This is a genomic window from Polaribacter filamentus, assembly GCF_002943715.1.
GTDB classification, from domain to species: Bacteria; Bacteroidota; Bacteroidia; order Flavobacteriales; family Flavobacteriaceae; genus Polaribacter; species Polaribacter filamentus.
On the sequence record NZ_MQUA01000014.1, the window covers coordinates 461,372 to 502,500 of the forward strand.

The following is a 41,129-nucleotide window of genomic DNA, read 5'->3' on the forward strand; positions in this document are numbered from 1 at the left end:
CTATGGTTAGTACGGGAATTAAAAGTAATTAATTTCCGATTAAGCGATTAGCCAAAACTTTTTTTTGTTTTATCTTTTTTGTTCTAAAGCCAAATCAAAAAGATTTGGCGGACTTACTAAGAATACACTAGACTTTGGGTTAAGCACCAAACCCAGTATTAATTATAGGCATTGTTGTAAGCCGTTTTTATTCCGCGGTTGTGTTCGGATTATGTTCAATTTTGAAGTTACAAGAATTTGCTATAAAGCACATTTCATTTGCTTCTTGGTGTAATTCGTTAGCTTTCGAAATCATACTCAAATCTGTGATTTTAACTTTAGGGTTTAGAGTAACTAATGTGAATTTTCCACTACCATTTTTAGTTTCTTCCATTATTCCAGTTGCGTTGTCCAAATATTCAGTCACTATAATTTTATTCACAGAACATAAATGCAAATACCAAAGCATATGGCAAGCTGATAATGAAGATAGGAAAAGGTCTTCAGGGTTATTCTCGTTTTGTCTCCCAAAAAAGAAGGGTCAGAAGAACCATTTATTCCATCGTATTTTTCAGTAGCTATAATTTTATGATTTCTATTGAAAGATTTGTAATTCAAAGTTCCATTTCCTTCGTTTCCTGTCCATTCAACTTTGATTTCGTAGTTGTGTTTTTTCATTCTTATTTCAAATTATTATCGGTTTTCTCTTATGTACATTAAGATACATGGTTTACAAAAGTTAAAGATTAGACGTTACACTAAATTCAGTAAATAAATCACAGATAGAAAGTCTGCGAGGACTTTCGCAAATTAACTAAAATCAGCAATTAATTTTATACGGTGTTGGCAACTGGCTTTTATTTTTCCAATGCAAACTTTATGATGCTTTCTACGTGAATTTTAGTTGTATCAAACACAGGAAAGTTAAAGTCTTTTTGTTTAATTAACATAGGTATTTCGGTACAACCTAAAACAATTCCTTCTGCTCCTCTTTCGACCAACTTGTTAGCATAATTAATAAACTTCTCCTTTGAATCTTTAGTTACAATTCCTTTTCCGAGTTCATTTTTTACAATATTTTGAATTATTTCAATATCTTTTTCATCAGTTGGGATAATTGTCTCTATATCGTATTCTTTCAGCTTATCACGGTAAAAGCCCATTTCCATTGTGAATTTAGTTCCTAATAATCCAATCTTCCTCAATTTTTTTCTATTTATTTCCTTTGCAGTAGCAGTTGCAATATGAAGAATTGGAATATCAATTTTTTCTTGAATTTCGTCTGCAAATAGATGGGCTGTATTTGCACACAAAACTATTGCATCTACATTGCTTGAAACTAAACTTTTACAAGCGTCAAAAATGAGATCAAAAGAATTTGTCCAACCTTTGTTTTGAACATCTGAAAAATTTAAGGAATATATAATACATTCCGCAGAATTTAATCCACCCAATTTTAAATTAATACCTTGATTTAAAAATTTGTAATAATCCAATGTTGAAGTCCAACTAATTCCTCCTATAAGTCCAATTTTTTTCATTCTATATTTTTTTTTCGTTCTATGTTCTGTTTTTAGCTTTTTACTAGCTGGTTTTTTCGGTTTTTATCGACTTCGTATTCAGCTAAACGGACATTTGAAATAAACTAACTGTAGCATTATTATAATGAGCCGGAAGTTCAGATGTCTCTTTTAATATTGATAAGCCTAAAAAATCAAATCCACATTTTTGTAGTAATTAATTAGTCCTACGTTTTCTCCAACAGTATCCATTCTCACAAACTTTTTGTCCTTGTGGATGGCATAATTCTTTGACCATTTTGCAATTTCACTTACCAAATTCCGACCTCTAAAATTTGGGTTTGTAGAAATCCTATGAATATAAATAGCAGGTTCTTCATTTTTTCTTGCCAAATTTGAATGTCACTTTCTGTAATAGCCCAAACACAAGCAATTTCATCATCAATTACAATTTTCCATTGTCTATTTTCGTTAATTTCCTTTTCAATTAATTCTAGGTCAAAATTTGGCCAAGGAACAACTGATTTTGTTTTTTGAAAATCGGTTGCTATTTTATAAAGTTCGAGTATTTTATTAATATCCTCAATTTTACTATTCAGTATTTTCATATTTCTTTAATGCTTCTCGTTCTGTTTCTTCAGCTGTACGTTAAGATACATGGTTTACAAAAGTTAAAGATTAGACGTTACACTAAATTAGTAAACAAATACGTGCCAGAGAAAATTCCGAAGGAATTTTCCAAATAAGCAACGACCAAAGCAATTAATTATACACGCTGTTGTAGCCAGTTATTCTATCCATAATGTTCCTTCCGAAAACGTTTTTGCCTTTCCAGCTATCAAGACCCTATTTTTTTTATTTGTGCATAACAACTTTCCTTTTCTAGCAGATAACTGAATTGCAGACATTTCTTTTTTATTCAGAACATTACCCCAATATGGAATTAATGAAGCATGGGCAGAACCAGTAACAGGGTCTTCAAATATTGTTGCTTGAGGAATGAAGAATCTTGATACAAAATCAGAATTATTTCCTTTGGAAGTTATTACTACACCTCCTGGGTCAATATTTTCTTTGTCAAATATGCTTTTATCTATTTTAATATTCCTAACATCTTGTTCAGTTTCATAGACTAAAATATAATCTCTCGACTTTAAAACTTCTTTCGGCTGTTTGTTAAGAGATGCTTTTATAAAATTCGGTAATTCCACTTTAACAGGATTCCTTTGAGGTAAATCCATTACATACATGTCGTTTTCAACGTGAACATACAATTGTCCACTTTTAGTATTGAAAACTATTTTGTCTTTATTATAATCTAAAATCGTTGTTAGAACATGAGCTGTTGCAATAGTTGCATGTCCACATAAATCAAGTTCTAAATCAGGTGTAAACCATCTTAACTCTATATCGTCTCCACTGTTGTAAATAAAAAATGCAGTTGCGTCAACAGAATTTTCTTTTGCAATATTCTGAAGTAATTCATCTTCCAACCATTCATTTAGTGGCACAACTTTAGCAGGGTTTCCTCCGAATATTTTATCGGTAAAAGCATCTATTTGGTAATAATTTAATTTCACAGGATAAGTTTTTTTTAAATTGGTTACAACGTGTATGTATATGATTTGTTACGTATTTTAAGCACCTAATTTAGCAAATACAAACCGAATATAAAATCCGAAAGGATTTTCGCAAGTAGGCTTTTACCAGAAATTTTTTTTACACGGTGTTGCAAGTAGTTTTTTTTATTCAGACTGTTTTTTAAAAATCATAACATAATCTTTCTTGTATTCAATTTTCATTTCAAATTCAGATATTGATATAATTTTACTTATTGATTTGTCAAGAGAATTTCCTTTTTTATCTTTTTCCCATTTTCTATTAATCATTTTTTGTGTTGCAACAATTAATTTTCCTTGACGAGATTTTTTTGGTATTACCATTTCATATTCAATTTCATCTTCCGATTTCATTTGCTAATTTCCAGAATCAATATTTTCCAATGTAAATTGTTTGCTATATGTTCCATTTTTGTTGATTATTATATTTGGACTATTAGCTTTGACTTTCATTTCTTTTCCATTAGGATATTTTTTTATTATTTATTCGACAGATGTTTTTTCAGAATCGATAGTTTTTAAATAATCCCATTTTCCGATTAATTTGTTTCTTATAGTTTTTGAAGTTTGAGCATTTAAGCTCGAAAAACACAAACAAAAGATAATTCCAAATATTAATTTTACTTTCATAATTATTCAGCAATTTGTTTTTCAAATATAAGTTCACTGTATTTAGGATTTTTTTCTGAATAATAAACCTCAAATTTATCTCCGATTTTTACAAATTCTTTTTTAATCGTTAATTTCTGATTTTCGGTATATTTTTCTCCTTTTATTTGGAATTCATATTTTATAAATAAGCCTCTTTGAAATCTCTCCTCAATTTTAATAACAGTCCCAATTGTGCTTTTTGAGTTTTTTAATTCGTTTTTTTCTGTGAAACTATTCCAAGCTCCAAAACTAATTAAAGAAATTATGAATATGATTAAAATCCATATTTGAAATTTGGTCTTTTTCTCCTTTTTTTTCATTTTTTTTCATTTTTTTGAGCCAAGTGATAAATTACTTACAACGTGTATGTATATGATTTGTTGCGTATTTTAAGCACCTAATTTAGCAAATACAAACCGAATGTAAAATCCGAAAGGATTTTCGTAAATAGGCAAGAACTAGCAATAAATTATATACTTTGTTAGCTACAGTTTTTTCTCAGAAGTAACTACTTTAAGTCCTATTCAGTAAGATTGTTCTTGGATTGATTTGGTTATGGAAGACTTAACTTCTCCTGTATGCTTTGTTGTTTTAGTCTCTATTAACATAATTGAACATTCGTCTATTGAAGAAACTCTATGGTTAATTCCTTTTGGAACTACCAACATATCTCCAGTTTTCATAGTCCTATTAGTTTCATTTTCGACTTCCATTAAAAGTTCACCTTCTATTATGTAAAATAGTTCATCCTCATTTTCGTGATTATGCCAAGGAACTTCTTGGCCTTTGATCTTGGCAATTTTCACATACTGGTTATTAACTTCTGTAACTATTTTTGGAGTGAAGTAATCTTTAACGTCTTCTAATTGTTCTTTTAGATTCATTTGATTTCGTTTTATAATTGTAGCTAACGGACGTGTGTATTGTTTGTGCGTTTTATTAAAGTGCTAAGATAGAAAATTAATTTTTAAAAAAACCGTAAGGTCTTTTTTTTAGTTTATATAAATTAATCACACTATCCAAAGCTTCATCGGCATCTTTATGGATAAAATCAGATTGATAATTTAAAGTTACTTTTTCGTATGTTTTTTTTCGCCAGGGTTCTTTTTGTGTTTTCATAAGTGACTATTATTAAGTGTTTAATTTTTAGTCAACCTATTTCAGGAAAGTACATGCGTTAAATTACACACAACGGGTTGTGTATGGCTTCGTTGCGTATTTAAAGGTAATTTTTTCGGATTAGCACAAGCCAAATTTTTACATTTTGTTTTTATCTTTCATTTTTAATTCAAATTTAAAAATTTGGTGATCTTTGAAAATATGCTTTAACTTTGGTTAGGCAATTACCAGCAATGAGTTATACAAGGTGTTCTCTGCAGGCTTTTTATATGGATTAATAAAATCTAACTTATATTTATTAGTTCATTTTTTTAAATTAAAAATTAGCACACCACAAATTGTTATGATTCCTCCAATTATGGTAGACGTAATTGGTATTTCTTTTATCCAAATAGCTCCAATAATTATTGTTATTATTGGAATAATGTATAAGAATACAGTTGCTGATTGTACATTCATTTTTGACAAAACATAAGTCCAAGTTAAATAACCAATTGAGCCTGGAAAAACACCAAGATATAAAACTGACAAATGATTATATATGCTTGCTGTTTTTAAATTTTCTGTGTTTTCTAATAATAAAAAAGGTAACAAACAAAAGGTTCCAATCCACACAGAGTAACAAATTAAACTAAGAGGCGAGTATTTTTTTAATAATGGTTTTTGAAGTAAAAAAACACACTTTGAGAGAAAGCTGCAAGTAGGATTAAAAAGATACTCTTATTTAGATTTAACGCACCTCCCTCTGCAAAACAAATTAAACCAACACCAAAAAGACTGATAATAGTTCCAAGATAAGCTTTAGAATTTATTTTTTCTTTTAAAAATATTATAGAAAGTAACAATGTTAACATTGGAACAGTATTTATTATAAAACTAGCTGCACTAACAGTCACATTTAATTCGCCATAATTTAATGCAAGATTATATATTGTAATACCTGTAAATCCTATAAAAAAAATCTAGGTAAATCTTTTAAAATTATGCGATCAATTTTTTTAAAAAACGAAATTAATAGAAGTGTTAAGGAAGCAATTATAAATCTCCAAACAGATAATTGAATCGGTGTATATCCATCTAATGCTGCTTTTATTCCTACAAATGCAGAAGCCCATAAAATGATAGTAATTATTAATGAGAGATATACTAAAGGTTGTTTTGTCATACAATTATTAATTATAAATTAATGTCGTCAAAAATATTAGTAATTGATATCTCGGCAAATTTTTATAACTGAAAAATTTTTATTTATAACTGAAAAATTTTCAGTGAAGGTATATTTTATTTTGATGTAGCTTTACATTTATGGAAATCAAATATTTTAGATTAATAAAAACCATTACCGAAGAGGGGAGCATTGTTAATTCATCTAAAAGGTTATTTTTAACTCAATCCGCTTTAAGTCATCAATTAAAGGAGTTAGAGGAACAACTTGGTTTTAAAGTGTTTCATAGAGCTCGAAATAAATGGGAGTTAACAGAGGAGGGTAATGAGTTATATAAATTAGCAAATAATATTTTTGCCAGTATTGAAAAGAGTTTTGATAAGATTCAGAAAATAACAACGGGTTCGGTAGGGAGTATTGGAGTTAGTACAAAGTGCTTTTCTTTTTATCAAGGATTGCCTAATTTTATTCAAAAAATGGGATTATTATATCCTGAAATTACTGTTGATCTAATTCTTGAAGCTACCCATCAACCCATTGCAAAGATTTTATCAAATGAAATTGATATAGCCATAGTTACATCAAACCCTGAAAACGAGTTATTATTAAGTGTTGAAGTCTTTGAAGATGAAATTTTTGCTATTATGCATAAAGAAAATTTATTAAATAAAGTTGAATTTCTTGATGTTAGTTGTTTTTCTGATATACATCTAATTATCCACTCCTTTCCTTTAGAAACGGTTTCTGTTTATGAACAATTTTTGAATCCAAGTAAAATTATGCCTTTTAAAATTTCCGCTATTCCACTTACTGAGGTTGCTTTAGAAATGGTTAATGCTAATATGGGAATATTATGTATGCCAAAGTGGGCTTTAAAATCATTTAAATTATCAGATGATTTAGTTTACAAGAGAATTGGTAAAAATGGTTTAAAAAGAAGTCATTTTTTAGTCATCCGTAAGTCTGATAAAACTAAAAAATATATTCAAGATTTCATTTCAAACTTTACTGATGAATTTTCAACGGACTAGTTTTTTTAGCTTGCAGAGAACGGTTTGTATAAGAATAGTAAGGGATTAAAATGCACTTAATTTTCGAATTAGCACTTAGCCAAATTTACCGTTAATTTTCTTTTAACCGTCAAATTGTAAATTTGGCGGACTTTGCAAAATGTACTGCACTTTCGGTCGAGCATTTAACCTTTATTATTTTTATACATTGTTATCTCCTTTTTTGATGTGAGATTGTTGGGTCTTTACTCCTTTTATTAAAAGCCAAAAGATAATTGAAAATTCCCCAATCGCCAAAGGAACTATCAAAATAGGAAAAATAATTTCTTTATAAAGTGGAAAAAGTAATGAAGTAAAACTATCAGTCAAATAAGCAAAACACCCAATTATTAAGAAAATTCCTATAATTTTTGGAATAAATTTCGACTTAATAACTAGCAGTCCAAGTGGATAAAGCCAAAGCCCCCAAAATATTCCAACAATAAAAATCCCATGTTCGTACAAATTTAGGAACACCATCATAATAGAATTTAATTGGTTTTCATCAAAAATGGTTAGATAATCAGCCCCACTAACAAGTATCTGGGCTGCAACTAGATTAAGTATATTCAGGAAAGCTATTGGCACCGAAATCGTAACCAATGTAACCATCAGCCTAGCGTGTTTGGGGTTAACCCCTTTAAGTAAGCGATTTAGAGACAAGACCAAAAAGACAAAAATCGTCTGGCTGATTAGATTACTTATCATACTTAAGCGAAAAAGTAATTCAGAATCCATAATGTTATTGGCTGTTGCTGTTGCGTTTCCCGCTACCATAATATTGGAGGGTACATACATGATACCAAAAGCACCTGTTATTCCCATTAATAGATACATTAATCCCGCTATTCTTGCGTTTTTTTTCTTTGAGTTCATTTTCTTACCTTTTTGATTGATAATTTCAAGACGATTTAGTAATTAGAATGTTATAATAGAACATACGATTTTTCTTGATTTTAATTGCAGATAACGGTTTTTATATGAAAAGTAGCGGATTTTTAAGCACTTACTTTTCGGATTATTGCTGATTTTAAATTTATAGAATTTATTTTCGTTTAAGCATTTAAACCGCTATTTTTTATATACCGTGTGTGTGCCCAGTATGGGCATCTTTAACTTATCGCAAGATAAGTTATTCAACTAGAGGGTGCAAGTCCCTTATGCACAGGAGTAACGTCTTGAAGCATTAGTAAGTCGCAAGGGTGGTAACTGCGAAGTTACATCTGAAGAAAGCGAGACTACAAAACTCGTTACTGACGAACAGAAATCGTATACAGCGGCATATTTACTTGGGTAAGCAAGCACATCATTGTAACGCCCAAAAGAGTAACAAAAGGGTAAGTATGTAGATACGGCAGGAATTGAGTGAAAGAAGATGCCATTACCTGGGGAGGTCTCTAGAGCCACGAGTTGGCTGTATAGAGAAGTCAGCAGAAGTCATAGTACTTACAGGAAACGAGGAGGGAAAAACCCTCACGGTCTCACAAGTAAGGAAGGACTGAACATTAAATTACGTTGTAATTCGACTAGGAGGCATTGCTAGCCTAGTCTTAGCTCAACAGGAGTAAACAAATTATTTAAAACTATGATTGCCCAAGTATTAGAAGCTACGAATCTTTATAAAGCAGCACGTCAAGTTATGCGCAATAAAGGAGCAAGCGGAATAGACAGTATGTCGCATCAAAAACTCCCTGAATACATTAGGGAAAATAGGTCAGAACTACTGCTATCCATTTGTAATAATAGCTATGTACCACAAGCAATTTTAGGAGTAACGATCCCTAAAGGAAATGGTAAAACCCGACTTTTAGGAATACCAACGGTAGTAGACAGATGGTTACAACAGGGGGTAAACCAACAATTAATGACTAAGTTCGAATACGAATTTGAAACCTTTAGTTACGGATTTCGCCCACAGAAGAACATCCAAAAGGCAGTACTACAAGCCCAGCGATACATCAATGATGGCTATCAGGATATTGTAGATATTGACTTAAAAGGATTCTTCGATGAAGTAGACCATTGCATCCTACTGCAACTTATTTACAACAAAGTACAATGCCGAACCACCTTGCGTTTAATCCGAAAATGGCTTAGAGTTCCCATTTCAATAAATGGAAAACTTTATAAACGCCGAAAAGGAATTCCACAAGGCAGTCCAATAAGTCCATTACTATCTAATATTATATTAGACGTTCTGGATAAAGAAATGCAAAAACAAGGGGTACGATATGTGCGTTATGCAGACGATTTTAGTATGTATGCTAAAAGCAAAAGCGAGGCAAAACGAATAGGAAATAGCATGTATTTGTTTCTTAGAGACAAATTAAAGCTCCCTATAAATGGTGCTAAAAGTGGTATACGCAGACCTGTAAATTTTAAATTGCTAGGACACGGTTTTGTGCCAATCTATAAGAAAGGCATAAAAGGGCAGTATCAACTAGTTGTAAAACAGGAAAGTTGGGAAAAGTTTAAGCGCAATCTTAAAAGTTTAACCAAGAAAACCAAACCAATGTCTTTACTAGAAAGACTCGAGCGACTAAATCAAGTTTGCAGGGGCTGGATGAATAATTACCGATTAACAAACATTTATGCTAAACTTAAAAAGTTGGATGAATGGTTGCGAAATAGGTTACGATATTGCATTTGGCATGATTGGAAAAAACTAGAAAGAAAACGTAAAAGCCTAATTCGATTAGGAATAGAAAACGGACAAGCGTATGCTTGGAGTAGAACAAGAATGGGAGGCTGGGCAGTAGCCCAAAGCCCTATACTTAAAACTACAATTACCCTTTCTATACTTAAAAGAAAAGGTTACAAACCCATGGTAGATTACATAAATAAGAAGCAAACTTCAATTTGGTGAACCGCCGTATACGAGACCCGTACGTACGGTGGTGTGAGAGGCGCACTGGCTACTTTTTGGTAGTCAGCCGTCTACTCGATTATCTTTAGTTTTTTATTATTTCAAAGATTCTTCCAGTATTTATATCTGTGTTTTCTGTCCAAACATTTGTGTCATTATACCAAACTTTATTACAAACTGTGTGATTATCTCCATATCTATAATTTGTTTTAATAGTATCTGTTTCCGTATCATTCCATTCAATATATGTAACTGCATTTTCCATTATATAAGTATTTGGAAATAGTTGAAAAGCATAAATATCTGAACCAGAATCTTCGGGTGTTATAATTTTAAAGTTTCTTGAAGCATCTAAATTAGAATTATAAACTTCTTCAATTTCTCCATTTTCTTTTAAGTAGAAAATTTTTATAGGTTCACTTAAATATGCATTTGGATTGTTAGGGTTTAACAAGTCGTTTCCATTTGAATCTTTAAATGTGAAAATTATATCCGTGTCTAAATTATAATAATCGTTATCATTATTATTGTCATCTGAACTGCAAGAAACTATTAGTATAGTTGCTAGTAGTAAAAAAATTAATTTTTTCATAAATTTATTTTTTAAGGTTTAATTCTATATATGCATTCTCTATTATATTGAAAGTTTGGATTAACCGCATTACCGTCAACTAAAATATTTACGCCATTTACCCAAAGATGGTTTTTGTAAAACCAACCATTACCTGCATTGTTCCAGCCCCAATTCATATGTAACCATTCATATCTGTTTTCTTGTTGGGTGTATTCATATGTTGTGCCTTCATTGTAAATATATAAATCATATTGTTGTTTGTAACCATCACAAACCCAAGCGTGACCATCTTGATAGCTTGTCTGTTTCCAAAACCAAGTTCCACTTGTTTCAAAAGAATGATAACCATCCATATAAACAGGGCGATTGTACATATAAATTTCTTGCTTTACTGTGCTAAAATTATAAGAAGAATATGTCGCAGTAGAAGAATATCCGTAATCATTAATTAAAGAATTTTTTGCATCTTCGGAATCTGCTCCAGAACTAGATGCTGAATAATTCATGTTTACATTAATACCAATGTCAGACATTAGTGATGCAATTTCTAAACCTGTATTTGTCGTGAAAGGACGGTTTGGCATACCTGCCCAATTAAAATTATTGGGCCATTCATGATAATGCATTATTTGCGCTGTAGCTACTGCAACACAACCAGTTGGGTTATTGTTTGGGGTGAAATTATTATATGGAAAATTTTGTCCCCAAGTTGTTTGCATTAATGGTCCAACTTGTTCATTTACTGTGTGACTATATCTCGCATTTGAGTTTGAATTATTACCACTTCCTGTTTCTCCGTCATCATCAGGATTAGTATCGTCATCTGGAAAAGGCATAACATAGTACCATTGTTTTTCAACCTCTTCAATAGGTTCTCTTGCTTCTAAAATATCATTGAAAACAATATTTTCAGCAATCCAACTTTTTAATCCATCAGGGGAATTTTCATTAAATTCAAAAGCACCTGTTTCTGAGTGGGCTGCAATAGGCACGTTTTTTGAGTTTGAAGTAACTAAAACAAATCCCTCAGGTTCCATATTAACAATATAGATACCTGTTTTACTATTGTAGTCTTTTATTGTTTCAATTGAAGATATAGTAGTTTTTGTTTGGGTACTGTTTTTTTGTAGATAGTTTTGTGATTTGTAGGTTTTATTAAAAAAAATTAAAGCGACTTCTTTAGCAACTTCTTCTGTTATTTCTGTTCCTTGAATTATTTGATTGGAATTTGAATTTAGTTCTCCGTCAATGGGTTCATTATCACAGGAATAAAATGATAATAATGTAATAGCGAAGACGAGTTTCAGTCCGTTAATCAGTTTGTTTTTTTTCATAATTCTTGGATTCAACGTTGTAACGCAACAAAACGTTATTAATTTTTGATGTTACTAAGCTACTAATTTTAGTTCAATATTTATCATTTCAAGAGGTGTTTTATACCCAATAATTTTTCGTGGTCTATTATTAAGTTTTTCCTGAATAATTTGGAGTTGATTTTCACTAATTTCATTAAAGTTTGTTCCTTTAGGTAGATACCTTCTTATGAGTCCATTTGTGTTTTCATTAGTACCTCTTTCCCAAGAAGAATATGGATGAGCAAAGTAAATTTTCATACCGGTATTTTCAGTAATTTTTTCATGTCTTGCCATTTCAATTCCATTGTCATAAGTCATAGATTTTTTAAGATTATTGTTTAATTGATTTAACTTTTTAGAAAATTCTTTAGCCACTTCATCTGCTTTTTTAGAGTTTAATTTTACTATTATAGTAAATCTTGTTTTGCGTTCAACAATGGTTCCAATAGCACTTTTATGATCTTTTCCAATGACTAAATCACCTTCCCAATGTCCAGCTTCAAGTCTAAGTTCAATATGTCCAGGTCTATTGTCAATACTGACTTGATTGACTATTTTACTTCCTCCACCACGTCTTTTTTTAGAGGGGTTTCTTGTTGTTTTTTTACGAACGAGCAGCTTGATTAGTTTTTTATTTAAACTAGCTTGTGGTCTTGTATAAATGTGTCTATATATTGCTTCGTGAGAAATAGCCATTATAGGATCATTCGGATACAATTCTTTAAGTCTCCCAGAAATTTGTTCAGGAGTCCAATTGGATAAAAGTCCTTTATATACAAAAAATCTTAACAGAGAATATGTACTTATTTTATCTCTATTCCTTTTGTTAGCGTACTCATCTTTTGCATTCCAATGTGCTAGTTCAGCATCATAAATATCATTATTATCTAGCACCCATTTATTGATTTCTCTGGAGATTGTAGAAGGTGCTCTATCAAGAGTTTTAGTAATGTATGTTTTGGTCTTTTTTTCGTTTAAAAGTGTCTGAATTTGGACTCTTTCTTTAAGGGTAAGTCGTCTGTGTTTTTTTACTATCATTTTACAAATCTATAAATTTAGATTTGTTGCGTTAAGTTATTGAATGGAAGATTTTGGTTTTAAATTAAAGATAACGGTTTAGGGTATGGAAAGTTGCGATTTTGTAATCGTAATTTTCCGATGTTTAAATTTAATATTTTTTTATTTTAGAAAAGTTTTATTTTACTGATTTAAGCAATTTTTTATACCCATTGTTATATGCTGACTTTATTTTTTGAATTCCCAAAACACATTGATTATTTTCCAATTCCCTTCAAGCTTTACGAGGTGAATATATTCAGTCCATCTAGTTTTTGGGTATCCGGTTTTCAAACTCGCACTGGCCATATTCCCATAAACGATAATATTTTCTACGACATTATATTGATGCTCTATTTTAAACTTTTGTTTTGTTAACATAAGTTCTTTTAGTTTTTCAGGAGGGAAATCATCGCTTAATGTACCGTCTTGATTCAGTCCTCTTTTAGCAAGCCGTGGATGTAATGATTCATTCATTGCGTCATAATTGTTCTCAAAGAAATTTTCTATATAGTTTAAAATTGTCTTTTCTATTACAGCATTTTCATCTGTTATTGATTGAGCCTGAGAAGTCGCTACAGAAATTGATAGGATAACAAGGATAATTATTCTTTTCATTTATGTGTTTTTAATTATTAATGTCTTCTCCTGAAATAGGTTGTCAATTTTTGTTATGAATTTTATGATCAAAAATAGTGTTTAGTAATCGGAACATTGATAACTTTTTTAAAAAATTCCCTCCGGGTTTTAAAAAAGTTACCAACATTCCTTACGTATTTAAAATAGATTTTTTCATTTTTCTATAAGATTTGTATTTGTGTTGTTGGTTTTTGTGAGCAAACTCGGGTGTTTTCAACTCTACTGAGTAATGTCTTCTATGGTTGTTATAAATTTCAATAGCCTGTTTGACCATTTTTTGAGCTGTTTTAAAGTTTGGAATCGTTTTCCCTAATCCAAATTCTTGTTTTAGAATTCCATTAATCCTTTCAGCTACAGCATTTTCGTATGGGCTTGAGTTTTGAGTTGTACTTAAAGTCATGTTTTTTGCTTTGGCAAAATCTGCAAAATCAGGACAGCAATATTGTATCCCTCTATCAGAGTGATGAATTGTGTTTTGATGTTTGTAAATTCGATTATTGCCAGCCATTTCCAGAGCATCTTTTACTAGTTTTACTTTCATATTTGTATCTATTTTATAGCCCATTACTTTTTTAGAATAGGCATCCGTAACCAGCGCTAAATAGGCATGTTGTGATGCTAATTTAATGTAGGTTATATCGCTTACAAATACTTGTTCTGCGTTTATAATTTCAAGGTTTACAGTTAAATCTTCTGATTTGTAAAAGCCATGATTAGAGTCAGTTGTAATATGATATTTTTTAGTTTTCTTAATCAATAAGCCATAGTTTCTCATTAAGGCGTAGAACTTGTCACGCCCCATTTTAATGCCGTTTTTGATTAAATCACCCTTGATATCCAAATATACTTTTGCACAACCATAACGAGGCTGTAAAAGCCTAATGGGCTTTATTAGCTCAAAGATAATAAGTGCTTGTTTTTGTTCTAATTCTTGTTTTTTGATTCTTTTGTAATAAGCCTGTCTGCTTATACCGAAGCATTGGTGGATCCATTTCTCTTTGAAAGGTCTTTCATTTTTTTCTCCACTTCTTTGTACAGTGCTTCGGGCAATAACTTTTTTGCGAATCCAAGATTTGTACTATTCTCAAAATCAGCGATTATCATTTGTTGAAAGTCTTTAACGAACTCGAGTTCTTCGACACGTTCTTTGAGTTTTTTAAGTTCTTGATTTTTACTCATTGTTTTAGAATTTTGTTCAAAGGAACGCAATTTTTTCATCCAATAGGTAATAGATGATCGAGAAATTCCATGCAATTTAGCTGCATAATTTACAGAAATCTGACCGTTTGTAATTTGGTCAATGATGGAAAGTTTGAGATCAAAACCAATTTTTTGATACTTCTTTTTTGGACAGGGGTGTTTTTTTGTTAGTGTCATAAGTTGCTAAAAGTGTTTAATTTTTTGTCAACCTATTTCAGGAATTGTCATTTTTTCAGCTTGCACATAACGTGATTGTATATGGCAAGTAGGGCAGTAGAAAACAATAAACTTTCTAGTTTGCACTGAGCCAAAACGTTGTATTTTGCTTTTTATTTATTCATTCTTAAAAGCCAAGTTTTTAAATATTTCCCTATCGGGTAATCTAACGATTTGGCGGTGTTTGTAAATAGCACTGAACTTACCTAAACCACCAAAGGCCCTATTTGCTATATATAGTGTTACCCAACGTTCTCATTTTTATGGTAAAGTTATATGTCTCTGTTTCCGCAATCGTTTGTCCATTGGGGTTAAGAGCTTTACCTCTTGTTTCTGCAATCAAGACCTGTTAATGAATTAACAGGTCTTGATTGCAGAATGAAAGATCATAGTCTCTGAAGACTCTTAAAAGTTCTAGTTTAGAAATTTACTACTACCCAATCAGTACCATCATAAATCAATAAAGCTAAACTAGACCCGAATAGATTTTGAAATGTATCAGTTCCGAAGTTCCCGAAACCTCCGAAAAATAAGATATTTCCAGTTACACTGACAATAGCGCTTGTATTATTAGTAGTTAAATATAAACGTCTTCCTGTTGTAGGACTTGCTGGTAAAGTAATTGTTCTTAAACCATCGATTCTGACAAGTTGGTCTTCATCAGTAATTGTTACGTTCGATGAAACTAGAGTAACGATTAAGTTGCCAGCACCAGCAGGTCCTGTTGGTCCTGTTGCACCCGTTGGTCCAGCTACTGTTGAAGCAGCTCCTGTTGGTCCTGTTGTACCCGTTGGTCCAGCTACTGTTGAAGCAGCGCCTGTCGCACCCGTTGGTCCTGTAGGTCCAGCTACTGTTGAAGCGGCTCCTGTCGCACCCGTTGGTCCTGTAGGTCCAGCTACTGTTGAAGCGGCTCCTGTCGCACCCGTTGGTCCTGTAGGTCCCGCTACTGTTGAAGCAGCACCTGTCTCACCCGTTGGTCCTGTTGGTCCAGCCACTGTTGAAGCAGCTCCTGTCTCACCCGTTGCGCCCGTTGGTCCAGCTACTGTTGAAGTAGCTCCTGTTGGTCCTGTTGCACCCGTTGGTCCAGCTAGTGTTGAAGCAGCTCCTGTTGGTCCTGTTGCACCCGTTGGTCCAGCTACTGTTGAAGTAGCTCCTGTTGGTCCTGTTGCACCCGTTGGTCCAGCTACTGTTGAAGCAGCTCCTGTTGGTCCTGTTGCACCCGTTGGTCCAGCTACTGTTGAAGCAGCTCCTGTTGGTCCTGTTGCACCAGTTGGTCCAGCTACTGTTGAAGCAGCTCCTGTTGGTCCTGTTGCACCCGTTGGTCCTTGAGGTCCAGCTACCGTTGAAGCAGCTCCTGTTGTTCCTGCAGCACCAGCTGCTCCTGTAGGTCCAGCTACTGTTGAAGCAGCACCTGTAGGTCCAGTTGCACCCGTTGGTCCAGCTATTGAGCTACCAGATGTTTTTGCATAAAGAGCAAAAGGTACACTCATTAATTGAGTTGTACCTGTAATAGTATAAGTTGTTCCTCCTGTTGGGTCAGTTTCGGTTTTTATAAAATAAGTATCGTTTCCCCAATCAATGATACTAAAATCTCCACTTACCAATGTCCCAGTTCCAATTTCTAAACTTACCAAACCATTGGCATTGGTTGTTGGAGTTTGCGTTTCTACATAAACAGGTGTTCCTGTTGAACCGCCTTGTAGTATACTTATTTGCATACCTACAGGTTGAGTAGTTACTAATGCATTACCTGCATCCCTAACCACTGCCTGATAACTCATTTTTTCGGGTGCTTGTGCAAAAACGGATGCTGTTAGCATTAGTGCTGCAATTATTGAATATATCTTTTTCATTGTTTTTAGTTTTTAATTACTTTAAATGTTTTAATTAAATGGTTGTTTTTGGTTACTTTTAACAAGTAGGTGGCTGTGGGCTGATTCTCTAAACTTATGTTAGAGGAATTACTCCTCACTGTTTTACTTTCTATCAGTTTACCTTGCATATCAATTAATTGATAATGTAAATTTTCAATCTTTTCTACTTTTAAGGTTAGAAAATCTGCAGTTGGGTTTGGGTAAACACTCAGTTCTAAATTAATCGTTGTTTCGTTTACGCCTAGAGTTGTAGAAATCTCAAAAGGTTGTTGCACTCCTTGCTCTACGCTTCCGTTTGTTCCTGTACCTGCAGTGTAAACTACTTGTCCTACCGTGTAACTGGCTGTTCCTCCTATTCCTGTTGCTTTATTACCTGCAGTAGTTACTGTTTTTTGTGCTTGTAATCCTCCTAAGCCGAGTATTAGAAACGCAATGCTTGTAATTGTCTTTTTATATTTCATAGTTTTATAAAGTTTAATTATTTGTCAAAGGTATTATTATTAATATTATGTGGTTTTTTTATTGGTTTTTAAATGTTTGCTAACGTCTCGGCTATGGTTAGTACGGAAATTAAAAGTGATGAACTTTAGATTAAGCACTTAGCCAAAACTTTTTATTTTGTTTTATCTTTTTGTTTTAAAGCCAAATCAAAAGATTTGGCGGACTTGGTTTAAAGCTTTGAACTTTGAGTTAAGCACCAAAACCCGTATTAATTATAGCCATTGTTAGCGGTTGTTTTTTATTTCATCAAATAATCTTTTCACTTGTAAATCCCCAAATCCATAAATGCTTTCTCGTTTATTAAATTCCCTGAATACTGGTCCAAATTCATCTGTTTTGAGTTCCTCCATTATCTGAAGAAGAGATTGACTCGGTCTTCCCAATTCTCTATTAGTTGGTATTCGTTCAATATGTGCTTCGACTGCAGCAACTATGAATGGGTAAGAGTTTTTTAATTGACTTGATGTTTTAATCAATTTTTCGGTATCATTGATTTGATAAGATTCCCAAAGTCTTGCTAGTTCATCGAGTTCGGTTAATTCCAATCTGTTATCGTAAATTGAAATTAATTCCGATTTATTTAGGCCTCCAAAACCATATTGGCTATGTGATTTGGGTCTAATAAGAAAAAAATGATTGTTCTGATGTGATTTACTTAAAAAGTTAATTACGAACCAAAAGTTTACTTGACAAAATAAGTCATCCTCGAACCATAGATTAATATCTGTATTATCAGGAATGTTTTGCATTCTCTGAAATTCAGGAACTGTCTTTTCGAAATAGTCCTGTTCAGTATAACCATCATAATTGCTACTAATAAATTCGGCTCTGGTTTTAAAAAAATCAGTTAGGCTCTTTCCTTTCACACTTCCGTCTACTAAACATTCTTTAGCTACCATAATTTCACCTTGAAGATTTTCAGGAAATTGTTCCTTTAAAGAATCACCATTAAGTATATGATATTGTTTTCTCATTTGTTTTTTAATAACCGCTAACGTTGTTGTGCAAGGTTAGTTGCGTTGGTTAAGCAATAAAGTTAATAAATAATTACTGACAAAGAAAATCCGTGAGGATTTTCGTAAGTAAGCAATAAGCAAGCAATTAATTTTGTACGGTGTTGCCACCAGTTATTTTATTAGTTTAATTAAATTTGGGTACAAACTTTCGGACTTTCCTTTATTTGTCCTAATGGCAAAAATTACAGGTAATATTATATTCAAAGCACAAAGTCCAATAAATATTGAAAAAAATATTGATGAATATATATAATTTCTAAATTTGAAAAATATATACATAAATATACCCGTTGTGCATTTAAACAATATTGACTTTTAAATTGTTTATATTCCTATTAAAAACAAATTTGTTAATGTATTGAATGATAGTTAGTGCTGTTAATTTTGAGAGAATTCTTGTCTTAAAACCTTCAAAAGTTTTCGCATAATTATTCCGTATTTTAAACTGGTCACAAAGTTGAGAAAACAAGGTCTCAATTCGTTTTCTTTTCTTCCCAAAAATATACGTTTGTTTTTTGTAATTCTGTTGATTTTTATGCATTGTAACTTCTAATTTAATTTGTTTACTCTCAAATAAATCTAACTGATAGTCAGCACTTAGGTATCCTTTGTCCCCTAAAACCACACAGTTATTAAACTGATTTTTAATGTCTTTTAAATAATGAATATCATGTACAGAAGCTTTGCTAATATCAAAACTTTTAAACACGCCATCAATAGAACAAACAGCATGTATTTTATAGCCATAATAATGCATGTTTTGACTAGCACAATAACCTCTATTTGGGGCTGAATAAAAGTACTCCTTACAAACTTTACTTCTCCCGCTTCTTGAGAGTTTTACAATCTCCAAAGGCATACTATCTACTACATAATAGTTTTCAAACTCCGTGAACTTATTGGAGAGTTGAGTTCTTATAAATTCAATGGCAAAAAATAATTTTCGCTTCCGTTTATTGTAAACTGATCGCTCTATTTTAGCAAACAAATATTCTGGAATATCCCGAAACAACTGACACTCACTGTCTATAGCCATATATTCTGCTGTTAAATTCATAGCGATTAATTCAATGTCTTTTAGTTATGGTTTCCTGTTTTGACGTAAAAATTGTTCCTTTTCTGTAATTGTGGCTAAGACTTCTAAAATTTTATCGTAATTTGCTCTAAAGTTATTCATCGTATTTAATCGATTGATTGTCAATTAAATATACGACTTTTAATAGTCAAATGAATAACTTTTTTTAACTATTTATAATGCACAACGGGTTACTTAATACTAACAATATGAAAAAATTAATATTTATTATTGCTACACTTTTTATCAGTCTTCATACTAATGCTTAAAAAGAAGATTTTAGCTTTCATAATGGTTAAAATTATAAATTAGCAGAATTTATATTTTCGAATTCAAATTTAAATGACAATTACAGCGGTATTTTAGTTCTTACTTTTGGATTTAATGATGACGGTAGAGAAGGTGTTTTAGATACAGTTTGGCAAAAATTTGCAACTAAACATAACCTTATTATTGTAGCAATTCATTTTAAAGAGTATCAAAAGCTTGAGGGAAGATGTCCTTACAGAGATGCCTCAAAAGCTAGCGGAGATATTTTACTTAAATCAATAGAAAAATACAGTAAGGCAATGTCAAATAAAAATATTATTCAATTACCTCTTCTTTTATTTGGTTTTTCCGCAGGGGGAGGATTTAATTGTGAATTTGCATCTAGGAAACCAGAAAAAGTCATTTCTTTTTTAGTTAACAAGGGTGTATATTATACTAATGCATAACTTCAAGCGAAACACAGAAAGTTCCATAAATTTTTTTCATAGGTGAAGATGACAATTATTACAGAAATAATATGATTCTTGGAATATAAGCAGCCAACAGAAGTCAAGGAGCGAATTGTACATTAATTAGAGAAAAAGAAACAAAGCGTTCACTAAAGAATTCAAAAGCCTTGTCCATCTCTTTTTTTGAAAGTATAATGTTAAAAAGACTTAGAAAAAATAAAACAACAACGTAGTGAAACTAATCAAGCAATTACTTTGTAATTTGTACCCTTTATACTTAAACCGTATGTCCTGTTAGGGCAAACAGTTTAATAAATACTGCCCTGGCGGTCTATTTTTTTAACACCCAGTTTGTAACATTGTAAGGGTTTCTCAAAAGCGTAAAGATGAACAACAAATACGTTGGTTTTTAACAAAAAAATGACATTAAAAGAAAAAGTAAATTTGGCAGCACAGCCTAATGCTTTGCACTTTTTAAAGAAGGCATGTTTTATAAAGCGTATAACCAAAACGCCATGTGGTTTGTACAACAAGTAAAACAGTATAAAATAACGGTTAAATACTTTTGATTTGCTTCAAAGCTAATAAAAAAATAGGGTTATGGAAGGTTTCAATAACTTTTTTGTCTATTACATCGGAATGTTTTATTAAAATAGGTAGATTTAAGAAAATCCCCAAATAAGTGGTAAAATAAAATAAACGATTAAGGTTAATAAAATGATAGAAATAAGGTTCATCCAAACCCCTTTTTTAACCATATCCTGAATTTCCAAATACCCAGAACCAAAAACAACTGCATTTGGCGGAGTTGCAACCGGTAACATAAAAGCACAAGAAGCGGCAACTGTAGCGCCAACTAATAAATAATATTCATGAACGCCAATAGCGGCTGCTAAAGATACTAAAACAGGTAAAAGCATTGCTGTTGTTGCTAAATTTGAGGTAATCTCGGTTAAAAAATTAACAGAAGTTATTAAAATAAATAATAAAACAATTAAAGGTATTGTTTCTAAAGAAGTTAATTGTGAGCCGATCCAAACGGCTAATCCACTTTGTTCAAAGCCAGAAGCTAATGCCATTCCTCCTCCAAAAAGCAATAAAATTCCCCACGGTAATTTAATAGTATCTCCCCAGTTTAATAATTTCTCACCCTTTGTTTTACTTGGTAAAATAAATAAAATAACTGCTGATATTATAGCTATAATGGTGTCATCTATTGCAGGAATAAATTTTGATAAAAAGAAAGATCTTGTAATCCAGGCCAATGCGGTCAAAACGAAAACAGATAGAATTAACTTTTCTTCAAAAGAAAACCTTCCTAATTCTCTTAATTGTCTATTGATTTCATTTTTACCTCCTGGAAATGTTTTTTGTTTAAACTTAAAAGCAATTTTAGTAAGATACAACCAACACAATACTAAAAAAACGACGCTTATGGGAAATCCAAACAGAAACCATTGCGAAAATGTAATTTCTGTGTTGTACGTTTCTTGTACAACGCCCGCTAAAACTAAGTTTGGTGGTGTACCAATTAAAGTTGCCATTCCGCCAATGGATGCGCTATATGCAATTGCAAGCATTAAGGCTTTTGCAAATATTATATTTTCGTTTTCAACGGTATTTGGGTTGTCTTTTAATTGCGTAACAATTGCCATACCAACTGGTAAAATCATTACTGCGGTTGCTGTGTTTGAAATCCACATCGATAAAAATGCAGTAGCAACCATAAAGCCTAAAATGATTTGCGTAACATTTGTGCCAACAACTTTTATAATACGTAATGCGATTCTTTTATGTAAGTTCCATTTTTCTAATGCTATTGATAAAACAAAACCACCTATAAATAGAAAAATATATTTGTGTCCAAAAGACGCTGTAGTCTCAGAAAGTGATAAACCTCCGCTTAATGGAAAAAGAACAATGGGTAATAAAGCGGTTACGGATATAGAAACAGCTTCTGTAATCCACCAAATAGCAATCCATAAAGCAGATGCCAAAACTGCATTTGCTTGTTCTGATAAACCTTCAGGATGCATGAAGTTAAGTGTTACAATAAAAGCGACTGGGCCTAAAAATAGACCAATTTTTTTTTTAGTTAGTTTCAAAGGATGCTGTTTTATTTAAACAGTAAATCTACTGCTTTTTCTAGTGCTGGCTTAAAATCATGATTTAAACCCTTATTAGTCTGTATTTTCCATGTAAAAGACATCGTATTATTCTCTGCTAAATTTTTAGCCTTGTTATAAAAGTAATAGGCGCGTGCATATCTATTGTTTCCTTGTGCATCTGCAAATTCATTTCTTCGCAATCCGCTTTCATTTTTATTGTTGTCTAATTCGCCAACTTGTAAATAGATTTCTTTAGAAAAAAAGTTTGATAAATTGATTTCTTCTAAAGGACTTATCTTAAACCCGTAAGGAAAATCCACAGAAAAATCGGGAACTGTATACCAACCAGAAGCAGATGCTATTATTTTATTAAATCTAGCCGCTGGTTTAAACATTGCAAAACGTAGGGCAAATTGTGCACCAGCAGAATGCCCAATAATAGTATATTTTTCTGATGTATTTGCTGATTTTTCTTTTGCAAAATCAAAAATTGGCTCAATGGTAGAAAACGTCCATTTTTCTTCTGATACCTGAGTTTCGGGAGAAGGATTATCACCATCAATAAAAACATTTCCTAAATTATAAGAATCGCCTGTAGGAAAATTTGTGTTGGAGAATTCAGGTGCAATGACAATAAAATTAAATTCGTTTGCTTTTTTAATAACTGCATCTCGGTACTCTTTTGCATTTCTGCCATTGCCATGAAAAACAAAAACGATTGGAGTATTTTTTGAAGTACTTTTAGGAACATGAAAAAAAAGTTTAATAGTTTTATCGGCCAAAGGCGCATACTCGCTAAACTCAATAAAACCAGTTCCTTCAATTTTAGTTGACGGATTTATAACAACATTATTCGTTTCTAAATTGGATTCAGAACAAGAAATAAATGCAAGTAAAAGCAAACAAAAAGAAATTGATTTCAAATATATTTTCATTAAAAGTGGCTAAAAACATAAAAAAAACGAATATTTAACTATCTTTAAGATGCCAATTTTAACAATTTATGGATACCAATTATCAATTTAGTCTCGAAAGAATTAAAAAATCCTTAAAAATACAGGAACAATTAGAGCAGAAAACAAAGTATATAGTGCTTTATAACGCTATTAAAGAGTGTATTCAAAATATTGAGTTGCCCCACAATTGGGTATTGCCGGCAACTAGAGTTTTAGCTGAAGAATTAAAGATTTCAAGAACAACAATTGTGAAATCATACGAATTATTACAGCTAGAAAAATTAATCGTTTCTAAAATAGGATCTGGTTTTATAGTTAATTACGATATCACAAATAATAAAGAGAATTCTAAAGAAAGTACAGCAATTGTTAATGTTGAATTCTATCCAGAAATCTCTAGTATCGGCAAATCTTTTGTGAATAATTTTACGCTTATCAATAGAACTACTGCAAATAGTATTGCTTTTAGACCTGGTTTACCTCCTTTAGATATATTTCCAATTAATCGATGGAAAAATTTACTAAATACGTATTGGCGTCATGTTAAATCATCAAAACTATCATACCAACGCTCCACAGGAATTGATCCGCTTAAAAAAAGTATTTGCGATTATTTAAATGTAAGTAGAAATATAAAGTGCGATTACAACCAAATTATGGTCGTTTCTGGGTCTTTACAATCGTTGTATTTAATTGGTAGCACGATGATTGATAAAGGTGATAATGTTATTTTAGAAGATCCTGCGTTTCCAAATGTGCATTCTTTATTTAAAAGTATTCAAGCAAATCTATTGCCTGTTTCTTTGGATAAAAACGGAATTAGCATCGAAAAGATGAATGAATTAAATCATTTAAAACCAAAGTTAGTGCATGTAACTCCTTCAAATCATTATCCTTTAGGAACAAAAATGAGTTTAGGCAGAAGAAAAGAACTTTTAAATTGGGCATCTACAAACAAAGCACTTATTATTGAAAATGATTATGAAAATGAGGTTGGCAATCATTTAAATAATATACCTAGTATTTACAGTTTAGATACAGAAGACAGAACTATTTATATGGGTACTTTTAATAGGTTATTACATCCATCAATTCGGTTAGGATATATGATTGTACCAAAATATTTAATACAAGCGGTGGAGGCATTGCAAGAACATTCGCACAGGTTTGTCGCGCCTTCCGCGCAAGCCGTTATGAGTCAGTTTATTGAACGTAATTATTTGTATCAACATTTAAAGAATACTATCGAAGTATCCGAAGAAAGACATAAACTTTTTCTAAAAGAATTTCAGAAAAGCAAAAATATGACTGTTAAAAATCAAGAATTTTATAGTCTTAATGTAGTGGCTGAATTTAATCATTCAATATCAAAAGACAAAGAAACACAGATTATTCAAAAGTTAAAAAAAGCAAACATTACGGCATATTCCTTAAGTGAATGTTTTATAGGCAATAACAAACAACAAGGTTTAATTTTAGGGTATTGCTCTGTAAGAAACAATCTTTTGGAAAGAAAAGTAAAAAAATTAGTAGATATTATAGGGTAAGTTTTAAAAGAAAAATAATTGGACTTTGATTATTTACTAAATTGGTACCTTTATATACTTTACCATTATTATAATTTTCAAGAATATTAAATTATTAACTTTTAATGAATTCTATAATTATGAAGAAAAAATACTTTTTATTCGCTTTTTTACTAACTTCTTTCGTTGGTTTCGCTCAAAACGTTACTATCACAAAAATCATTGAAACAGATTGTCCAGATCCGTATTTAAAATCAATAGAATTATATGTAGACGGCACTGTAGATTTTTCTACTAACGTAGTTTTAAACTATATGCAAAACGGTGAGCCTTGGGTTAACATTCAAATTGATGTTTCGGGTTTTGGTGTTCAGAGCAACAAATTCATTTACATTGTTAGAGATCTTGATTTAATGAAAGCAGAGTTTCCTAGTACTACTTTTGATGCATCTAATACGATACTTGACGGTGGTTTCGCTACAAATGGGGATGATGGTTATCAAGTTGTTTTAAACGGAACAGTCGTTAGTCAATTTGGAAAAACAGAAACAGATGCAGATGATGATACCATTTGGGAGCATGATGATTCGGTAGTTTCTAGAAAGTCTGGTGTTATAGATCTAGGTACTTGGGATGAAACACATTGGGAGTATAGTGGAAAAAATTCTATAGACGGTTTAACTAAATGTCAAGGAGGAAATGGTGCAGAAGCCTTTTTAACTGGTTTGGGCGGAACTTATCCTTTAGGTTCTGGTGCTGGTTGGACACCAACTGCTGCAACATGTACAACAGTTTTAGCAAGTACAAATGCAACCTGCACTACAACAGTTGCTGGGGCAACCGATGATACGTATACCGCTACAATCGCTTTTTCTGGCGGAAATACAGGTAAAACATTTGTAATTACATCTTCTGCCGGAACTGTTAGTGGAGATAACCCAGGCGCAGATGAAACGGGTACCATAACAATTTCTGATATTCCAGAAGGAACTAATATTACGGTAACAGCTTCTGATTCTGCAAATGGTGGTGTTTGCACTTTAAGCACAACGATCGAAAGTCCTGCGTGTGTTCCTTTAATTATCAACGAAGTTTTATTTGATCCAGCAAGTGATGACGCTGCCACTGCAGATGTAGTAGAAGGAGATGCAAATGGCGATGGAACAAGAGATGCTGCACAAGACGAATTTATAGAGTTTTACAATAATTCTAATGCAGATTTAGATATTAGTGGGTATACAATTTCTGATGGATCACAATTAAGACATACATTTCCTGCTGCTACGGTAATTCCCGCAAATAAATTTTTAGTAGTTTTTGGTGGTGGAACACCAACTGGTACTTTTGGTAGCGCAATAGTTCAAATTGCTTCAGAAGGAGCAAATCCAGAATTAAATTTAAATAATGGCGGAGATGTAATTACAATTCGTAACTCAGCAAATGCGATAGCTCTCGTGTATAATAGCGCATCAACTGGAATTAGCCATGGCGATGATCAATCTGTAACAAGAAGTCCAGATGTAACAGGAGACTTTGTATTGCATACAACTGCAAATGCAAGTTTGTTTTTCTCACCAGGATTAAAAGTTGATGGCGCAGCATTATCAACAAAACAAAATATTTTAGGCGATGTACGTTTTTATCCTAATCCTGTAAATAAAAACAGCGGTGGTTTTGTAACAATATCATCAAACTCAACAGAAAAAATAACTGCAAAAATATACAGTGTTATTGGTAAAATGATTAAAAATATATCTGTAAATAATAATCAAATAGACATTACAAACCTTTCAACTGGGTTGTATTTGGTTAAAATAACACAAGATAATAAGTCGATTACAAAAAAATTATTAATAGAGTAATTTGAAAATTTTATAAAAAGTACTCTACTTAAGTGGAGTACTTTTAAAGATTAAATTAGAAAGAAATGGATAGATTAAAAACGTTAAGTAAAATAGCTTTTGTACTAATTTTAGTTGTTTTTACACAAGTTTCGTGCACAACGGAAGATATTTTACCTGCCATAGAATTATCTGTTAATCAAGATAATTTAAGTGAGGCAAACGGATCTGTAGTTTTAACAGCTACTTTAAATATCGCTACATCTACTGCCGTAACCATACCAATAATTACTTCGGGTACTGCAACTGCGATGACAGATTATTCTTTGTCTGCTTCCGTAATTACAATAAATTCTGGCGAAAATTTTGGAAGTATTACAATTACTGGCGTTCAAGACGAACAAATTGAAGGCATCGAAACACTGATTATCAATTTAGGGGAAGCTTCAAATTATTTAGTTTTAAGAGGCTCTTCTATAGAACTAACTGTTTTAGATGATGATGCAGATTCCGATAATGATGGTGTTTTGGATAGTAACGATCTTTGCCCAAATACGGTTGGTGAAATAACAAATAATGGTTGCCCGTTTCTTGGTTTTTTAATTAATGAGGTTTTGTACGATCCTGCTTCTGAAGATGCTGGTGATGCTAATGGCGACGGAACAAGAGATGCAAATGACGATGAATTTATAGAGTTTTTTAATTCTGGGCCACAATTAGATCTTTCTGGTTATACAATTTCAGATGCATCACAACTAAGACACACGTTTCCGTCAGGAACCATTTTAGGTGTGAATAAGGTTTTAGTTTTATTTGGTGGAGGAAATCCGACGGGTACATTTGGCGGAGCATTGGTTCAAACTGCTTCCGAGGGATCTTTAAATTTGTCTAATTCAGGCGATTTTGTGACCTTAAGCGATGCGAATGGAAATGTGCTTTTAACTTTTGATGTGGAACCGTTATCAAATAATCCAGATGAAGCATACACGAGAAACCCTGATTTAACAGGCGATTTTGTGCAGCATTCAACAATTCCAGAAGCAAATGGCAAATTATTTTCTCCAGGAACAAAATTAGACGGTTCATCTTTCTAAAAACGACACCTAATTTATGAATAATGTAGGCATTATCTTATCCCTAGTTTTTATAGTAATTACAGCAAGATTTTTATTAAAAAAATACAATCCGCATGCGGTTTTATTATTTTCTGGATTGGCAATGTTATTGCTCTCTCAATTATTAAATTTTAAAATGCCAATTTTAGAAGATCCTACAGGTTTTTCTGGTTTTGATTTTTTTAGATATATTAAAGAATCTTTCGCTAAAACGAATGCTGGCGTTGGTCTTATGATTATGTCTATCGGAGGATTTGTAGCATATATCGATAAAATAGGAGCCTCAAAAGCACTGGTTTTTATTGCGATGAAACCGTTAAATTTCTTCAAAAAAAGACCTTATATAGCTGCATCATTAGTAATACCTATCGGGCAAGTATTATTTGTAGCAATTCCGTCTGCAGCAGGTTTAAGTTTGTTATTAATGGCGTCATTATTTCCGATATTAACAAATTTAGGCGTTAGCAAATTATCGGCAGTTTCGGTAATTACAGCAACAACAGCTTTTGGTATTGGTCCGGCTTCCGCAATTACTGCGAGTGCCACTACCATTGCGGATTTAGATGCTATTGAGTTCTTTTTAAGTTATCAAATTCCGTTAGTTTATCCGCTTACAATTTCTATGATGATTACCTATTATTTTGTGAATAGATACTTTGATAAAAAAGATAAGAATGTATTGGAAGTTAAAGAAGTAGAAAACGAAAAACTAGAGGTTCCGTTAATTTATGCGATCATTCCTGTACTACCAATTATTTTATTAATTGTGTTTTCAGAAATCTTTGGTTTACTGCCTTTTCCAATTTCATTGGATACCACAACAGCAATGTTTATTAGTTTATTTATTGCGTTGCTTTTTGAATTTATTAGACTAAGAAAAATTAGAGAAGTAATGGATTCTCTTAAAATATTTTGGAACGGAATGGGAAATATTTTTAAAACCGTTGTTACTTTAATCATTACTGCAGATATTTTTGCCAAAGGATTAATCAGTTTAGGCTTTATTGATGGCTTAATTGATATTTCTCAAGGTTTAGGTTTTGGTGCAGTTGGTATAGGAATTATGATGTCAGTCATGATATTTTTAGCATCGATGCTCATGGGAAGTGGAAATGCATCATTTTTTGCATTTGGTCCATTAGTGCCAAAAATTGCAAAATCTTTAGGTGTAGAATCAACATCTATCATTTTACCAATGAATTTATCAGCATCTATGGGTAGAACAGTTTCGCCAGTTGCAGGTGTAATTATTGCAACTGCAGAAATTGCTGGTGTAACTACTTTACAGATTGTAAAACGAAATTTAATTCCATTAGTAGTCGCTTTAATAATAATGTTATTATATCATTTTATATAAATTATGTTAACACTTATAAAAAATACAACTCTTTATTCACCTAAAAAATTAGGGACAAAAGATGTTTTAATTGCTGGTAAAAAAATTGTTGCCATTGGCGATAATCTAGATGCTTTTAAAAATAAAGAAGTTACTATTTTTGATGCAAAAGGAAAAATTACAACACCAGGCCTTATTGATCAGCATATTCATATTAACGGAGCCGGCGGTAAACAGGGTTTTGCCTCGATGACGCCAGAAATAAGTATATCAGAATTAATTGCCTGCGGTACAACCACAGTAAACGGTTTATTGGGCACAGACGGAACTGCAAGAAATATAAAAAGTTTGTACGGTAAAGCAAAAGCATTAGAAGAGGAAGGTATTTCTTCTTATATATTTTGTGGTTATTATGGCGTAGACTCTTTAACAGTAACAGGCTCTATTGAAGACGATATGGTTTTTATTGATAAAGTTTTAGGTTGTAAAATTGCTATTAGTGATATCCGTTCTTCATACCCAACCGCGCAAGAACTCATCAGAAAATTAAGAGCTGTCCGAGTTGGGGGTTTTTTAAGTCAGAAAAAAGGAATTTTACATGTTCATTTAGGTGGATTAGATTCAAAATTAGACCCACTTTTTGAATTGGTAGAAAAATATCAATTTCCGATCGAGCATATTTCTCCAACACACGTTGGCCGAACTAAGGAACTTTTTGACGATGCGATTCGGTTTGCTAAAATGGGGGGATTATAGACATTACCACAGGAGCGTCTCAATATACGGCACCTTATAAATCGGTTTTATATGCTTTAGAACAAGGAGCATCCATAGAAAATATGACCTTTAGTACAGATGGAAATGCAGGATTAACCAAGTTTGACGAAAACAAAAAACCTATTGGGGTTAAAAAAGCGCCAATTGACACCAATTTAAAAGAAACTATTTTATTAATTCAAAAAGGTAAATTACCAATAGAAGAAGCCTTTAAATTAATTACAACAAACCCTGCAAAAAATTTGGGTTTAAAACACAAAGGAAAAATAGAAGTTGGCTATGATGCAGATTTTTGTTTTTTTGACGCTAATTTAAAGTTAACAGATGTTTTTGCCAACGGAAAACAAATGATGAAAGATACAGAAATCATTGTAAAAGGAACATTTGAAACCTAATATGAAACAGAATCGTATGAAAATATATAGAATCTTATTTGCCATTATAGGTATTTTAAGTTGCTTAAATGCAATAGCTCAAGACACAGAATTAAATAGCTATACATTTGGTGAAGGCATTGATTTTGATGCTGAAAAAGGTGGTAAATTTAAATTAGAAGGATATATACAGCCATATTTTGAATCTAAGGGTTACTCTGAGGTAGATGAAACTGCAAACAGGTACAGAATGCGTAGAATGCGTTTAAGATTGTCTGGAAACTCCGCAAATGAACGTTTTAGTTATCGTTTTCAAGTAGATTTAGCAGGCGCAAATGAAGTAGATGATGAGGAAGGAAACAATTATTTATTAGATGCCTATATTGCTTATGATATTACTAAAAGAATAGAAGTTGCGTTTGGCCAAAGAGCAACGTATACAGACAATAGAGAGTTGTTTATGAATTCTTACGCGCTGCAATTAGTGGAAAGAAGTAGATTAACATCTGCATTTGCTTCTATTAGAGAATTTGGTTTATTTCTTAGAGGAAACTTTAAAACCGGTAATGGAACTTATTTAAGACCCTATTTTGCACTAACAACTGGCGATGGGCCTAATGTTTTTTCGAAAGATAGAGGTGGTCTAAAAATTGGAGGTCGATTAGATTTTCTTCCTTTTGGAACTTTTACAAATTTTGGTCAATTCAGACAAGCAGATATTGTTCGAGAACGTGCACCAAAACTAGCAGTTGGTGTTCATTATAGCCACAACAATGGTATGAGCAGCAGAAGAGGTCGTGAAAGTGGTGCTATTGTGTATTTAGATGCAAATAATAACGAATCATTACCTAATTATACCAAATATGGAGTTGATTTTATTTTTAAATATTTAGGTTTTTCAGTACTTGGAGAATATATTAATGCAGATGCTTTTGTTCCTGCAAACATTTCACAACGTGTCAGAATTGATGGTTCTACATCAACTAATTTTGATGTAAACGGAACGATGAATGTAGACAGTTATGTAAGAGGAAGAATGATGTTAGGAGAAGCGTACAACATTCAAGGAGGCTATATTTTTAAAAACGGAGTTTCTTTGGATGCACGATATACCCATTTAATTGCAGATGAAAATTCATTTCTAAACAACGCCACTTTTTACAACAGACCAAACTATTATACAATAGGTGTAACAAAATATTTAACAAGGAGTTATGGCGCTAAAATTCAAGCATCGTATACCATAACAGATGGTAGTGATGGTGTTAATACCAATAAAGGATTACCAACTACAGAAGATGAAAATATTTTTAGATTAATTCTAACATTAGCTTTTTAAGGATGAAAAAAACAATCTATACATTATTAATTTTATTGATTTCATTGCCAATTGCTGGACAATTAAGTCAGCAATCAAAAAATATTACAGAAACTTTTTTTCCTGATGTTACATCCGTAGAAAATGTGACGCCTGCTTTAAAAAAGAAAAAAGGCTATACAAATTATAAAGAACTAAAAAGTTTTTTGAATGGTTTGGTAGTTGAAAATCCTCAAAAAATAAAATTATCTATTATAGGTAAAACTCAAAAAGGAAGAGAAATTCCGATGGTTATTTTAACGAATCCAAATCAAAAAGAAAAAGTTAGGGTTTGGATGCAAGGTGGGTTGCATGGGGATGAATCGGCAAGTACAGAAGGAATGTTGTATTTAATTCATCAATTATTAAATGATGAAAAATATAAAAATATTTTAGATGATATTGAGTTGGCAATTGTGCCCATGGCAAATATTGATGGCTATTTAAAAAAAGACAGATATGCTGCAAATGGATTAGATTTAAACAGAGATCAAGCCAAATTAATGGCGCCAGAAAGTGTAGTTTTAAAGAATGCCTTTGTAGCCTTTAATCCTGAAGTTGCTGTAGATTTTCATGAATTTAGACCTTTTAGAAGAGATTTAGCAATGATGGGCAATTTTGGTGTTGTAACCTTATACGACGCTATGTTTTTAAATACAGGTAATTTAAATGTACCAAAAAATTTAAGAGATCTCACAGAAAATATTTTTGTGAAAAATGCACAAAAAAGTTTAAAAAGTTTTGGTTTTAACACCGTTCCATATGTTTCTACAGCCGATTATAATGGTGAGGTAGTTTTTAATCAAGGTTCTTTAAATTCAAGATCAAGCGTTACAAATTATGCCTTAACAAATACCATAGCCACTTTACTAGAAGTTAGAGGTGTAGGTATTGGTAAAACCTCTTTTAAAAGAAGAGTTTTTATTACCTTTTCTGTAGCAATATCCTTTCTGGAAACAACCAAAAATAATAAATTATTGGTCAAAGAGGAAATTGAAAAAGCAATCAATGAACAAAGAGAAGATGTCGTTGTAACTCATAAAAGACCAATTTATAAAGATACAATTCAAGTTATTGATTTAAACACAGAACGAATAATTGATTTAGAAGTAAAAAAACGAGATGCCGCTAGAGTAAAACCAATTCTTGTAAGAAAAAGACCAATTGCCTATTATTTGGACGAAGATCAAAAAATACTTGTCGATAAAATGCGAATTTTAGGAGTAAAAGTAGCGCAGCTATCAACAGATGAAGAAAAAATGTCTGAAAGTTACACGATTACGTATTACGATAAAAACTTCAAAAAATACGAGAAAGTTAATCAGCAAGACGTAAGAACAATGATTATAAAAGAGAAAAAAATGTTCAAAAAGGGAACTTATAAGGTCTCTATGAATCAAAAAAGAGCAAACATCGTTATTGAACTTTTAGAGCCAGAAGCGCCCAATAGTTTTGTAAGTTTTGGTCTTTTAAAAACCAAAGAAGGAGCGCAATTACCAATATATAGAATTTTAAATTAAAAATAAATACAATCGAATATGAAACGATTTCAGAACTTCAATTTTAGGATAACACTTTGTACTTTTTTATGTGTTTGTGTTCCTTTTTTTGCAATAGCTCAAGATGATGATGAAGACCAAGATCAGGAAAATGATAGAAATAAGGTGAGTTTTAATGTAGGTAGTGGCTTAAATTTTTCTTTGAACGATAATCAATATCAGTTTAATTTGGGTGGTTTTGTTCAACCAAGTTTTATGTCTTCCAAAGCAGATGGTCTTGACCGAGAAAACGAATTTAATTCTAGAAGATCTTATTTGTATTTTTCTGGAAATGCGGTAAAAGAAAAGGTGAGCTTTCTATTTCAGTTAGATTATAGTTTGCAAGAACCTTTGTTGGATGCTTGGATTGCATATCATCCTCACGAATCAACAACCATTACTATTGGTCAAAAACAAACGTTTTTAAACAATAGAGAAATGATGTATAGAGAAGATCGTTTGCAATTTACAAACCGTAGTTTTTTAAGTACTAATTTTAGTGAAACTGGTAGAGAATTTGGAGTTTTTGTAAGTTCTAAATTTGGCGATAAATTCGGAATTGCACCAATGTTAGCAGTAACTTCTGGCGATGGAAGAAACTCTTTTGGAGCAAATTCTAGAGATACAGATTTAGGTGGAATCAAATATGGTGGACGTTTAGACTTATATCCTTTAGGATTTTTTAAACCAGGAAACGATTTAACAAGCACGGATTTAGAAAGAGAAGAAAAATTAAAATTCGTTCTTGGGTTTGCAGGAAGTCATAATATAGGTACAAGTAATGCTGTTGGCGAAGGTCATGGAAATTATATTTTATATGATGTAAATGGCGAAAATAATTACCCAGATTACGTACAAATTTATGCCGATATTTTACTAAAATATCAAGGTTTTTCTTTATTAGCAGAATATGTAAATGCAAGCGCTTCTAATATAAACGAAACCTATATCGATGCAAATGCAACACAAATTTTAGCACCAACTCAAATAAGCGATTTTTTAACTTTAGGCGATAGTTTTAACGTGCAAGTTGGTTATGTAACCGTAAGTGGTTTTAGTTTTGATGCGCGTTACGAAAACAGAACGCAAGAATTTGTTACAAACGTAAGTTCTGTTTTGCAAAGTGCCAATGCAACTACTTTTGGTTTGTCTAAATATTTTGTTGGCAACAGCTTAAAAGTACAGTCTTCATACAGTAACTACAATCCAAAAATTGGCACTAACATAAATCAGATTGATTTGTTATTTCAGATTACTTTCTAATGAAAAAAAGTGTCATATTTATTTTATTTAGTTACTGTATTTTGTCATTATATAGTCAAAATTTAATACCAAATACAACTGGTTCATTTACCTATAATCCTTCAGGAGCATTGAGTTCAAAATCTATTGAAGTTTTTTATCATATTCCTAACGGAGAGGTAAAAACGATGCCAATAGTAATGTCTTTTCACGGCGTAAATAGAAATGCAGCTGATTACAGAGATTATTGGATATCTATGGCAAACAATAATAAATTCATGGTATTTGCACCACAGTTTTCTGATGAGGATTTCTCAACAGGAGATGCGTATAATTTAGCCAATATTTTTAATGATGGAGATAATCCTTCTTTATCAACATTTAATGCAAAAGAAGAATGGACTTTTTCTGTTTTAGATCCTTTGTTTGAACAAATAAAGTCAGCCGTTTCTGGTACGCAAGAAAAATATAATGGTTGGGGCCATTCTGCTGGTGCACAATTTTTACAACGTTTTGTTTTGTATTTACCAAATAGTAAATTAGATATTGCAGTTTGCTCAAACGCTGGTTGGTATACTGTTCCTGAGTTCTCTATCGATTTTCCTTACGGATTAAAAAAAGGCCAATTGCCAAATTCAGATTTAAAACTAGCTCTTTCTAAAAAGCTAATCATTCATTTAGGAACTGGAGACACAGACCAAAGCTCTTCAGGATTAAGACATAATGCAGTTGTAGATACTCAACAAGGTTTAAGTAGATTGGTTAGAGGACGCTATTTTTTCACAGAAAGTCAATCAACAGCACAATCTTTAAATACTACTTTTAATTGGGAAAAGGATGAGGTTTTTTTAGTAGCACATGAGGCTCAAAAAATGGCTAACGATGCTCTAAAGCATATTTTAAAAAGCACTCTTTCTATTGATGAACAACTCAAAAATAACTTAATTATATTTTATCCAAACCCTGTAACAACTATTTTAACTTTTGATAACTCAAAACTAAAATCTAAAAATGCTGCTTTGTATTCGATTACTGGCAAAAAAGCATCTTCTTTTTTATTTAATAGCTTTGTTGCAAATCAAAATATTGATGTCTCCAAATTAGCAAACGGAATTTACTTTTTAAAAGTTGGTACTTCTTTAGTAAAGGTTCTCAAAAAATAAATAGTTTGTTTTCACCAACAATCTATAATTCATGCTTGTAAATTATATTGCTGATGCAAAATGAGTTGGATAACATGTTCGTAATTCTTTAGATAGAAGATAGTCATGTGTAATATAGTTTGTATGCGCTCTATAAAGTTATATTGGACATATTATTTCTGATAGATAGCTTTAAAAGAAATAGTTTATGCGCTTTTAATTCTAGGTCTTTTGCTACCAATTTTCAATGACTACTTTAATGGACGGTCCATTTTACTAAAGCCGTTTACCTTAAGTGTAAATAGATGACCTCGCTACGTATTGGAAAATTTTGAGCAGCTACTTCTATCCAACAAGTCTGACAGGTTTAATGTAATACCAATTTAGTTAATAAATGCCGCATTAAATGCATTTAAAAAATGATGATTTCCAGTTATAGATTTAATCGTTTCACTATCCATTTTCGTGACGGTTTTATGCAGCCATTCTTTAAGGTTTTCCATTTTTTCAAAGCGTTGATTTTTAAATCTATTTTTAATGTATTGCCAAACTTGTTCACAAGGATTTAACTCTGGATTATAAGGGGGGATTCTTAATAAATGAATATTTTCAGGTATTTCGATATTCTTTGTTGAATGAAAACCTGCGTTATCGATTACCACAATTTTATATTCCTTAGGCTTATATAAAGAGAATTCTTTAAGATAGGCTTCGAATATTTTAGTATCAACACCATTAATTTCCCATACAAAACAATCTCCATTGATTGGGGAATAACTTCCATATAGATAAGTTGTTTTGAAAATATGCTGATAAGTAACTATTGGTTTGACTCCACTAGCTGTTAAATATTTTCCTAAATGATTCATCATTCCAAATCTAGCTTCGTCTTGAAAATATAGATTTACCTCTTTGTATTTATTTTTATTTAGACTTAATCTAATGTTGTTTAGCGTATTAGGTAGTTTTTAAAAAGGCTTTTTCAGCCTCTACATTTTTTTTGTAATGAGATTTTCGCGGGCTTTTAAGTTTTGTTTTAAAATGTTGCTTTAAATACTCTCGAATACGTTGATATTTTATCTCAATCCCATAGGTTTCATTTACCCATATTTGCGCATCCCAATATCCTAAAAAAGGGTTGAGAGGGTCATTAACTCTTTGCGATAAACCTAAATGAATTTCAGAAGTAATAATTTTTGATTGTTTATTTTTTGGCTTATCACTAATCATTTGATCAATTCCAAATAATTTATAGGTTTCTACCCATCTTTCTAATGTTCTGATGTGAACTCCTACAGAAGCTGACACTTCTTGTCGAGTTTTAAACTTTTTTGTCTTTATATAAATTAAAGATTTTACTCGCTTTTCCCCTTTTAATGTTGTTTGCTTTGACACTAATTCTTTAAGCTCAATTAGTGATTCTGAAATATCTAAACTTGCTATTCTTCCCATAACGTAATATAATGAAAATATACGGCATTAAAAAACTATTTTGGTATAAGTTACTTAAAAACAGGTGTAATTCGTTTCACTTTTGTGAATTATAAATGAAGTTTTTCATTTATAATTCCTTGTTTACTGTGTTTAAAATATCCATAATAACTTTTGGTATGATAAAGCAGTTAAAGATAATTTTAAAAAAAGGTTTAAAAAAAGGTTGTGTAATTAAAAAGGGGGTGTATATTTGCACCCGCTAACGGAAATACAAGTAGGTTAGTAAGTTCATTAATAGGTTGTATTTGCATAGGGTTTAGAAGTTTTGCGTTCAGATTTGATGGGTATATTTTTCAATAAAAAAAGTTTCATTTTTATTAGGTTGTAAAACAAAATTCATTGTATGTTTGCAATCCCAAATTTAGGGAGTGTAAGTTCAAGATTTTATCAGAGGTAAATAATTTAAAAAACTTTATTTTTTTCTTGTCAGTTTAGAGAAAGTTTGTATATTTGCACCCGCTAACAAATACGGTAAAAAAGTTCAGGGAGATTTTGGAAAGGTTTAGAGATAAATCGACTAGTTCGAGTCTAGTATTTCTACAAAATTAGGGGTTATTAAGATGTGTTAAGCATTATTAATATACTTTAAAAGTTCATTGAAAATATTGAAATTGACAGCGTAAACAAAGAGTAGAATAACCATGTTTAGATTTATTTAGACAAAAATTCTTTTGAAACTTATTCATTCATATTATTTAAAATATACAATGAAGAGTTTGATCCTGGCTCAGGATGAACGCTAGCGGCAGGCCTAACACATGCAAGTCGAGGGGTAACAGGGAGCTTGCTTCGCTGACGACCGGCGCACGGGTGCGTAACGCGTATAGAACCTACCTTTTACAGGGGAATAGCCTTTAGAAATGAAGATTAATGCCCCATAGTATTGTAGACTGGCATCAGTTTACAATTAAAGATTTATCGGTAAAAGATGGCTATGCGTCCTATTAGTTAGTTGGTAAGGTAACGGCTTACCAAGACATCGATAGGTAGGGGTCCTGAGAGGGAGATCCCCCACACTGGTACTGAGACACGGACCAGACTCCTACGGGAGGCAGCAGTGAGGAATATTGGGCAATGGAGGAGACTCTGACCCAGCCATGCCGCGTGTAGGAAGAATGCCCTATGGGTTGTAAACTACTTTTATACAGGAAGAAACACTGGTATGTATACCAGCTTGACGGTACTGTAAGAATAAGGACCGGCTAACTCCGTGCCAGCAGCCGCGGTAATACGGAGGGTCCAAGCGTTATCCGGAATCATTGGGTTTAAAGGGTCCGCAGGCGGTCAATTAAGTCAGAGGTGAAATCCCGTCGCTCAACGACGGAACTGCCTTTGATACTGGTTGACTTGAGTCATATGGAAGTAGATAGAATGTGTAGTGTAGCGGTGAAATGCATAGAGATTACACAGAATACCGATTGCGAAGGCAGTCTACTACGTATGTACTGACGCTGAGGGACGAAAGCGTGGGGAGCGAACAGGATTAGATACCCTGGTAGTCCACGCCGTAAACGATGGATACTAGTTGTTGGGCAATAGCTCAGTGACTAAGCGAAAGTGATAAGTATCCCACCTGGGGAGTACGGTCGCAAGACTGAAACTCAAAGGAATTGACGGGGGCCCGCACAAGCGGTGGAGCATGTGGTTTAATTCGATGATACGCGAGGAACCTTACCAGGGCTTAAATGTAGTCTGACAGCTTTAGAGATAGAGTTTTCTTCGGACAGATTACAAGGTGCTGCATGGTTGTCGTCAGCTCGTGCCGTGAGGTGTCAGGTTAAGTCCTATAACGAGCGCAACCCCTGTCGTTAGTTGCCAGCATGTTATGATGGGGACTCTAACGAGACTGCCGGTGCAAACCGCGAGGAAGGTGGGGATGACGTCAAATCATCACGGCCCTTACGTCCTGGGCCACACACGTGCTACAATGGTATGGACAATGAGCAGCCATCTGGCAACAGAGAGCAAATCTATAAACCATATCACAGTTCGGATCGGAGTCTGCAACTCGACTCCGTGAAGCTGGAATCGCTAGTAATCGGATATCAGCCATGATCCGGTGAATACGTTCCCGGGCCTTGTACACACCGCCCGTCAAGCCATGGAAGCTGGGGGTGCCTGAAGTCGGTCACCGCAAGGAGCCGCCTAGGGTAAAACTGGTAACTAGGGCTAAGTCGTAACAAGGTAGCCGTACCGGAAGGTGCGGCTGGAACACCTCCTTTCTAGAGAAAGATGGTGAGTTACAAAAGGGAAGTTTTACTCTTTGCTGTTAATTTTAAAATATAATAAGTATTAAGCTATTATAGTCTCGTAGCTCAGCTGGTTAGAGCGCTACACTGATAATGTAGAGGTCGGCAGTTCGAGTCTGCCCGGGACTACTATTTTTAATTACGGATTTGTCAATTTCAGATTAGTATTTAAAATAGGTAGGATTAATATTTAAGGAAATTCTAGAAGTTGGGTATCCCAAGTTGGCGTATAAGTCATCATTTAACTGATAACTGTTAACTGATAACTGACTACTAAATAAAATGGGGGATTAGCTCAGCTGGCTAGAGCGCTTGCCTTGCACGCAAGAGGTCATCGGTTCGACTCCGATATTCTCCACAATACAATTGACAATCGTCAATTAACAATAAACAATTTAAAAATTGATAATTGTTAACTGATAATTGTTTAAATGTAAAAAGTTCATTGACATATTGGTAAAATGATATCGTAAGAATCAAATAGATAGAGAACGTTTAGAGTAGTGATATTCTAGACAAAAATTTTTTTATAAAAATATAAAAGAGTTCATTATAGTATGAAAATACTGTAGCAAAAAGTACAATAAGTTAAGTAAGGGCGTATGGCGGATGCCTAGGCTCTCAGAGACGACGAAGGACGTGATAAGCTGCGAAAAGCTACGGGGAGGGGCACATACCTTTTAATCCGTGGATATCCGAATGGGGCAACCCGGCATGTTGAAGACATGTCACCTAGTAATAGGAGTAAACCCGGTGAACTGAAACATCTAAGTAACCGGAGGAAGAGAAAACAATAGTGATTCCGTTAGTAGTGGCGAGCGAACGCGGAACAGCCCAAACCCATTTTGTTACGGCAAAATGGGGGTTGTAGGACCACAATATTCGATGCTAAGTGAATTAGAACTGTTTGGAAAGACAGACCATAGAGGGTGATAGTCCCGTAAAAGTAAGCGAAGTTATTGATAGTGGTATCCTGAGTAGTGCGGGACACGAGTAATCCTGTATGAATCCACCGGGACCATCCGGTAAGGCTAAATACTCCTGAGAGACCGATAGTGAACTAGTACCGTGAGGGAAAGGTGAAAAGAACCCTAAGTAAGGGAGTGAAATAGATCCTGAAACCGTACGCCTACAAGCGGTCGGAGCACCTATATGGTGTGACGGCGTGCCTTTTGCATAATGAGCCTACGAGTTACTGTTTCTAGCAAGGTTAAATGTTTAAGACATGGAGCCGTAGCGAAAGCGAGTCTGAATAGGGCGCTTTAGTTAGTAGTAGTAGACGCGAAACCGAGTGATCTACCCATGGGCAGGTTGAAGCTGTGGTAACACATAGTGGAGGACCGAACCAGTTGACGTTGAAAAGTCTTTGGATGACCTGTGGGTAGGGGTGAAAGGCCAATCAAACTCGGAAATAGCTCGTACTCCCCGAAATGCATTTAGGTGCAGCGTTGAGTAAAAGTTTTATAGAGGTAGAGCTACTGATTGGATGCGGGGGCTTCATCGCCTACCAATTCCTGACAAACTCCGAATGCTATAAAATGTTTCTCAGCAGTGAGGGCATGGGTGCTAAGGTCCATGTCCGAGAGGGAAAGAACCCAGACCATCAGCTAAGGTCCCCAAATATATGTTAAGTTGAAATAACGAGGTTCGTCTGCACAGACAGCTAGGATGTTGGCTTGGAAGCAGCCATTCATTTAAAGAGTGCGTAACAGCTCACTAGTCGAGCGGACGAGCATGGATAATAATCGGGCATAAACATATTACCGAAGCTATGGATTAACGTTGAAAGACACGTTAGTGGTAGGGGAGCATTGTAACCTGGGTAGAAGGTGTACTGTCAGGTATGCTGGACTGGTTACAAAAGAAAATGTAGGCATAAGT

The 41,129-nt window shown here is 32.9% G+C and carries 37 protein-coding genes, 2 tRNA genes, 2 rRNA genes and 2 pseudogenes (1 of these 43 cut by a window edge); 16 read left to right on the plus strand and 27 right to left on the minus strand.

The features are described from left to right. Nucleotides 1–187 precede the first annotated feature (187 nt). The 12 genes and pseudogenes from BST83_RS18780 to BST83_RS21110 all read right to left on the minus strand — a co-directional run bounded on the left by BST83_RS18780 (nucleotide 188) and on the right by BST83_RS21110 (nucleotide 6,053). A pseudogene (locus BST83_RS18780) lies at nucleotides 188–657 on the minus strand (OsmC family protein). Between the two features lie 179 nt (nucleotides 658–836). Then, complete coding sequence (locus BST83_RS18785) at nucleotides 837–1,520, minus strand: aspartate/glutamate racemase family protein (RefSeq protein WP_104811251.1); 684 nt, start codon at nucleotides 1,518–1,520, stop codon at nucleotides 837–839. Nucleotides 1,521–1,685: 165 nt separating this feature from the next. Then, complete coding sequence (locus BST83_RS21630) at nucleotides 1,686–1,892, minus strand: GNAT family N-acetyltransferase (RefSeq protein ID WP_367889208.1); 207 nt, start codon at nucleotides 1,890–1,892, stop codon at nucleotides 1,686–1,688. Further along, nucleotides 1,811–2,107 (minus strand): hypothetical protein, encoded by a 297-nt coding sequence (locus BST83_RS21635; RefSeq protein ID WP_367889217.1) that lies wholly within the window; start codon nucleotides 2,105–2,107, stop codon nucleotides 1,811–1,813. The genes BST83_RS21630 and BST83_RS21635 overlap by 82 nt, the downstream gene beginning before the upstream one ends. Nucleotides 2,108–2,287: 180 nt before the next feature. Continuing rightward, on the minus strand, nucleotides 2,288–3,079 hold the full coding sequence (locus tag BST83_RS18795; protein WP_104811252.1) for a PhzF family phenazine biosynthesis protein: 792 nt from the start codon (nucleotides 3,077–3,079) through the stop codon (nucleotides 2,288–2,290). A 165-nt stretch (nucleotides 3,080–3,244) separates the two neighbouring features. Further along, a complete protein-coding gene (locus tag BST83_RS18800; RefSeq protein WP_104811253.1) occupies nucleotides 3,245–3,472 on the minus strand; it encodes a hypothetical protein in 228 nt (75 codons plus the stop codon). Between the two features lie 278 nt (nucleotides 3,473–3,750). Then, nucleotides 3,751–4,089 (minus strand): hypothetical protein, encoded by a 339-nt coding sequence (locus tag BST83_RS18805; protein ID WP_104811254.1) that lies wholly within the window; start codon nucleotides 4,087–4,089, stop codon nucleotides 3,751–3,753. A 204-nt stretch (nucleotides 4,090–4,293) separates the two neighbouring features. Continuing rightward, on the minus strand, nucleotides 4,294–4,653 hold the full coding sequence (locus BST83_RS18810) for a cupin domain-containing protein (RefSeq protein WP_104811255.1): 360 nt from the start codon (nucleotides 4,651–4,653) through the stop codon (nucleotides 4,294–4,296). Nucleotides 4,654–4,729: 76 nt separating this feature from the next. Then, complete coding sequence (locus BST83_RS20020) at nucleotides 4,730–4,888, minus strand: hypothetical protein (protein WP_170062810.1); 159 nt, start codon at nucleotides 4,886–4,888, stop codon at nucleotides 4,730–4,732. A gap of 303 nt (nucleotides 4,889–5,191) precedes the next feature. Then, complete coding sequence (locus BST83_RS18815; RefSeq protein WP_367889216.1) at nucleotides 5,192–5,515, minus strand: EamA family transporter; 324 nt, start codon at nucleotides 5,513–5,515, stop codon at nucleotides 5,192–5,194. Nucleotides 5,516–5,538: 23 nt separating this feature from the next. Beyond that, nucleotides 5,539–5,850 (minus strand): EamA family transporter, encoded by a 312-nt coding sequence (locus BST83_RS21105; protein ID WP_104811257.1) that lies wholly within the window; start codon nucleotides 5,848–5,850, stop codon nucleotides 5,539–5,541. Beyond that, the gene (locus BST83_RS21110) at nucleotides 5,838–6,053 is read right to left on the minus strand and encodes an EamA family transporter (protein ID WP_104811258.1); all 216 of its coding nucleotides are present in this window, start codon (nucleotides 6,051–6,053) and stop codon (nucleotides 5,838–5,840) included. The genes BST83_RS21105 and BST83_RS21110 overlap by 13 nt, the downstream gene beginning before the upstream one ends. 140 nt (nucleotides 6,054–6,193) lie before the next feature. Between BST83_RS21110 and BST83_RS18830 the strand changes: the two genes are divergently transcribed. Beyond that, nucleotides 6,194–7,084 (plus strand): LysR family transcriptional regulator, encoded by an 891-nt coding sequence (locus BST83_RS18830; protein WP_104811259.1) that lies wholly within the window; start codon nucleotides 6,194–6,196, stop codon nucleotides 7,082–7,084. Between the two features lie 180 nt (nucleotides 7,085–7,264). Here BST83_RS18830 and BST83_RS18835 read toward each other — a convergent pair whose 3' ends face one another. Beyond that, the gene (locus BST83_RS18835; RefSeq protein WP_104811260.1) at nucleotides 7,265–7,978 is read right to left on the minus strand and encodes a DUF4386 domain-containing protein; all 714 of its coding nucleotides are present in this window, start codon (nucleotides 7,976–7,978) and stop codon (nucleotides 7,265–7,267) included. Between the two features lie 709 nt (nucleotides 7,979–8,687). On the opposite strand from BST83_RS18835, the gene ltrA reads away from it, so the two are divergent. Continuing rightward, complete coding sequence (ltrA, locus tag BST83_RS18840; protein ID WP_104808356.1) at nucleotides 8,688–9,968, plus strand: group II intron reverse transcriptase/maturase; 1,281 nt, start codon at nucleotides 8,688–8,690, stop codon at nucleotides 9,966–9,968. A gap of 85 nt (nucleotides 9,969–10,053) precedes the next feature. Here ltrA and BST83_RS18845 read toward each other — a convergent pair whose 3' ends face one another. The 12 genes and pseudogenes from BST83_RS18845 to BST83_RS18905 form a co-directional block, all read right to left on the minus strand. Continuing rightward, nucleotides 10,054–10,560 (minus strand): hypothetical protein, encoded by a 507-nt coding sequence (locus BST83_RS18845; RefSeq protein ID WP_104811261.1) that lies wholly within the window; start codon nucleotides 10,558–10,560, stop codon nucleotides 10,054–10,056. Between the two features lie 11 nt (nucleotides 10,561–10,571). Next, on the minus strand, nucleotides 10,572–11,876 hold the full coding sequence (locus tag BST83_RS18850) for a C10 family peptidase (protein ID WP_104811262.1): 1,305 nt from the start codon (nucleotides 11,874–11,876) through the stop codon (nucleotides 10,572–10,574). 54 nt (nucleotides 11,877–11,930) lie between these two features. Next, nucleotides 11,931–12,935: an IS30 family transposase gene (locus BST83_RS18855; protein WP_104811263.1), complete on the minus strand. Its 1,005-nt coding sequence runs from the start codon at nucleotides 12,933–12,935 to the stop codon at nucleotides 11,931–11,933. 207 nt (nucleotides 12,936–13,142) lie between these two features. After that, nucleotides 13,143–13,571, minus strand: coding sequence for a nuclear transport factor 2 family protein (locus BST83_RS18860; protein WP_104811264.1), 429 nt, complete (start codon nucleotides 13,569–13,571; stop codon nucleotides 13,143–13,145). A gap of 151 nt (nucleotides 13,572–13,722) precedes the next feature. After that, a complete protein-coding gene (locus BST83_RS18865) occupies nucleotides 13,723–14,658 on the minus strand; it encodes an IS3 family transposase (RefSeq protein ID WP_104809034.1) in 936 nt (311 codons plus the stop codon). Then, nucleotides 14,559–14,969 carry a helix-turn-helix domain-containing protein gene (locus tag BST83_RS18870; RefSeq protein WP_104809035.1) on the minus strand — a complete coding sequence of 137 codons (411 nt, stop codon included), beginning with the start codon at nucleotides 14,967–14,969 and terminating at the stop codon, nucleotides 14,559–14,561. The genes BST83_RS18865 and BST83_RS18870 overlap by 100 nt, the downstream gene beginning before the upstream one ends. A 458-nt stretch (nucleotides 14,970–15,427) precedes the next feature. Then, entirely contained in the window at nucleotides 15,428–16,861 is a 1,434-nt protein-coding gene (locus tag BST83_RS21215) for a DUF8740 domain-containing protein (protein ID WP_302849506.1), read from the minus strand. 5 nt (nucleotides 16,862–16,866) lie between these two features. Continuing rightward, entirely contained in the window at nucleotides 16,867–17,343 is a 477-nt protein-coding gene (locus tag BST83_RS18880; RefSeq protein ID WP_104811265.1) for a T9SS type A sorting domain-containing protein, read from the minus strand. A gap of 264 nt (nucleotides 17,344–17,607) precedes the next feature. Next, nucleotides 17,608–18,357 carry a DUF1835 domain-containing protein gene (locus BST83_RS18885; protein ID WP_104811266.1) on the minus strand — a complete coding sequence of 250 codons (750 nt, stop codon included), beginning with the start codon at nucleotides 18,355–18,357 and terminating at the stop codon, nucleotides 17,608–17,610. Nucleotides 18,358–18,697: 340 nt separating this feature from the next. Beyond that, a pseudogene (locus BST83_RS18895) lies at nucleotides 18,698–19,576 on the minus strand (IS982 family transposase). 1,279 nt (nucleotides 19,577–20,855) lie between these two features. Further along, nucleotides 20,856–22,298, minus strand: coding sequence for an SLC13 family permease (locus tag BST83_RS18900; protein WP_104811267.1), 1,443 nt, complete (start codon nucleotides 22,296–22,298; stop codon nucleotides 20,856–20,858). Between the two features lie 11 nt (nucleotides 22,299–22,309). Further along, nucleotides 22,310–23,203, minus strand: coding sequence for an alpha/beta hydrolase-fold protein (locus tag BST83_RS18905; RefSeq protein WP_170062833.1), 894 nt, complete (start codon nucleotides 23,201–23,203; stop codon nucleotides 22,310–22,312). Nucleotides 23,204–23,304: 101 nt separating this feature from the next. On the opposite strand from BST83_RS18905, the gene pdxR reads away from it, so the two are divergent. The 10 genes from pdxR to BST83_RS18950 all read left to right on the plus strand — a co-directional run bounded on the left by pdxR (nucleotide 23,305) and on the right by BST83_RS18950 (nucleotide 35,526). Next, nucleotides 23,305–24,804 carry a MocR-like pyridoxine biosynthesis transcription factor PdxR gene (pdxR, locus tag BST83_RS18910; protein ID WP_104811269.1) on the plus strand — a complete coding sequence of 500 codons (1,500 nt, stop codon included), beginning with the start codon at nucleotides 23,305–23,307 and terminating at the stop codon, nucleotides 24,802–24,804. Nucleotides 24,805–24,908: 104 nt separating this feature from the next. Further along, nucleotides 24,909–26,645, plus strand: coding sequence for a T9SS type A sorting domain-containing protein (locus BST83_RS18915; RefSeq protein WP_104811270.1), 1,737 nt, complete (start codon nucleotides 24,909–24,911; stop codon nucleotides 26,643–26,645). Nucleotides 26,646–26,710: 65 nt separating this feature from the next. Continuing rightward, on the plus strand, nucleotides 26,711–27,718 hold the full coding sequence (locus BST83_RS18920; protein ID WP_104811271.1) for a lamin tail domain-containing protein: 1,008 nt from the start codon (nucleotides 26,711–26,713) through the stop codon (nucleotides 27,716–27,718). A 16-nt stretch (nucleotides 27,719–27,734) separates the two neighbouring features. Next, nucleotides 27,735–29,096 (plus strand): C4-dicarboxylate transporter DcuC, encoded by a 1,362-nt coding sequence (gene dcuC / locus BST83_RS18925; protein ID WP_104811272.1) that lies wholly within the window; start codon nucleotides 27,735–27,737, stop codon nucleotides 29,094–29,096. Between the two features lie 3 nt (nucleotides 29,097–29,099). Beyond that, the gene (locus BST83_RS20965) at nucleotides 29,100–29,831 is read left to right on the plus strand and encodes an amidohydrolase family protein (RefSeq protein WP_240614877.1); all 732 of its coding nucleotides are present in this window, start codon (nucleotides 29,100–29,102) and stop codon (nucleotides 29,829–29,831) included. An 83-nt stretch (nucleotides 29,832–29,914) separates the two neighbouring features. Beyond that, complete coding sequence (locus BST83_RS20970) at nucleotides 29,915–30,247, plus strand: amidohydrolase family protein (protein ID WP_240614878.1); 333 nt, start codon at nucleotides 29,915–29,917, stop codon at nucleotides 30,245–30,247. Nucleotides 30,248–30,263: 16 nt separating this feature from the next. Next, nucleotides 30,264–31,565: a putative porin gene (locus BST83_RS18935; protein ID WP_104811366.1), complete on the plus strand. Its 1,302-nt coding sequence runs from the start codon at nucleotides 30,264–30,266 to the stop codon at nucleotides 31,563–31,565. A gap of 2 nt (nucleotides 31,566–31,567) precedes the next feature. Further along, nucleotides 31,568–33,103, plus strand: a complete 1,536-nt coding sequence (locus BST83_RS18940; protein ID WP_104808347.1) for a M14 family metallopeptidase — start codon at nucleotides 31,568–31,570, stop codon at nucleotides 33,101–33,103. Nucleotides 33,104–33,121: 18 nt separating this feature from the next. After that, complete coding sequence (locus tag BST83_RS18945) at nucleotides 33,122–34,384, plus strand: putative porin (protein ID WP_104811273.1); 1,263 nt, start codon at nucleotides 33,122–33,124, stop codon at nucleotides 34,382–34,384. Further along, nucleotides 34,384–35,526 carry a T9SS type A sorting domain-containing protein gene (locus tag BST83_RS18950; protein WP_104811274.1) on the plus strand — a complete coding sequence of 381 codons (1,143 nt, stop codon included), beginning with the start codon at nucleotides 34,384–34,386 and terminating at the stop codon, nucleotides 35,524–35,526. The genes BST83_RS18945 and BST83_RS18950 overlap by 1 nt, the downstream gene beginning before the upstream one ends. A 362-nt stretch (nucleotides 35,527–35,888) precedes the next feature. Here BST83_RS18950 and BST83_RS18955 read toward each other — a convergent pair whose 3' ends face one another. Both BST83_RS18955 and BST83_RS18960 read right to left on the minus strand, forming a co-directional pair. Then, complete coding sequence (locus BST83_RS18955) at nucleotides 35,889–36,449, minus strand: IS630 family transposase (protein ID WP_104808084.1); 561 nt, start codon at nucleotides 36,447–36,449, stop codon at nucleotides 35,889–35,891. A 13-nt stretch (nucleotides 36,450–36,462) separates the two neighbouring features. Then, nucleotides 36,463–36,957, minus strand: a complete 495-nt coding sequence (locus BST83_RS18960; protein ID WP_104808085.1) for a winged helix-turn-helix domain-containing protein — start codon at nucleotides 36,955–36,957, stop codon at nucleotides 36,463–36,465. Nucleotides 36,958–37,703: 746 nt separating this feature from the next. Here BST83_RS18960 and BST83_RS18965 point away from each other — a divergent pair. The 4 genes from BST83_RS18965 to BST83_RS18980 all read left to right on the plus strand — a co-directional run. Further along, nucleotides 37,704–39,221, plus strand: a 16S ribosomal RNA gene (locus BST83_RS18965). An 82-nt stretch (nucleotides 39,222–39,303) separates the two neighbouring features. Continuing rightward, nucleotides 39,304–39,377: transfer RNA gene (locus BST83_RS18970), tRNA-Ile, on the plus strand. 155 nt (nucleotides 39,378–39,532) lie between these two features. Beyond that, nucleotides 39,533–39,606 (plus strand) — tRNA-Ala (locus tag BST83_RS18975). Between the two features lie 223 nt (nucleotides 39,607–39,829). Next, nucleotides 39,830–41,129 (plus strand): 23S ribosomal RNA (locus BST83_RS18980) (it continues 1,584 nt past the right edge of the window). The 16S and 23S rRNA genes sit together here with 2 tRNA genes alongside, the layout of an rRNA operon.

Bases quoted from the DNA above. Each gene is read 5' to 3' on its own strand.
- BST83_RS18785 (WP_104811251.1), bottom strand. From the start codon at position 1,520: ATGAAAAAAATTGGACTTATAGGAGGAATTAGTTGGACTTCAACATTG.
- BST83_RS21635 (WP_367889217.1), bottom strand. From the start codon at position 2,107: ATGAAAATACTGAATAGTAAAATTGAGGATATTAATAAAATACTCGAA.
- BST83_RS18800 (WP_104811253.1), bottom strand. From the start codon at position 3,472: ATGAAATCGGAAGATGAAATTGAATATGAAATGGTAATACCAAAAAAA.
- BST83_RS18805 (WP_104811254.1), bottom strand. From the start codon at position 4,089: ATGAAAAAAAAGGAGAAAAAGACCAAATTTCAAATATGGATTTTAATC.
- BST83_RS18810 (WP_104811255.1), bottom strand. From the start codon at position 4,653: ATGAATCTAAAAGAACAATTAGAAGACGTTAAAGATTACTTCACTCCA.
- BST83_RS20020 (WP_170062810.1), bottom strand. From the start codon at position 4,888: ATGAAAACACAAAAAGAACCCTGGCGAAAAAAAACATACGAAAAAGTA.
- BST83_RS21110 (WP_104811258.1), bottom strand. From the start codon at position 6,053: ATGACAAAACAACCTTTAGTATATCTCTCATTAATAATTACTATCATT.
- BST83_RS18830 (WP_104811259.1), top strand. From the start codon at position 6,194: ATGGAAATCAAATATTTTAGATTAATAAAAACCATTACCGAAGAGGGG.
- BST83_RS18835 (WP_104811260.1), bottom strand. From the start codon at position 7,978: ATGAACTCAAAGAAAAAAAACGCAAGAATAGCGGGATTAATGTATCTA.
- ltrA (WP_104808356.1), top strand. From the start codon at position 8,688: ATGATTGCCCAAGTATTAGAAGCTACGAATCTTTATAAAGCAGCACGT.
- BST83_RS18845 (WP_104811261.1), bottom strand. From the start codon at position 10,560: ATGAAAAAATTAATTTTTTTACTACTAGCAACTATACTAATAGTTTCT.
- BST83_RS18850 (WP_104811262.1), bottom strand. From the start codon at position 11,876: ATGAAAAAAAACAAACTGATTAACGGACTGAAACTCGTCTTCGCTATT.
- BST83_RS18855 (WP_104811263.1), bottom strand. From the start codon at position 12,935: ATGATAGTAAAAAAACACAGACGACTTACCCTTAAAGAAAGAGTCCAA.
- BST83_RS18860 (WP_104811264.1), bottom strand. From the start codon at position 13,571: ATGAAAAGAATAATTATCCTTGTTATCCTATCAATTTCTGTAGCGACT.
- BST83_RS18870 (WP_104809035.1), bottom strand. From the start codon at position 14,969: ATGACACTAACAAAAAAACACCCCTGTCCAAAAAAGAAGTATCAAAAA.
- BST83_RS21215 (WP_302849506.1), bottom strand. From the start codon at position 16,861: ATGAAAAAGATATATTCAATAATTGCAGCACTAATGCTAACAGCATCC.
- BST83_RS18880 (WP_104811265.1), bottom strand. From the start codon at position 17,343: ATGAAATATAAAAAGACAATTACAAGCATTGCGTTTCTAATACTCGGC.
- BST83_RS18885 (WP_104811266.1), bottom strand. From the start codon at position 18,357: ATGAGAAAACAATATCATATACTTAATGGTGATTCTTTAAAGGAACAA.
- pdxR (WP_104811269.1), top strand. From the start codon at position 23,305: ATGGATACCAATTATCAATTTAGTCTCGAAAGAATTAAAAAATCCTTA.
- BST83_RS18915 (WP_104811270.1), top strand. From the start codon at position 24,909: ATGAATTCTATAATTATGAAGAAAAAATACTTTTTATTCGCTTTTTTA.
- BST83_RS18920 (WP_104811271.1), top strand. From the start codon at position 26,711: ATGGATAGATTAAAAACGTTAAGTAAAATAGCTTTTGTACTAATTTTA.
- dcuC (WP_104811272.1), top strand. From the start codon at position 27,735: ATGAATAATGTAGGCATTATCTTATCCCTAGTTTTTATAGTAATTACA.
- BST83_RS20965 (WP_240614877.1), top strand. From the start codon at position 29,100: ATGTTAACACTTATAAAAAATACAACTCTTTATTCACCTAAAAAATTA.
- BST83_RS20970 (WP_240614878.1), top strand. From the start codon at position 29,915: ATGACCTTTAGTACAGATGGAAATGCAGGATTAACCAAGTTTGACGAA.
- BST83_RS18935 (WP_104811366.1), top strand. From the start codon at position 30,264: ATGAAAATATATAGAATCTTATTTGCCATTATAGGTATTTTAAGTTGC.
- BST83_RS18940 (WP_104808347.1), top strand. From the start codon at position 31,568: ATGAAAAAAACAATCTATACATTATTAATTTTATTGATTTCATTGCCA.
- BST83_RS18945 (WP_104811273.1), top strand. From the start codon at position 33,122: ATGAAACGATTTCAGAACTTCAATTTTAGGATAACACTTTGTACTTTT.
- BST83_RS18950 (WP_104811274.1), top strand. From the start codon at position 34,384: ATGAAAAAAAGTGTCATATTTATTTTATTTAGTTACTGTATTTTGTCA.
- BST83_RS18960 (WP_104808085.1), bottom strand. From the start codon at position 36,957: ATGGGAAGAATAGCAAGTTTAGATATTTCAGAATCACTAATTGAGCTT.